The 57,671-nt window shown below is 34.2% G+C and carries 56 protein-coding genes and 1 riboswitch (2 of these 57 running past the window's edge); of the genes, 5 read left to right on the top strand and 51 right to left on the bottom strand.

What is annotated here, in order from left to right; genetic code table 11:
- On the top strand, positions 1 to 37 hold the 3' end of the coding sequence (locus BHX94_RS09475) for a hypothetical protein (protein WP_096076617.1). 281 nt of this gene lie to the left of the window's left edge; the window shows 37 of its 318 coding nt (coding positions 282-318); its start codon lies beyond the left edge, outside the window; its stop codon occupies positions 35 to 37.
- Between the two features lie 26 nt (positions 38 to 63).
- Here the strand turns inward: BHX94_RS09475 and panD are convergent, their stop codons facing one another.
- The 3 genes from panD to panB are packed head-to-tail and all read right to left on the bottom strand — an operon-like array spanning position 64 to position 2,126.
- The gene (panD, locus tag BHX94_RS09470) at positions 64 to 447 is read right to left on the bottom strand and encodes an aspartate 1-decarboxylase (RefSeq protein WP_096076618.1); all 384 of its coding nucleotides are present in this window, start codon (positions 445 to 447) and stop codon (positions 64 to 66) included.
- Positions 448 to 1,302 carry a pantoate--beta-alanine ligase gene (panC, locus tag BHX94_RS09465; RefSeq protein WP_111746183.1) on the bottom strand — a complete coding sequence of 285 codons (855 nt, stop codon included), beginning with the start codon at positions 1,300 to 1,302 and terminating at the stop codon, positions 448 to 450.
- A gap of 2 nt (positions 1,303 to 1,304) precedes the next feature.
- Entirely contained in the window at positions 1,305 to 2,126 is an 822-nt protein-coding gene (panB, locus tag BHX94_RS09460) for a 3-methyl-2-oxobutanoate hydroxymethyltransferase (RefSeq protein ID WP_111746181.1), read from the bottom strand.
- A gap of 112 nt (positions 2,127 to 2,238) precedes the next feature.
- Between panB and BHX94_RS09455 the strand changes: the two genes are divergently transcribed.
- Positions 2,239 to 3,102: an oxidoreductase gene (locus BHX94_RS09455; protein WP_170120816.1), complete on the top strand. Its 864-nt coding sequence runs from the start codon at positions 2,239 to 2,241 to the stop codon at positions 3,100 to 3,102.
- Between the two features lie 41 nt (positions 3,103 to 3,143).
- On the opposite strand, the gene BHX94_RS09450 is transcribed toward BHX94_RS09455, so the two are convergent.
- From BHX94_RS09450 to BHX94_RS09435, 4 genes are read right to left on the bottom strand one after another with little or no spacing between them, the layout of a single operon-like run.
- The gene (locus BHX94_RS09450) at positions 3,144 to 3,944 is read right to left on the bottom strand and encodes a Cof-type HAD-IIB family hydrolase (RefSeq protein WP_111746177.1); all 801 of its coding nucleotides are present in this window, start codon (positions 3,942 to 3,944) and stop codon (positions 3,144 to 3,146) included.
- Between the two features lie 47 nt (positions 3,945 to 3,991).
- Positions 3,992 to 4,876 (bottom strand): homoserine kinase, encoded by an 885-nt coding sequence (gene thrB, locus BHX94_RS09445; protein ID WP_111746175.1) that lies wholly within the window; start codon positions 4,874 to 4,876, stop codon positions 3,992 to 3,994.
- Positions 4,877 to 5,938: a threonine synthase gene (gene thrC / locus BHX94_RS09440; protein ID WP_111746174.1), complete on the bottom strand. Its 1,062-nt coding sequence runs from the start codon at positions 5,936 to 5,938 to the stop codon at positions 4,877 to 4,879.
- A 1-nt stretch (position 5,939) separates the two neighbouring features.
- Positions 5,940 to 7,175, bottom strand: coding sequence for a homoserine dehydrogenase (locus tag BHX94_RS09435; protein WP_111746172.1), 1,236 nt, complete (start codon positions 7,173 to 7,175; stop codon positions 5,940 to 5,942).
- Positions 7,176 to 7,294: 119 nt separating this feature from the next.
- On the opposite strand from BHX94_RS09435, the gene BHX94_RS09430 reads away from it, so the two are divergent.
- Positions 7,295 to 8,641, top strand: coding sequence for an aspartate kinase (locus BHX94_RS09430; protein ID WP_111746170.1), 1,347 nt, complete (start codon positions 7,295 to 7,297; stop codon positions 8,639 to 8,641).
- Positions 8,642 to 8,677: 36 nt separating this feature from the next.
- Here the strand turns inward: BHX94_RS09430 and BHX94_RS09425 are convergent, their stop codons facing one another.
- The 5 genes from BHX94_RS09425 to hflX form a co-directional block, all read right to left on the bottom strand.
- Positions 8,678 to 9,712, bottom strand: a complete 1,035-nt coding sequence (locus BHX94_RS09425; RefSeq protein ID WP_111746168.1) for a DUF2332 family protein — start codon at positions 9,710 to 9,712, stop codon at positions 8,678 to 8,680.
- A gap of 402 nt (positions 9,713 to 10,114) precedes the next feature.
- The gene (gene glnA / locus BHX94_RS09420) at positions 10,115 to 11,452 is read right to left on the bottom strand and encodes a type I glutamate--ammonia ligase (protein ID WP_111746166.1); all 1,338 of its coding nucleotides are present in this window, start codon (positions 11,450 to 11,452) and stop codon (positions 10,115 to 10,117) included.
- A gap of 17 nt (positions 11,453 to 11,469) precedes the next feature.
- Positions 11,470 to 11,805: a MerR family transcriptional regulator gene (locus BHX94_RS09415; protein WP_111746196.1), complete on the bottom strand. Its 336-nt coding sequence runs from the start codon at positions 11,803 to 11,805 to the stop codon at positions 11,470 to 11,472.
- A gap of 116 nt (positions 11,806 to 11,921) precedes the next feature.
- The gene (locus BHX94_RS09410) at positions 11,922 to 13,181 is read right to left on the bottom strand and encodes a methionine gamma-lyase family protein (RefSeq protein ID WP_111746164.1); all 1,260 of its coding nucleotides are present in this window, start codon (positions 13,179 to 13,181) and stop codon (positions 11,922 to 11,924) included.
- Positions 13,162 to 14,478: a GTPase HflX gene (gene hflX, locus BHX94_RS09405; protein WP_111746162.1), complete on the bottom strand. Its 1,317-nt coding sequence runs from the start codon at positions 14,476 to 14,478 to the stop codon at positions 13,162 to 13,164. The genes BHX94_RS09410 and hflX overlap by 20 nt, the downstream gene beginning before the upstream one ends.
- 66 nt (positions 14,479 to 14,544) lie before the next feature.
- Between hflX and BHX94_RS09400 the strand changes: the two genes are divergently transcribed.
- Positions 14,545 to 15,018, top strand: coding sequence for a glutathione peroxidase (locus BHX94_RS09400; protein WP_096076633.1), 474 nt, complete (start codon positions 14,545 to 14,547; stop codon positions 15,016 to 15,018).
- Positions 15,019 to 15,117: 99 nt separating this feature from the next.
- Here the strand turns inward: BHX94_RS09400 and hfq are convergent, their stop codons facing one another.
- The 16 genes from hfq to BHX94_RS09320 all read right to left on the bottom strand — a co-directional run bounded on the left by hfq (position 15,118) and on the right by BHX94_RS09320 (position 33,381).
- The gene (gene hfq, locus BHX94_RS09395) at positions 15,118 to 15,315 is read right to left on the bottom strand and encodes an RNA chaperone Hfq (RefSeq protein WP_111746160.1); all 198 of its coding nucleotides are present in this window, start codon (positions 15,313 to 15,315) and stop codon (positions 15,118 to 15,120) included.
- Positions 15,299 to 16,237 (bottom strand): tRNA (adenosine(37)-N6)-dimethylallyltransferase MiaA, encoded by a 939-nt coding sequence (miaA, locus tag BHX94_RS09390; RefSeq protein WP_111746158.1) that lies wholly within the window; start codon positions 16,235 to 16,237, stop codon positions 15,299 to 15,301. The genes hfq and miaA overlap by 17 nt, the downstream gene beginning before the upstream one ends.
- Positions 16,230 to 17,129 carry an alpha/beta fold hydrolase gene (locus BHX94_RS09385; protein WP_111746156.1) on the bottom strand — a complete coding sequence of 300 codons (900 nt, stop codon included), beginning with the start codon at positions 17,127 to 17,129 and terminating at the stop codon, positions 16,230 to 16,232. Before BHX94_RS09385 ends, miaA begins: the two co-directional genes overlap by 8 nt.
- Before the next feature lie 130 nt (positions 17,130 to 17,259).
- On the bottom strand, positions 17,260 to 18,933 hold the full coding sequence (locus BHX94_RS09380; RefSeq protein ID WP_111746154.1) for a glycerol-3-phosphate dehydrogenase/oxidase: 1,674 nt from the start codon (positions 18,931 to 18,933) through the stop codon (positions 17,260 to 17,262).
- Positions 18,934 to 18,953: 20 nt separating this feature from the next.
- Positions 18,954 to 20,447: a glycerol kinase GlpK gene (glpK, locus tag BHX94_RS09375; protein ID WP_111746152.1), complete on the bottom strand. Its 1,494-nt coding sequence runs from the start codon at positions 20,445 to 20,447 to the stop codon at positions 18,954 to 18,956.
- 18 nt (positions 20,448 to 20,465) lie between these two features.
- Positions 20,466 to 21,284, bottom strand: coding sequence for an MIP/aquaporin family protein (locus tag BHX94_RS09370; protein WP_111746150.1), 819 nt, complete (start codon positions 21,282 to 21,284; stop codon positions 20,466 to 20,468).
- Between the two features lie 132 nt (positions 21,285 to 21,416).
- On the bottom strand, positions 21,417 to 21,959 hold the full coding sequence (locus BHX94_RS09365; protein ID WP_111746148.1) for a glycerol-3-phosphate responsive antiterminator: 543 nt from the start codon (positions 21,957 to 21,959) through the stop codon (positions 21,417 to 21,419).
- On the bottom strand, positions 21,959 to 23,914 hold the full coding sequence (mutL, locus tag BHX94_RS09360) for a DNA mismatch repair endonuclease MutL (protein WP_111746146.1): 1,956 nt from the start codon (positions 23,912 to 23,914) through the stop codon (positions 21,959 to 21,961). The genes BHX94_RS09365 and mutL overlap by 1 nt, the downstream gene beginning before the upstream one ends.
- Positions 23,915 to 23,922: 8 nt before the next feature.
- Positions 23,923 to 26,517, bottom strand: coding sequence for a DNA mismatch repair protein MutS (gene mutS / locus BHX94_RS09355; RefSeq protein WP_111746144.1), 2,595 nt, complete (start codon positions 26,515 to 26,517; stop codon positions 23,923 to 23,925).
- Between the two features lie 2 nt (positions 26,518 to 26,519).
- Complete coding sequence (gene thiW / locus BHX94_RS09350; RefSeq protein ID WP_111746142.1) at positions 26,520 to 27,014, bottom strand: energy coupling factor transporter S component ThiW; 495 nt, start codon at positions 27,012 to 27,014, stop codon at positions 26,520 to 26,522.
- A gap of 64 nt (positions 27,015 to 27,078) precedes the next feature.
- Positions 27,079 to 27,504 (bottom strand): YlbF/YmcA family competence regulator, encoded by a 426-nt coding sequence (locus tag BHX94_RS09345; protein ID WP_111746140.1) that lies wholly within the window; start codon positions 27,502 to 27,504, stop codon positions 27,079 to 27,081.
- On the bottom strand, positions 27,504 to 29,036 hold the full coding sequence (miaB, locus tag BHX94_RS09340) for a tRNA (N6-isopentenyl adenosine(37)-C2)-methylthiotransferase MiaB (RefSeq protein WP_111746138.1): 1,533 nt from the start codon (positions 29,034 to 29,036) through the stop codon (positions 27,504 to 27,506). The genes BHX94_RS09345 and miaB overlap by 1 nt, the downstream gene beginning before the upstream one ends.
- Positions 29,037 to 29,228: 192 nt before the next feature.
- On the bottom strand, positions 29,229 to 29,561 hold the full coding sequence (locus BHX94_RS09335; RefSeq protein WP_111746136.1) for a hypothetical protein: 333 nt from the start codon (positions 29,559 to 29,561) through the stop codon (positions 29,229 to 29,231).
- Positions 29,536 to 29,646 (bottom strand): ATP-binding cassette domain-containing protein, encoded by a 111-nt coding sequence (locus tag BHX94_RS13000; protein WP_242446682.1) that lies wholly within the window; start codon positions 29,644 to 29,646, stop codon positions 29,536 to 29,538. The genes BHX94_RS09335 and BHX94_RS13000 overlap by 26 nt, the downstream gene beginning before the upstream one ends.
- 176 nt (positions 29,647 to 29,822) lie before the next feature.
- Entirely contained in the window at positions 29,823 to 31,673 is a 1,851-nt protein-coding gene (locus BHX94_RS09325) for an ABC transporter ATP-binding protein (protein ID WP_096076650.1), read from the bottom strand.
- Positions 31,666 to 33,381 carry an ABC transporter ATP-binding protein gene (locus tag BHX94_RS09320; RefSeq protein WP_111746134.1) on the bottom strand — a complete coding sequence of 572 codons (1,716 nt, stop codon included), beginning with the start codon at positions 33,379 to 33,381 and terminating at the stop codon, positions 31,666 to 31,668. Before BHX94_RS09320 ends, BHX94_RS09325 begins: the two co-directional genes overlap by 8 nt.
- 133 nt (positions 33,382 to 33,514) lie before the next feature.
- On the opposite strand from BHX94_RS09320, the gene BHX94_RS09315 reads away from it, so the two are divergent.
- On the top strand, positions 33,515 to 34,156 hold the full coding sequence (locus BHX94_RS09315; RefSeq protein ID WP_111746132.1) for a VTT domain-containing protein: 642 nt from the start codon (positions 33,515 to 33,517) through the stop codon (positions 34,154 to 34,156).
- A 60-nt stretch (positions 34,157 to 34,216) separates the two neighbouring features.
- Here the strand turns inward: BHX94_RS09315 and BHX94_RS09310 are convergent, their stop codons facing one another.
- The 23 genes from BHX94_RS09310 to BHX94_RS09200 all read right to left on the bottom strand — a co-directional run.
- Complete coding sequence (locus tag BHX94_RS09310; protein ID WP_111746130.1) at positions 34,217 to 34,924, bottom strand: ABC transporter ATP-binding protein; 708 nt, start codon at positions 34,922 to 34,924, stop codon at positions 34,217 to 34,219.
- Positions 34,917 to 35,657 (bottom strand): ABC transporter permease, encoded by a 741-nt coding sequence (locus BHX94_RS09305; protein ID WP_111746128.1) that lies wholly within the window; start codon positions 35,655 to 35,657, stop codon positions 34,917 to 34,919. Before BHX94_RS09305 ends, BHX94_RS09310 begins: the two co-directional genes overlap by 8 nt.
- Complete coding sequence (locus BHX94_RS09300) at positions 35,654 to 35,941, bottom strand: thiamine-binding protein (RefSeq protein ID WP_096076656.1); 288 nt, start codon at positions 35,939 to 35,941, stop codon at positions 35,654 to 35,656. Before BHX94_RS09300 ends, BHX94_RS09305 begins: the two co-directional genes overlap by 4 nt.
- The gene (locus BHX94_RS09295) at positions 35,941 to 36,963 is read right to left on the bottom strand and encodes an ABC transporter substrate-binding protein (protein ID WP_111746126.1); all 1,023 of its coding nucleotides are present in this window, start codon (positions 36,961 to 36,963) and stop codon (positions 35,941 to 35,943) included. The genes BHX94_RS09300 and BHX94_RS09295 overlap by 1 nt, the downstream gene beginning before the upstream one ends.
- Before the next feature lie 44 nt (positions 36,964 to 37,007).
- Positions 37,008 to 37,108, bottom strand: a riboswitch (TPP riboswitch).
- Positions 37,109 to 37,295: 187 nt separating this feature from the next.
- On the bottom strand, positions 37,296 to 38,159 hold the full coding sequence (locus BHX94_RS09290) for a 2-oxoacid:ferredoxin oxidoreductase subunit beta (RefSeq protein WP_111746124.1): 864 nt from the start codon (positions 38,157 to 38,159) through the stop codon (positions 37,296 to 37,298).
- Complete coding sequence (locus tag BHX94_RS09285; protein WP_111746122.1) at positions 38,160 to 39,893, bottom strand: 2-oxoacid:acceptor oxidoreductase subunit alpha; 1,734 nt, start codon at positions 39,891 to 39,893, stop codon at positions 38,160 to 38,162.
- Between the two features lie 106 nt (positions 39,894 to 39,999).
- Complete coding sequence (locus tag BHX94_RS09280; RefSeq protein ID WP_096076660.1) at positions 40,000 to 40,515, bottom strand: hypothetical protein; 516 nt, start codon at positions 40,513 to 40,515, stop codon at positions 40,000 to 40,002.
- A 10-nt stretch (positions 40,516 to 40,525) separates the two neighbouring features.
- Positions 40,526 to 41,317 (bottom strand): TIGR00282 family metallophosphoesterase, encoded by a 792-nt coding sequence (locus tag BHX94_RS09275; RefSeq protein WP_111746121.1) that lies wholly within the window; start codon positions 41,315 to 41,317, stop codon positions 40,526 to 40,528.
- 7 nt (positions 41,318 to 41,324) lie between these two features.
- Positions 41,325 to 42,086, bottom strand: a complete 762-nt coding sequence (locus BHX94_RS09270) for a hypothetical protein (RefSeq protein ID WP_111746119.1) — start codon at positions 42,084 to 42,086, stop codon at positions 41,325 to 41,327.
- An 11-nt stretch (positions 42,087 to 42,097) separates the two neighbouring features.
- Entirely contained in the window at positions 42,098 to 42,685 is a 588-nt protein-coding gene (locus BHX94_RS09265) for a hypothetical protein (RefSeq protein ID WP_111746117.1), read from the bottom strand.
- Between the two features lie 135 nt (positions 42,686 to 42,820).
- Positions 42,821 to 44,380, bottom strand: coding sequence for a ribonuclease Y (gene rny, locus BHX94_RS09260; protein ID WP_111746116.1), 1,560 nt, complete (start codon positions 44,378 to 44,380; stop codon positions 42,821 to 42,823).
- Positions 44,381 to 44,607: 227 nt separating this feature from the next.
- Entirely contained in the window at positions 44,608 to 45,669 is a 1,062-nt protein-coding gene (gene recA / locus BHX94_RS09255) for a recombinase RecA (RefSeq protein ID WP_111746114.1), read from the bottom strand.
- Positions 45,670 to 45,965: 296 nt separating this feature from the next.
- A complete protein-coding gene (gene pgsA, locus BHX94_RS09250; RefSeq protein ID WP_096076666.1) occupies positions 45,966 to 46,547 on the bottom strand; it encodes a CDP-diacylglycerol--glycerol-3-phosphate 3-phosphatidyltransferase in 582 nt (193 codons plus the stop codon).
- A gap of 33 nt (positions 46,548 to 46,580) precedes the next feature.
- Positions 46,581 to 47,438, bottom strand: a complete 858-nt coding sequence (locus BHX94_RS09245; protein WP_111746112.1) for a helix-turn-helix domain-containing protein — start codon at positions 47,436 to 47,438, stop codon at positions 46,581 to 46,583.
- Positions 47,439 to 47,456: 18 nt separating this feature from the next.
- Entirely contained in the window at positions 47,457 to 48,251 is a 795-nt protein-coding gene (locus BHX94_RS09240) for a DUF3388 domain-containing protein (protein WP_111746110.1), read from the bottom strand.
- 11 nt (positions 48,252 to 48,262) lie between these two features.
- On the bottom strand, positions 48,263 to 48,973 hold the full coding sequence (gene ymfI, locus BHX94_RS09235; RefSeq protein ID WP_111746108.1) for an elongation factor P 5-aminopentanone reductase: 711 nt from the start codon (positions 48,971 to 48,973) through the stop codon (positions 48,263 to 48,265).
- Positions 48,966 to 50,240 (bottom strand): EF-P 5-aminopentanol modification-associated protein YfmH, encoded by a 1,275-nt coding sequence (yfmH, locus tag BHX94_RS09230; RefSeq protein ID WP_111746106.1) that lies wholly within the window; start codon positions 50,238 to 50,240, stop codon positions 48,966 to 48,968. Before yfmH ends, ymfI begins: the two co-directional genes overlap by 8 nt.
- Complete coding sequence (gene yfmF, locus BHX94_RS09225) at positions 50,237 to 51,466, bottom strand: EF-P 5-aminopentanol modification-associated protein YfmF (protein ID WP_111746104.1); 1,230 nt, start codon at positions 51,464 to 51,466, stop codon at positions 50,237 to 50,239. Before yfmF ends, yfmH begins: the two co-directional genes overlap by 4 nt.
- Entirely contained in the window at positions 51,463 to 52,185 is a 723-nt protein-coding gene (locus tag BHX94_RS09220) for a GntR family transcriptional regulator (protein WP_111746102.1), read from the bottom strand. The genes yfmF and BHX94_RS09220 overlap by 4 nt, the downstream gene beginning before the upstream one ends.
- 10 nt (positions 52,186 to 52,195) lie before the next feature.
- Positions 52,196 to 54,484: a DNA translocase FtsK gene (locus tag BHX94_RS09215; RefSeq protein ID WP_111746099.1), complete on the bottom strand. Its 2,289-nt coding sequence runs from the start codon at positions 54,482 to 54,484 to the stop codon at positions 52,196 to 52,198.
- Positions 54,485 to 54,552: 68 nt separating this feature from the next.
- Entirely contained in the window at positions 54,553 to 56,226 is a 1,674-nt protein-coding gene (rnjB, locus tag BHX94_RS09210) for a ribonuclease J2 (protein ID WP_111746097.1), read from the bottom strand.
- A gap of 112 nt (positions 56,227 to 56,338) precedes the next feature.
- Positions 56,339 to 56,593, bottom strand: a complete 255-nt coding sequence (locus BHX94_RS09205; protein WP_111746095.1) for a hypothetical protein — start codon at positions 56,591 to 56,593, stop codon at positions 56,339 to 56,341.
- Positions 56,594 to 56,656: 63 nt separating this feature from the next.
- Positions 56,657 to 57,671: the 3' portion of a M16 family metallopeptidase gene (locus BHX94_RS09200; protein WP_111746093.1), read on the bottom strand. The gene runs 179 nt beyond the window's last position; 1,015 of the gene's 1,194 nt are visible here — the last part of the coding sequence; the start codon falls outside the window, past its right edge; its stop codon occupies positions 56,657 to 56,659.

The following is a 57,671-nucleotide window of genomic DNA, read 5'->3' as shown; positions in this document are numbered from 1 at the left end:
ACGTGGCAGCAATACATGGACTCATACTCCAAAATAAAGAGACGTCATAAGACGTCTCTTTATTTATAAAACGATTGTATGTGCAGTTTCATGCAGCAATGATTTAATCTTATTATTCTCATCCATCACCACTACTTTGGGTTCGTGATGTTTCAATTCTTCTTCGTTTAATTGTGCATAAGAAATAATGATAATAATATCATCAACTTGTACTAATCGGGCTGCCGCACCATTTAAACAAACAACGCCACTTCCTCTTTCTCCAGATATAACATATGTTTCAAGACGAGCACCGTTATTATTATTGACGATTTGTACTTTTTCATTTGGTAAAATGTCTACTGCATCCAATATGTCCTGATCAATAGTAATGCTACCAACATAGTTTAAATTTGCTTCTGTAACGCGTGCACGGTGAATTTTACCGTTCATCATTGTTCTAATCACTTATTGTTCATCCTTTAAAATAATATTATCAATCAATCTTGCTTGACTATACTTTACAGCGAGTGAAATAAATACTTGTGACTCAATCATAGCAACTTGCTTAAGCTCAGGGTAACTATAAATGGCTACTTCATCAATAAAACCCGCTGTATGTTGTGATAAATATGTTTTAATCGCATTTTCAATCACTTCAACACTGCGCTCACCATTATCGTATAATGTCTTCGCAACTTTTAAACTTTGTGATAATGCGACCGCTTCTGTGCGCTCAGTTTCAGTTAAATAAACATTCCTTGAGCTTTTCGCCAACCCATCTGCTTCACGCACTATATCTATCCCTACGATTTCAACAGAATGATTCATCTCTGCAACCATTTGTTCAATAATCGCAAGTTGTTGCGCATCTTTTTTCCCGAAATACGCTTTATCTGGTAGAACGATATTAAAGAGTTTATTCACAACCGTTACGACACCATCGAAATGACCAGGTCGTTTCGCACCTTCTAATACTTGCGCCATCGCACCTACTGTCAGTTGTATTTGCAATGGTCTTGGATACATTTCTTCTGGTTCTGGCGCAAATACATAATCAATACCGTTCTCAGCTAAAAATGCTTGATCCTGATCAATTTGTCTTGGATAATCCTCATAATCTTCATTCGGGCCAAATTGTAATGGGTTCACAAAAATACTTGCAATGACAACATCGTTCTCACTTTGTGCACGTTTCATTAATGTCATATGGCCTTCATGTAAGGCACCCATCGTAGGTACAAGTCCGATACTTTTATTTTCTTTTTTTAACGCCTTAATGATACTTTGCATTTCTTTTATCGTTGTTATTTTTTTAGTCAATTTTAAACCTCACCTTTATTTAATTCATCCATAATTTTAGCTTTGTATGTGTATTCCTCACTTGGGAATACGCCTGCTTTTACTTCTTCATTAAATTGTTGTATGGCATCAACACCTCTAGAAAAGTCGCCATATACTTTTACGAATTTCGCACGGTGCTCTTGCTCATATTGCAAGATATCATGATACACAAGCACTTGCCCGTCCGTACCATTTCCTGCACCGATACCAATAATCGGTATGTTCACTGACTGACTGATTGTTTCAGCTAAGTCACTTGGAATCACTTCTAATACGATCATGATGGCACCTGCAGCCTCCATCGCTTTACAATCTTCAATGAGTTGTGTTGCGGCATCTTTAGTCTTCGCTTGTACACTATAACCCATAACACCAACAGATTGTGGCGTTAATCCTAAATGCGCGACAACTGGTATCCCAATTTGTTTACAACGTGCAACGAAATCTGTTAAATGTGCACCTTCTGCTTTAATTGCATTCGCATTTGTTGTTTGATATAACGTTAATGCATTATTCAAATCTTGTTCCATACTGATGCCGACACTACCTATCGGCATATCGACAATCACAAATGTATTCGGCGCACCACGACGCACTGCTCGTCCGTGATGAATCATGTCATCTAGTGTAACCTGTACTGTCGTATCATATCCTAACACTGTCATACCAAGACTATCTCCAACAAGTATCGTGTCAATACCTGCTTTTTCAACTTGTCTTGCACTTGGATAATCATATGCAGTCAGCATCGTAATCTTTTCACCGTTCTGTTTCATCTTGTATAAATCTTGAGTTGTTCTCAAATTCTTCACACCTTTTTTGATAGTATATACATTATAGTGTGTAAAGGATTATGTGTATAGTTTAATATAATAATATATTAGTGAAATAATTTATTATACGAGGAGAATTATGATGAAGAATATAGCAATTATTGGTGCTGGTGCTGTCGGAAGTATTATACTGCATCTCATATCAAACGATAAATCTCTTAATATCGATATATTTGCGACAAAAAACAGAGGCATCAACTTACAAATAGATAATAAAAAAATATCGTTACCCTACAATACACAAATGCTAATAGAATCATCTAAAAAATACGATGTCATATTTATTACAACAAAAGCATATACATTAAAAGACATCATACCCTATATTGATAATATAACGCACCCTGAAACAATTATTATCATTTGCCAGAATGGTTACTCTCAAACAGAGCGAATAACGCATCCTAACACCTTCCATGCAGTCGTCTATATTAGCGGACAGAAAAAAGATGATATCGTAATATATTTTAGAGATAATCGACTTGTATTGCCGAACAATGTGCATACAAAAAAACTGCAATCGATATTTCTAAATACAGACCTTGATATATCTATTAGCGATGAATATCTTCAACAAATCTGGTTTAAACTGCTTGTTAATCTCGGCATCAACTCAATGACGGCATTAACGAAAAATACCGCACAAATATTAAAAGTAGAGGAAGTTAATCAGGCTTTAATTCAGTTATTAAAAGAAGGTATCACAGTGGCAAATAAAGACGGATTGTCATTTAACGATGATACGATAGATGAAATAATCAGTATATATAAGGGCTATCCTGATCATATGGGCACATCTATGTATTATGATGTACTAGCAAATGCATTAACAGAATATGAGTTTATTCAGGGATATATTTATGAGCGTGCAAGACATCATCAATTAAGTACCCCTACACTAGACATCGTTTATGCACTATTAAAAGGGTATCAGTATAATCGATAAAAAAACAGGTCATTATTAATTTAATGACCTGCGTTTTTTTATTATAGATATTGTTTAACAATGCGTGCGATTCCATCCTGATTATGATCGTCTGTAATTACATCCGCGATTGCTTTAATACTGTCATTTGCATTACCCATCGCAACCCCAAGTCCTGCAAGTTCAAGCATATCCTTATCGTTATTACTATCTCCGAAAGCCATAACCTCACTCGGTTTAATGTCTAACTTATCAACGAGCTGTTTTAAAACTTTACCTTTAGATACATCTTTATTCATAAACTCAAGGAAGAATGGTTTAGAAGTTGTAGCATGGATATCATCGTTAAATCTACCACCTATTGTCTCGTTCATCGCACTAATTCTATCGATGTCATCAACACCCATTAATTTCGGAACGTTACTTTGTACAAATGCTTTTAAGTTATCAACAGGTTGCATCGGAAGACCTGTTAATTCATGTTCAACATTCATATATTCATGTGTACCTTCGTAAACGATTGTGTTATCGATATATGTTAATACAAAGACATCATGCGCCTTTAAGTAATCATAAACTTCATCGAACGATGCTTTGCTGACATATGTCTCTGCAATACGTTCTCCTGTTTGCATATCTGTCACTTCAGCCCCATTATAACTTAAGATATATGATCCATATTCAGCAAGTTTCAATTGTTTTGCAGCATCAAGCATACCACCAGTTGGTCGGCCAGATGCAAGCACAACTTTGATACCTTTTTCCTGCGCTTCTATCAAGACATCTTTCGTTGAATCAAGAATAGTATTGTCAGATGTTAAAAGTGTATCATCCATATCTAAAACAATCATTTTATATAACATTTTCTTCACTCCAAATCATTTAATACAGTTATCGTATCATAAAATGGTTATTTTTCGTATGCAATAACACCATTAACATCTACTTGAATGTGTTTAACTTCACAATTTTGTAACTGATTGAGTTGTTTAAAGTTTTCATTGAAATGATCTGGGTGACATACGACGAAGATGGATGGACCTGCACCACTTAAAAATGCATAACAATCCCCGCTAATTGCTGCTCTCACCATTTCATAATGTGGTACTAAATGTTTGCGATATGGCTCATGGTAAACATCCTGCATCATCATTTGACCGGCAGTAACGTAATCTTTTGCGTACAATGCTGCAATAAGCATATTTCCAATTGCACCCGCTTCAACAGCTTTACTATATTGTAAGCTTTCAGGTAAGGCTTCACGTGCTTCACTTGTTTTTAGTTCATAATCCGGAATAACCACCATAATTGGCCATTCAATAACTGGAACCTGCAATGTTCTTGTAGTATTGAGATGCGCATTATAATAACCAACCACAACACCACCCAATACACTTGGTGCAACATTATCCGGATGGCCTTCAATTTCAGATAACAGACTTACTTTCTCCTCTTTCGACAAATTTAGTCCATAAAAGTAATCAATGATTTCAAGACTCGCAATTAATGCCGATCCTGAACTCCCTAACCCTCTTGCTAAAGGGATATCTGTATGCATTACAACAGAAAAGGCTTTAGTTTGTAAATTAAATTTCTCCATAAAATATGCACAGTATTTACGAATATAGTGTTCTTCATTATTTTCTAAATCTGCAAGTTCCTCACCAAAGTGCTGAATATCCCAAACATCATTTTCTGAAACTTCTAACTCTAAATATAGGTTAACCGCCATCCCCAATGAATCAAATCCAGGGCCTAAATTTGATGTAGATGCGGGCACTTTTATATATAACATTTAAATCACCGACTCTATATATTTTATTATTGCTGCTTCTTTATTCTTTAATACTTTAGGTTGAACTTCGATTGTATCTATCGCTGTTTGTGGGTCTTTCAGTCCGTTACCCGTCAATACTGCGACGATTCGTTTGCCTTTCGGAAGTTTACCTTCTTTATGCATCTTAATTAATCCAGCGATGCTTGCGTTACTACCAGGTTCTGCAAATACGCCTTCTTTACTCGTAATTAATTGATAAGCATCTAATATTTCTTCATCAGTAACTGCATCGATTAAGCCTGAAGATTCATCACGTGCATTTTCAGCTAGTTTCCAACTGGCAGGATTTCCTATTCGTATCGCAGTAGCAATTGTCTCCGGCTTATCAATGACATGGCCTTTAACAATAGGTGCTGCCCCTTCAGCCTGAAAACCAAACATTTGTGGCAATGAAGTATTATGCTTCTCTGCATATTCTTTAAAACCTTTCCAGTATGCAGAAATATTTCCGGCATTACCTACTGGTATTGCCAAAATATCAGGTGATCCACCAAGTTGCTCTATCACTTCAAAAGCAGCAGTTTTTTGTCCTTCAAGACGATATGGATTAACTGAATTTACAAGTGCGATATCATCTCTTATTTCACTCACTTTTCTAACGATATTTAACGCTTCATCAAAGTTGCCTTCAATCGATACAATTTCGGCACCATAAATAATAGCCTGTGCAAGTTTACCCATGGCAATCTTACCTTCAGGAATGACAACAACAGTCTTTAATCCAGCACGAGCTGCATAAGCTGCAGCAGATGCTGAAGTATTACCAGTCGATGCACAGATAACGATTTCCTTACCTTCTTCTTTCGCTTTTGCGACCGCCATTACCATACCTCTATCTTTAAAAGAACCCGTAGGATTAGCACCTTCTACTTTTACATACACTTCATTCTCTAATATTTCAGAAAGATATGGCATATGAATTAATGGCGTTCCTCCTTCATTCAATGTTAGTAATGGTGTATTTTCATTTATCGGTAAATAGGCTTTGTATTCTTCCAGTAATCCATTCCATCTTTTCATGCTAAACACCTTCGATTCTGTATATTTTGTATATTTCATTTAACTGACCTAAATATTCTTTAATCATCTCATAATCCTGTGCATTTAATTCATTACATTCAAGTGCAACAATGCCGTCCTGAACGATATAACGAGAATGTTTGATATCCTTTAATATTGTTTCGACATTACTATCAGCAAATAAATCAATCATTAGCAGCATATTGTATGATTGATTAGATTGTACCGCTTTAGTATTTACTTCAAGATGAAGCGGTAAATTATGATTATCAGTATCAATCATTTCAATAATATGTAGTAAATCACTGACTACGGCACTACCAGTAGCAAGACTTCCAGCGCCTTTACCATAATACATCGTGTCACCTACAGCATTGCCGTCAATATAGATTGCGTTATATTCATTTTCAACATGTGCTAATTGGTGAAAATGTGGAATAGCTGTTGGTGCAACAGATAACTTAGCTTGTTTTCCATCATATAAACCGTTACCGATTAATTTTATGCGATATCCAAGTTGTTTTGCCAGATCTATATGACTTAAGCGCACTTCTCGAATACCTTCTACAGAACAATCCTGTAATTTATTGAACTGATTAAACGCTAAGTAGCTCATAATCACTACTTTTCTTTGCGCATCGATACCATCGACATCTGCTGTTGGATCTGCTTCGGCATATCCTAATTCAGTAGCAATTTTCAAAGCTTCTTCATAAGACTGTCCTTCATTACTCATCTTACTTAAAATAAAATTACTTGTTCCATTAAATATACCCATAAAATGCGTAATACCATTTGCACTTAAACCGTAGTTCAACGCATTGATAATTGGAATACCTCCAGCTACTGCTGCTTCGTATTTTAATGAGACACCTGATTCACGAGAAGCATTTTCTAATGATTCTAATCGATCTGCAAGCAAATCTTTATTTGCAGTAATTACATGAATTTTATTCTGTAATGCTGTTTTTATTAGCTCATATGTGCCATCAATACCACCCATCACTTCGATAAGAATATCAATATCACTATTCACGATTGATCTTAATTCTGTTGTTAAATGATATTGATCTACCTCTATATCGCGTTGTTTATTTATATTATGAACACCAATAGCGGTGATAATTAATTCAGTATTTAATTTTTCTTTAATTTGTTCTTTATTTTCTTCGATGATACGAACAACACCTGTTCCTACTGTCCCTAAACCGAGTAAACCAATCTTTAATTGTTTCATAGCAACCTCCTGTTTTTCTCAAAAATACAGTTGTACTCTTGAAAAAGATTTATATTTATAGTATAACTAAGTCATTAATAAAGTAAAGCTTAAAATACAAAAAGAAGAGAGTGTTGTTAATGATCGTATGTAAATTTGGAGGTAGTAGCGTTGCAAACGCTCAGCAAATAAAGAAAATCCTAAATATAATAAATCAAGAAGAACAGAGAAAAATTGTAATTGTTTCTGCACCAGGCAAGAGAAATTCAGATGATATAAAAGTGACTGATTTATTAATTCAATTATACGATAAAGTACTGTTATGTGAAAAATATGACAATGAATTAAATGATATTCTTCACCGTTTTGAAAGTATCGAAAATGAATTAGGATTAACTACAACATTAACCCCTCTTTTTAATACACAACTTCTGGACTTTATACAAAAATATAATAATCAGCCATTACGATTACTTGATGCAATAAAAAGTTCAGGTGAAGATTTTAATGCACAGCTCATTGCAGCTTATAATAATCAAAATGGTATAAAAACAACTTATCTATCTCCGAAAGCATTAAATATGATCGTATCAGACGAACCTGGTAACGCGATTATTAATGATGATAGCTTCGAAAAAATTTATAAAGTAATTCAAAACATCGCAGGAAAAATAATTATTCCAGGATTTTTTGGTGTAAATGAAAACGGAGATCGTGTTACTTTCTCCAGAGGTGGAAGTGATATTACAGGTGCAATAATATCAAGAAGTGTTCATGCTGAAATATATGAAAATTTCACAGATGTTTCAGGAATTTTTGCCGCCAACCCTAATATAGTGGAAAATCCAGCTTCCATACACAACTTAACATATGCAGAAATGCGCGAACTTTCATATGCTGGGTTCAATGTTTTTCATGACGAAGCATTAATGCCATTATACAAAGAAGGTATACCCGTGAATATTAAAAATACAAACGATCCAGACCATCCTGGAACGATGATTACTAAATCAAGAGCTTCAAGTGGCGTTGTCGGTGTAAGTTGTGATTCTGGCTTTGTTAGTATAAATATGACTAAGTATTTAATGAATAGAGAAATAGGTTTCACAAGAAAGTTATTAACGATACTTGAAGACAATCATATTTCTTATGAACATATGCCATCTGGTATTGATGATATCAGTTTAATCATTAGAAAAAATAAGTTTAACGATAATTTGTATGAACTGATTACTGAAATAAAAAATCAACTTAATGTTGATGATATTTCTGTAGAAGAGAATATTGCAATTCTCATGATTGTTGGACTAGGAATGAAAACTCAGGTTGGTACAGCAAATAAAGCGACAGAAGCATTCAGAAAGAATAATATTAACTTGAAGATGATCAATCAGGGGTCTTCAGAAATTAGCATGATGTTTGGTATAGATGAAGCAGATGAAACGAAAGCAGTACAAGCCATTTATGATGCATATTTTACGGCATAAAAAAACAGCGCAAAAATGCGCTGTTTTTTACTCAATCTAGAATATCACTTTTTGATTATGTAACCAATCAATTGTCAATTCATTTAAATCAAAATGTGCTAGTTTTTGACGTTGTAATTTACCCTCAACAAATGAATCCAAATAGATATCATTATTAAAAATTTGATGATGAACATGATAAATTTCGTGTGTTTGTGAAAATTCACTTATTATCTCCAATAATTGTTGCTTCTTATCATCTGACCAATTCTTTGTCAAATGAATATGAAATAAAATAACAGCTTCATCGTCCGGTAATGTAGCAACTACATCTGGTAAAAGCGTAAGTTCATCGCCTTCTAATATTTCTATAGGATGTTCCAGAAATACTTTACGTGCTTTCATAAAATGTTTACGTCGCTTTGTCTCTTCTGGATAATAGAGACTCATCAGCCAGAAATACTCATCATCCAGCGTTAAATCAATCTTATTTTTTGTGATACCCACCTTTTTTTGTGGATGTGCAAGATTTGAAATATCAAACCCTTCGTCATAACCATTTAATTTTACTTTAATATTAAAATCTTTCGTATTACCAATTTCTATTTTTTTATTAAAGGTATAGCCATACCAATCATAATTTAACAATAATCCACCCTTTGAACCGAGTTCTACAACATTAAATTGTTCCTGTCCACTTAACTTAATAATATGTTGAAAAACTGGAACTAACACAGAAGAACGTTCTACAATATTCTTCTTTAAGTTAAAACGTTCAATGTCACTTAAAATATCAGAAAAATGAGATTCTTGAAAAGTTAGAAAAGCTTTTATCATCTCTTTTGAAGGTTTCTTCGGATTATTAGTGAAGTTTAAATAATACTCTCGAAGCTGATCTTCATAAATATATAAATGTTTTAACACAGAAGATAAGTATAAAGAAATAAAGTGCGCATTAAAAAAATGAGGCTTTATCTTTAACATTAAATTATCTTCTTCTGCGATTTGCTTTGTAATAAAGCTATATAGAGGACTGTCTTCTTTAACAGCTTCCGAATATGCAATAAATTGCTTTTTAATTTTTTCTGGCATCTTGCTGCCTCCATTTATTTATTTATAAACTATTAATTCTATATTTTTCATAATAAATATAAATAATAATTAGCCACATTCAACATATTCTATATTAATCTATGGATAGTTTCAATATGTATATACCCTTTTTAATTATTTTTAATAATATTATTATTTTAAAATTATCATACTATTTAAGTGTGAATTCTATGTAAATCTTTCACATAATGTGTAAAATAACATTTACATTAGATATATAGATATTGCAAACAATAATTATTTTTTTAATGACGAAAAAGAAACGGATGTAACTTTAAATGACGGCGTAATATTAAATATCCAGAATGCTGTGAAAGTTAAAATTGAGAAAAATAATCAAAAAAAACAAACCGCCAACTATTGTTGGCGGTTAAATCTATATTAATAATGCTTTAAGTACTGCTCAATTTCCCACTCAGAAACTTGTAGACGATACATGTCCCACTCAATGCCTTTTGATCTTACGAATTGGCGGTAAATATGCTCACCTAATGCTTCTTTCATTAAGCCATCTTCACGCATTGCTTTAATCGCAGTATATAAAGTTGATGGTAAATCTTCGATACCAACAGATTCACGTTCTTCACGGTTCATTTCGTAAATATTTTGATCTACTGGTGCTGGTGCTTCTAATTTATTCTTAATACCATCTAATCCAGCTTGTAAAATTACTGCTAACGCCATGTATGGGTTTGCTGCTGGATCTACTGAACGTACTTCAACACGTGTAGATAAACCACGAGATGATGGGATTCGAATTAATGGAGAACGGTTTTGTCCACTCCATGCAACATATACAGGTGCTTCATATCCAGGTACTAAACGTTTGTATGAGTTAACTAATGGGTTACATACCGCAGTAAATCCTCTCGCATGTTTCATAATACCAGCGATGAAGTGACGCGCATCATCTGATAACTGCATATCTCCACTTTCATCAAAGAACGCATTTTCTTTTGGTCCTTTGAATAATGACACGTTAAAGTGCATTCCTGATCCACTTAAACCGAATAATGGTTTCGGCATAAATGTCGCATGTAAATTATGTTTACGAGCAATTGTCTTAACTACTAATTTGAATGTTTGAATGTTATCACAAGCTGTAATCGCATCTGCATATTTAAAGTCAATTTCATGTTGTCCAGGTGCTACTTCATGGTGAGATGCTTCGATATCAAAGCCCATATCTTCTAATTCAAGCACGATATCACGACGGCAGTTTTCACCTAAGTCGGTTGGTGCTAAATCGAAATAACCACCTTGGTCATTTAATTCTAATGTTGGTTCACCTTTTTCATCTAATTTGAAAAGGAAGAACTCCGGCTCTGGCCCTAAGTTGAAATCTGTAAATCCTAACTCTCTCATTTCTTGTAATACGCGTTTTAAGTTAGAACGTGGGTCTCCGGCAAATGGTGTGCCGTCTGGTTTATGAATATCACAGATTAAACGCGCTACTTTACCTTTATCAGATGTCCAAGGGAAAATTACCCAAGTATCTAAGTCAGGATATAATTTCATATCAGATTCTTCAATGCGTACGAAACCTTCAATAGATGATCCATCAAACATCATTTCATTATCTAATGCTTTGTCTAACTGACTGATTGGAATCTCAACGTTCTTGATTGCTCCTAAAATATCAGTAAATTGTAATCTTAAATAACGTACGTTTTGTTCCTCTGCAAATCTTTTAATATCTTCCTTAGTGTATTTAGCCATAATAGCCTCCAATAAATTTATTTGAAAAATCTTGATAAATCTCCACGGTTAATAGGTATTTCTGTCTTACTGTTAAGTTCACTAACATCATAATATAAAGATTCTTTCACTTCAAACGATGTATTAATCGCACTTTCTTTCTCATATAATAATGTTTTGATACGTTTCATATTAAATCCTTTTTCAAGTAACAATTTAATATCAAGCAAAATATCAAGATCATTCATTGAAAATAAGCGTTGATTACCTTCAGTGCGTTCAGGTTTTATCAACTGCTGTTCTTCATAGTAACGAATTTGTCTCGCCGTTAGCTCTGTTAATTTCATTACTACACCTATAGGAAATACCGGCATGTTTCTTCTTACTTTATCACTTGCCAATTTTGCACCTCCGCTAAGAACTATTTATAAATTAACACACTTTTTTTCAAAAAACAAATCCATGTAAGGAAACCTTACATGGATTTGTTTTATAAAGTTAAAACCTGTTTTTCAACTAAATTTTCAATCGCTTTAATTATGGCTAGTTTCACATGTTCATATGTTAATCCACCTTGAATATAAGCTTCATAAGGGGCACGAATAGGACCGTCTGCAGTCAATTCAATCGATGCACCTTGAATGAACGTTCCCGCCGCCATGATTACATCATCAGTGTATCCCGGCATATACGCTGGCATCGGTAAGAATTGCGAATTAATTGGTGAAGCACTTTGTATCGCCTGACAGAATAATATCATCTTCTCTTTATCATTAAAAGTAACCGATTGTATCAAATCAGTACGGTAGTCATCAAAACGTGGTGTAGTTTCCATACCTAATTGTGATAGTATTGCACTTGTAAACACCGCACCCTTTAAAGCCTGACTGACAACGTGCGGACTTAAGAAAAATCCCTGATACATTTCAAGCAGACTAAATAATGTTGCGCCAGCTTCTTTTCCGATGCCAGGCGCTGTTAATCGATAACCGATACGTTCTATTAAATCTTTTCTACCGGATATATAACCCCCTATTTTACATATGCCACCACCAGGATTTTTGATCAAACTGCCTGCAATTAGATCCGCACCTACTTCAATCGGCTCTCTATCTTCAACAAATTCACCATAACAATTATCGACAAATATAATCACATTTGGATATTGTGCCTTAATCGCTTGAATAGCAGATTCAATTTGTACAATGGTAAGCGATGGTCTTGAGCTATAACCTTTTGAACGTTGTATTGCAATCATCTTCGTATTGTCACTCACAGCATCAAGTACTGAAGAAATATTTATCTGATTATCTTTCAATTCAATATGTTGATATTTCACACCTTGTTCTATTAATGAACCTATACCCTTTCCTTCTACACCGATTACTTCAAGCAGGGTATCGTATGGCTTTCCGGTAATATAGATCAGTTCATCTCCATGCATTAAATTCGCTTGCAGTGCAAGTGTAATTGCATGAGTTCCAGAGATAACTTGTGGTCTAACAATTGTGTCTTCAGCTTTAAATACATGACTATACACCGCTTCAAGATTATCTCGTCCCATGTCGTCATAACCATATCCGTTTGAGCCCACTAAATCTCCTTCAGAAATTTTCAAGGCACTGAAAGCATCCAACACTTTTTTCTGATTAAACAGAGCTCTTTGTTCAATCAGTTTCAATGTTTCAGCTATTTTTATATCTGTTTGTTCAATTAAATGCTGTAAAGCATCATATTCTGTTATCTTCATTATTATCCTCTGTTTCTGTGTATATTGTTTCAACTGCTTTGTGATTCATCAATTGTTCAGTAACACCGTTTTCAGGATTTTCATATCCTTTAATTTCGTATAGGTTACTCATTTCATTAAATTTAATATTTTCTACGAGCGTCGTTTCCTTCAAGGTAGAAATAGTCTGACCTTCATAATCCAGCATCTTAATATGATATGACTGCATTTCGGTTTTAATTAAATTGACCAGTGCTGCTTTAAAGCGTGATACATCTTCAAGGTCGTTAACTGACACAACAAGTTGATGAGGACCCGTTGTTTCAACAGACGATTCAAGTAAATCTTTTTTATTATATAAAGTAAGCATCGGAATATTTTTCATATCGAGGTCTGCAAGAATATATTCAACCGTTTTAATATGATTCATATAATCTGGATGACTGCGATCGACCACATGGACAATCACATCTGCATACTTTGCTTCTTCAAGTGTCGAACTAAATGCTTCTACAAGATGCGTCGGTAGCTGCTGAATAAATCCAACTGTATCACTTAATAAAATATTAAAGCCATCATTGACTTTCATAATTTTACTTTTCGGATCAAGTGTCGCAAATAATTTATCTTCCATAAATGTGTCACTTTCAGTCAATTTATTAAACCAAGTTGATTTCCCGGCATTTGTATAACCAACAAGCGCCACCTGGAACATCTGTTTTTTCTGCCGATTTTCTCGATATCTTTTACGGTGATCCTTTATTACTTCAAGCTGTGTTTTAATATCATGAATTTTATTACGAATATGTCGTCTATTCATTTCAAGCTTTGTTTCACCAGGTCCACGTGTACCAATACCCCCACCTAGACGTGATAATGATTGACCATGACCACTTAAACGTGGTAATAAATATTCCAACTGAGCAAGTTCTACTTGTAGTTTACCTTCTCTGCTTTTTGCGCGTTGCGCAAATATATCTAAAATAACCTGCGTTCTATCAATGATCTTACAGTCCAGCATCTCATTAAGACGCTTTGATTGAGAATTTGTTAATTCATCATTAACAACAACAACATCAAATTCCAAATCACCGCGTTCTTTTAATTCGATAATTTCTTCTATCTTTCCTTTTCCCAGATAAAATGAATGATCAGTACGATCTTTATTTTGTATTACAGTATCGACTACTTCGAGCCCTGCTGTTTCACATAATGATCTCATCTCTGAAACACTCGCCTGAAAGTCAAAATCTGTTTCTATTTTTAAGTGAACTGCTATAATAAGAGCACGTTCTATATTTATATGTGTATCGTTCAAAATATCACCTCTTACAATAGTTTGCGGTAAAACATTAAAATAAACAAGTAGAAAGGAAGAAACAACATGTCAATTTATGATATTAATGTTACAAATACAAAACATGAAACATACCCTTTATCACAATATAAAGGTAAAACAATGCTAGTTGTCAATACTGCCAGTGAATGCGGTTTTACTAAACAATTCGATGGACTGGAGAAAATTTATCAACAATATAAGGATCAGGATTTTATCGTTTTAGGTTTTCCGTGCAATCAATTTGGTAACCAGGAACCAGGTGATGGTGCTGAGGCTGAACAAAACTGTCGATTAAATTTCGGCGTAACCTTCCCTATGCATGATAAAATAGAGGTAAATGGTGACAATGCACATCCTTTATTTAAATATTTAAAACAAGAAACAAAAGGATTACTTGGTGACGGTATCAAATGGAATTTCACAAAATTTCTTGTGGATAAAGAAGGAAATGTTGTTAACCGATACGCACCAACAAAGACACCTGAATCATTAACTGAGGATATCGAAAAGATTCTTTAAGATATCACTTATTTAGTGTAATGATGAATGATAAAGATTAACAGCAAAAAAAGAACAAATCCATCACTGGATTTGTTCTATTGTTTTGTTTGCATCACATTATTCTACAAAAGTACTAATTGCATGTTTATAAATAAGGTTTTCTTTTTCTCCGACATTAAGTAAAATAACGTATTTGTCAAAGTCTAATACGATACCTTTCATTTGAAAGCCATTCGTTAAGAAAACAGTCAGTTCTGTTCTGTTTGTCTTGTACTTCTCTAAAAATGCATCCTGCAGATTACCTGAATTTGTCATAATAATTCCCCTCTATATTTGTCATTATTTGATCACCCATTGCTTTAATGGATAAATCGCTACTGTCAAACCATTCAATCGACATCTGGTTGTTAAACCATGTCAATTGACGCTTTGCGAAATTCCTAGAATTTTGCTGCAAACTATCTACCGCTTGATTCAATGAAACTTCTCCATCTATATAAGGAATTATCTCTTTATACCCTATTGCAGTCATGCTTTGTTTATCTCTATAGCCACTGTCTATTAAGTTACCTACTTCTTGTACCAATCCCTGGTCAATCATAAGTAATACACGATGGTTGATTCGTTTATATAATGTAGAACGCGGCATATTAAGTCCTATAATAACTGTATCATATTTTTCATTGATTGTCTGACTTTTTTTTTGCGTCGTAATTGATTTTTTGTGCATCTCAAAATAAATAATTGCTCTGATTATTCGTTGCTTATTATTTGGATGTATTACAGATGCCGCTTCAGCATCTAATTCAGTCAATATTTGATAAAGTTCGTTCTGTTCCAGTTGATTATATTTTTCCTGTAATTGCATCTTTTCACTCTGATTTTCTTCAACAAATTCATATTGATACAATAAACTCTGAATATAAAGTCCAGTACCACCAACAACCATCGGGGTTTTTCCACGTGCATATATATCTTCAATTATTGCTTCCGCATGTATTTTAAACTGTGCGGCTGAATATGGTTCATCAGGCTCTAAAATATCAATTAAATGATGTGGAATTCCATCCTTTTCTTCTTCAGTAATCTTAGCGCTGCCGATATCCATGCCCCGATAAACTTGTATAGCATCACCGCTAATGATTTCTCCGTCAACACGTTTTGCAATTTCTATACTTAATGCTGTTTTGCCGACTGCAGTTGGCCCTACAATTACGATTAAAGGTATCTTATTCATTTCGGTTTAACCACTTCCCAATATTATTTAATACTTCTTGTTGATTTTTTTCAAACAATACTTCATGTCTTGCATTTTCATAGAGCTGAACATATACATGATGAATACCACACTTATTAAATAGCTTCCCTGTTTTATCTACACCTTTTCCGAAATTTGAGAAAGGGTCATCCTGGCCAGCTACCAGAAGAATCTTAAGATTTTTATTCATGCGTTTAACATTCTTCTTACTGCTTGTAAACTTTAATGATTCATTAATTGAATTTAAAGCACCTATCGACATATTAAATCCTGCATCAGGATCTGAGACAAAAGCATCGACATTATCCTCATTCAAACTGATCCAGTCACTCTCTGTTCGTAATGGTCTGAACTTACGATTAAAATCGTTCAGAGTCAATTTATTGACGAAATCTAGCTTCTTATAGGGTGGATGTATTTTTAATAGTGGTTTAAGCAATAGCGCAGCTGCCTCAAATTTCTTATTATAGAAACTAGTACCTGACAATATGAGTCTATCGAATAAACCAGGGTAATTAATAACATATTTTCTAGCGACGATACTTCCCATAGAATGTCCGAACAAAATAAATTCTCCTTTAAAATCAAATGTTTCAAATATTTCATATGCATCCTCTACCAAAGTATCAATCGATGGGAAATGTCCTTGTTCTGAACTTCCAATATCCTTGCCATGCCCTCTGTGATCATGTATCAGCACATCATACCCCATATCACAGAAATATCTGCACACTGCATCATAACGTTCTTTGTGTTCGGCCATACCATGAATCATCTGAATGACACCCTTACTTTTTTCTGGTCTATATAATTTAAATGCAATACGTGTGTTATCCTTTAACGTAATAAACTTATTCGTAATTTCCATCATTCTTCACCTCATCTATATTATAACGAAACTATTTATTTTCGTCATAATCTTATCCTCGAATTAAATATAGTAAAACCATCCAAATAAAATTATTCGGATGGTTTTATTCACAATGGTTATTCGTCTTTATTTATTCTACAGAAACTTGAACTGAAGGAGATTTTGCTTCATGAATCTTTTGTTCAAGCTCACGTGTGTAATCTTCTCGTTGTCCGTTGTCATAATTGAGCAAATTAGCCATCGTATCTATAACCGCTTCCTTACGCTGTTCAACTTTATGAATATCAAAATAGAGATCACCTGTTCTACGTGTCAAGAAGTCAGTCGGTTTAACGACCATTTCTTCCTGTATTGAATACACAAGTTGTGCGTAATAAACTAATGGCAATCCGTTCACTTGAGCAGTATGTTTTGTATGTGCAATGTTAAATAATTTCTCTACATTTGAACCATACTTTTTAATCAGAAATCTTTGTTCATCTTCCGGCAGATAACTATAGAGTTCAGGTTTCAGTGACTTTTCAATAAAGTGCTCGAAATTAGCACTGCCTCCTACATCTCCGCCAGAAATTGTTGTATGCTTAGTGTTGCTTTCTTTAAAGTTAAGCTTATATTCTTCTTTTAAACGTTTTGCGACTAAATCAACGATTTCCTGAGCCATATGACGATATCCTGTTAATTTACCACCGGCAATCGTCAGAAGGCCAGATTTACCTTCCCAAATTTCATCCTTACGTGAAATTTCAGATGGATCTTTCCCTTTTTCTAAGATTAGCGGACGAATACCTGCCCAAGTTGATTCAATATCCTCGTCTGTAATTTTTACAGTCGGGAACATATAGTTGATTGCATCAATGATATAATCTCGATCTTCCTGTGTTACTTTCGGACTTGTTTTATCATTATTGTAGAAAGTATCTGTAGTTCCGACATACGTTTTGCCATCACGAGGAATCGCAAAAATCATACGTTTATCACTTTCAGTATCAAAGTATACTGCCTGTTTTAAAGGAAAAACACTTTCATCAAAGACAAGATGAATCCCTTTAGTCAGACGGAGTTGCTTATTATTTATTGAATAATCTTTTCCACGCACTTCATCAACCCATGGTCCAGATGCATTAACAACTTTACGACCTTTAATTTTAAACTTTGTATTAGAGATAGTATCTATAGCTTCAATACCATTTACTTTCTTTTTCTTATCATAAGTAAAGCCTGTTGCTTTCGTATAGTTTAATATATCTGCACCAAATTCTGCCGCACGTTTCATCACTTCAATCGTCATACGCGCATCATCTGTTTTGTATTCAACATAATAGCCCCCACCCTTAAGGCCATTTTCTTTCACTAGGGGCTCTTTTGCTAATGTTTCTTGCACGGATAGCATCGTTCTTCTTTCCGATTTCTTTACACCTGCTAAGAAGTCATAAACTTTTAATGCAAGAGACGTTGTTGCTGGTCCAAACGTACCCCCTTTATGCATCGGTAAGAGCATCCATTCTGGTGTCGTTACATGAGGTCCATTTTCATAAACAATCGCTCTTTCTTTCCCAGTCTCACTTACAACGCCAATTTGCAGCTGTTTTAAGTAACGTAATCCACCATGAACAAGCTTTGTTGAACGTGAAGAAGTTCCGCTTGCAAAGTCCTGCATTTCAACGAGTGCGACCTTCATACCGCGCTGTGCTGCATCAAATGCGATACCTGCACCGGTGATACCACCACCAACCACTACGATATCATAATATTCTTCCTTCATTTTGTTCAATGTTTGATTTCTATTCAGACTTGAAAGTTGCATTATTATTCCTCCATAAAAACTTATTTTTTAAATACTTGTGTCGCTTTAACCGCTGTCTGCCATCCTTTATATAAATCATCTCTCTTTGTTTCATCCATTTTTGGATCGAACTGCTTTTCAAGGTTCCAGCGATCACGAATTTCATCTTTTGATTTCCAGTAACCTACTGCAAGTCCAGCCAGGTATGCTGCACCTAAGGCTGTTGTCTCGTTAATTTCCGGTCGCTCTACCGGTACATCTAAAATATCAGACTGGAACTGCATCAAGAAATCATTCTTGACAGCGCCACCATCAACTCTTAATGTCTTGACTTCAATCTTCGAATCTTTTTCCATCGCATCAAGAACATCACGGGTTTGATATGCAAGTGACTCAAGAGTCGCACGAATAAAATGTTCTTTTTGTGTACCACGCGTTAAACCGAAAACTGCACCGCGTGCTTCAGAATCCCAGTAAGGTGTACCTAGTCCAACAAATGCAGGAACGACATACACACCATCAGCATCTGTAACATTTGTAGCATACTCTTCACTTTGAGGAGCACTTTGAATCATACGCATACCATCACGCAACCATTGAATTGCACTTCCCGCAACAAAGATGGATCCTTCAAGCGCATAGTTGACTTTGCCATCAATACCATAAGCTAAAGTCGTTAATAAGCCATTTTCACTCTTAACTGCTTTTTCGCCTGTGTTCATTAACATAAAGCAACCTGTACCATATGTGTTCTTAGCTTCTCCTGACTCGAAGCATGCTTGCCCAAATAACGCTGCCTGCTGATCACCAGCAATACCTGCAATCGGAATCTGATGACCAAAGAAATGATGATTTGCTGTTTTACCGTATACTTCACTTGACGGGCGTACTTCAGGTAACATTGAAGCAGGTACAGTTAAATATTCAAGCAGCTGTTCATCCCATTTCAATTCATGAATGTTATACATCAATGTACGACTTGCATTTGAGTAATCCGTCACGTGTACTTTACAGCCTGACAGCTTCCATACGAGCCATGAATCAATCGTACCGAATAATAGATCACCATTCTCAGCTTTTTCTCTAGCTCCTTCAACATTATCAAGAATCCATTTGACTTTCGTACCAGAAAAATAAGGGTCGAGTAAAAGACCGGTCTTCTCTCTAAATTCATCTTCTAATCCTTTATCTTTAAGATCATTACAGATTTCCTGCGTTTGACGAGACTGCCATACGATTGCATTATAGATTGGACGCTCTGTATTCTTATCCCATACGACTGCTGTTTCACGTTGATTTGTGATACCAATACCCGCAATCTGATCAGGTCTAATATTCGATTCTGTAAGAACGGACGCAAAACATGACAATACAGTCGACCAGATTTCATTGGCATCATGTTCTACCCAACCTGCTTTTGGGAAATGCTGCGTAAATTCTCTTTGAGATACCCCTTTAATCTCCCCGTCTTTATTAAAAACGATTACACGTGTACTTGTTGTCCCTTGATCAATTGATAAAATGTATTTTTCCATAATCATCACCCTTTTGTTTTATATTAAGTCAGTTTTTTCATTCTTTAACACTGCTTTATTCAAGAATACACCAAGCACTAATGTAGCGACAATTAATGCGATTGATAAACCAAATAACATATATTGATCTTCTTTGAATAAAACATGGAATAATGTAGCGCCGAAGACACCACCAACCATCGGACCTACCATTGGAACCACTGCATATTTCCAGTTGGAAGACCCTTTACCTGGTATCGGCAGAATCGTATGAGCGATACGCGGACCCCAGTCACGTGCCGGATTAATTGCATATCCCGTTGTTCCACCTAAACTTACTCCGATGGCTATAATCAATAACCCTACTACTAGAGGGTTTAAGCCTTCAGAAAATTTATTTCCGCCAATGAATAACAGTGACATAACTAAGATTGATGTTCCTATGATTTCCGATACAAAGTTAGAAACATAGTTAGGATAAGCCGGTCCTGTTGCAAATACGCCAAGTTTAGTACCTGCTTCGTCTTCTTCTTTAAAGTGCGGCATAAACTGGAACCATACTAATGTCGCACCAAGTACACCTCCAACCATCTGCCCTGCAAAATATGGAAGGACTTGATTCCACGGAAGGCTCCCATCAACTGCCATTCCTATTGTAACTGCTGGATTTAAATGCGCACCAGTAATTGATCCAACTGCATACACACCCATAACAACAGCAAGACCCCAACCTACTGCGATAACAATCCAGTCACTGCCTTTTGCGTACGTCCCCTTTAAATTAACGTTCGCATTTACACCACAACCAAATAAAATTAAGATTGCAGTACCAATTAATTCTCCCACAAAAGCATTCATAGACCCATCCTCTTTGTTTAGTTAAGTTAAAAAAAGACAAAGAGACCCCTAATACTTTATATTAGAGGTCTCTTCTACTCGTCCCAGTTATTAACTTAACATAATCATATCTAATTATGTAAACGGTGTCAATTATTTTATTTCACAATGTTTCCAAAGTTCCTTATTGCTTGTCGTCACATATGTTGCACCTGCAGATAATGCCTTCTCTACTTCCTCTGGATATTCAATAAGGCCCCCGGCTATAATTTTTTTACCGGTTACTTTGTGAATATTTTCAATTGCCTTATAAAGCAGACCAGGCAGAACTTCAACAAAATCAGGATCAGCACTTTGTATGAGTTCATAACTTTTTTTCAGTGCATTTGAGTCTATAATAAACGTTCTGAGAATCGTTTTAACCCCAAGCTGGTTCGCTCTTTTTATAATTTTGGGTTTTGTGGATACAATGCCTTCAACTTTATACTTCTGTATAATATACTCTGCGGCATATTCGTCAGTTGACATACCCTTAATCAAATCAATATGAATAAATGCTGACTTTTGATGTTGATTTAGAAATTGAATATAGTGACTGACATGACCAATATGCACATCTAATATGACACAGGTGGAATACTGAGTCGTCACAAATTTTTCAAGATCTTTCATAGAACGGATTGCTGGTAAAATCATTACATCACCCTCTTAAATAGTTTCTCAAGTTCATACGTTGTAAACTGAATGATAATCGGACGTCCATGTGGACATGTAAAAGGTTCATTCGTTTGTGCGAGCTCATTTATTAATCGCATCATATCTTCATGCTTTAAATAATGGTTTGCTTTTATTGATTTCTTGCAGCTCATCATAATCGCAGTCTCTTCTCTGAATTTATTTAAATCCACATGCTGATGTTCAAATAAATATTCAATAAGATCTTCAATCGTTGATTTCGCGTCATCAGGAAACCATATAGGCACTTCATTGACGACATAATCTCGACCACCGAAGTGTTCAAGTGTTACACCTATTTCTGATAATTTTTCCTGAAGCATAGAAAACTTCATTGCTTCATCTTGTGTTAACTGTAAATTAACCGGAAATAGTAAAGACTGTAATTCATGGCTTACTTCTCCGATTTTATTTTTAAAGTATTCATATTTAATACGTTCCTGAGCGGCATGCTGATCAATCATAAACATTCCCGACTCATTTTGACAGACAATATAAGTACCATGTACTTGCCCAACAACCTCTAAATATGGAAGTTTTCGGGGTTGAATTTGTATTGCTTCATTTTGAGGTAAATCTTCAGTCGTCTTTACAATCTCTGTTTCGAAGTTAAACGAGTCTCTATTCATATCTTGTTTCGTTTCTACAAGTCGATTATGTATATTGATTTTGTCAGCAGAATTGCGCTTTGTATCTCCTTCTTTTGTAGATGCCTTATCGCTATTATTACTATCTACATAATCATATTCACTATGAACAACTTCTGTTGTAACATCAGATGCAGTAGACTGTTCATTACTAAATGAACTTTTAAAATCAGGACTTTGATTTTCCTTTACAACTTGCTCAGAAATACGATGATCATATTCAAACTTTTGTTGTTCGAATTGTTCAAGTACTTTATTCTTGGTGGTAACTTTCGGTATTAAATTTTGTCCGAGTAGTTTCTCCTTGATTAACTGTTCAATTAATTGCATTAACTGTGGTTCTTTTGACAATCTGACTTCCTGCTTTGTTGGGTGCACATTCACATCAACAAGTCCAGGATCCATCGAAATATGAATACTTACAATCGGATATCTGCCGATCGGTAATAAAGTATGATAGCCATTGATAATCGCTTTCGTGAGCATAAAGTTTTTAATATAACGACCATTGATAAATATCGACATGTAATGTCGATTACTTCTTGTATGTTCTGGCTTAGCGATATACCCATTCACTTTATAATCGCCTGTCTCACCATTAATTTCTACAATATCTTTTGCAATCTTCATACCATATATGACAGCGATTGCTTCATTTAACTTACCATTGCCAATGGATTGAACAACTACTTTTCCCTCACTTATTAAAGTAAACTGTATTTCAGAATAACTCATTATAAATCGATTCATAATATCAGTTATTTTACCGAGTTCGGTCTGTAAACTTTTAACATATTTTAATCGAGCAGGTGTATTATAAAATAAATCTTCGACAATCAGTTCAGTTCCTACACGCGCTGCATGAAGATTACGGCTGACAATTTGACTATTTTCAACTTTAATTTGATGTCCAACTTCACCATCACTACATGTATTCACTGTCACACGACTTACTGAAGCAATTGAAGCTAACGCTTCTCCTCTAAATCCTAATGTGCGAATATGGAATAAATCATGATCATCTGAAATCTTACTCGTTGCATGTCTTAAAAACATCAACTCCAGATCATCTTCATCAATACCTGAACCATTATCAGTTATTTTTATTCTTTTTAAACCTGCTTCTTCTACCGCAACAGTTATCTTTGTGGCACGAGCATCTATTGCATTCTCCACTAATTCTTTAACAACAGATTGCGGGCGTTCAATCACTTCACCTGCTGCAATTTTGTTACTCAATGAGGCATCTAATGTTTTTATAATACCCATTTATTCACCTACTTTATTTGAGACTTCAATTGTTGTAACTTGAGTAATGCTTCTATTGGTGTCATAGATTCTATCGTTAAATTCTTCAGTTCATCAATGACATTATTTTTTTCTGATTCACCAAACAGATCAAAAGATGGCTGCATTACAGTTTGTTGATCCTTGATGATTTCTTTACTGTAAACGTCAACACCTTTAATCTCATTTTGTTTTAAATCTTCTTTTTTATCATCTTTACTTACAAAATTTAAATCTTTAATGCTGTAATTTTCAAAAGTTTCTAATAGATGTCCTGCACGACTAATGATTTCTTCCGGGAGATTTGCCAGTTTTGCAACATGTATACCATAACTGTTTTCTACTGCTCCAGGCATAATTTTATGCAGAAAAATAAGTTCACCGTTATATTCTTTTGCTGCAACGTGTATATTGTTTAATCCATCAAGCGAATCATCTAAACCTACTAATTCGTGATAATGCGTTGAAAAAAGCGTTTTCGCACCGATATGATTATGAACATATTCTATCATGGATTGAGCAAGTGATAACCCGTCATATGTAGACGTACCACGTCCAATTTCATCAAAGATAATCAAACTATTTTCAGTTGCGTTTACTAAAGCATTTTTAGCCTCTAACATTTCCACCATAAATGTACTTTGACCACTGACTAAATCATCTGCAGCTCCAATTCTCGTAAAGATTTGATCGAATATCGGTAATTCTGCACGACTAGCTGGTACAAATGATCCCATCTGCGCCATAATACTAATCAATGCTACTTGGCGCATGTATGTCGATTTACCACTCATATTTGGTCCTGTGATTAAGTAAATAAAACCATTATCATCTAACAAACAATCATTTGGTACATATTGATCACGTTCCATCACCTGCTCTACTACAGGGTGTCTCGCATCTTTTATATCGAGCACACGACGGCTTGAAATTACCGGTTCTGTATAATTATTATTCGTTGCGACTTCACTAAAATTTTGCAGGCAGTCAAGTTCAGCAATGCGTTTTGCCTGGCGTTTTAAATTAGGAATATAAGCTTTTACCTGTTCACGTAATTCGATAAATGCTTCGTATTCCAAATCTATCGCCTTTTCTTCAGCGCCCAAAATCAATGCTTCTTTTTCTTTCAGTTCCTCAGTAATAAAACGCTCTGCATTACTTAATGTTTGCTTACGATCATATCCGAAATTAGCAATATCAATATTGACGAGATTCGCTTTTGAAATTTCGATATAATATCCAAATACTTTGTTATAGCTTATTTTAAGTGATTTAACACCTGTACGTTCACGTTCTTTTGCCTGTAGTTCCGCAAGCCATGCTTTACCATTTTTCTGGGCATCACGGTATTCATCAAGCGTAACATTATAGCCATCTTTAAAGATGCCACCTTCTTTTAGCGTGACTGGTGGTTCATCGACGATACTATCTTCCAGCATTTGATATAACGGTGCTAAACTTCGAATCCCGTCAAGCCCGCTAATAATATGTTGAAAAGGTTGCAGTAATTCATTAACTCTAGGCAATTGTTCTAATGAATATTTTAACTGTATCAAATCCTTCGCATTAACATTGCCAAACTGGACTCTACCCGCTAAGCGTTCAATATCATAGATGTGCGTTAAAGCTTCTCGTAGATTATGTCTTAATATAAATTCATCATTAAATAAACGAACAACTGATAATCGCGCTTCAATTTGTTCCTTATTTACTAGTGGTCGTTCAATCCAGTCCTTTAATCTGCGATTCCCCATTGGTGTTTTGCATTGATTATAGATGGATAAAAGCGTACCTTTTTTTGTTTTTAAACGGATGCTTTCCGTAAGCTCTAAGTTGCGCTTTGCATACATATCGAGCCTCATATGCCCCAGCGCTTTGTATGCAATTGGTTTATCGATATGGTTTAATGCCTTCATCTGTGTATCTTTAATATAGCTTAGTAGCAAATTAACTGCTGGTTGTAATTCAATATCTAGTTCATCGACCAGTTTAAAAGTGTCATGCGACTCATAGAAAGATACAACATTTGTCATCAGACGAATTTGCTGATCCATTGTTTGTGGTAATTCAAAATTTACTATAATCTCTTTCGGTGAAATACTGCTTAATTCATTCATCATCGTTGTTTCATCGCACTGTGTAACTTTTAATTCACCTGTTGAAACATCACTATAAGCGATAATATAATCATGTTCAATTTTATAAAGACAAGCTAAATAATTACTTTCATTCTCACTAATCATATCATCCATCACTGTTCCAGGTGTGATAATCTGAACGACTTCGCGCTTGACCATCCCTTTAGTCAGCTTAGGATCTTCCATTTGTTCAGCAATGGCTACTTTATAACCTTTTTCAATTAATCGTTCGATATAATTCTTTGCTGAATGGTGCGGTACTCCGCACATAGGAATCGCATTTTTCTTATCTCGACGTGTTAAAGTGATTTCCAGTTCTTTCGCTGCAAGTATCGCATCATCGTAAAACATCTCATAAAAATCACCAAGACGAAAGAATAGAATCGTGTCTTTATAAAGTTCTTTCATCTGTAAATATTGCGCCATCATCGGTGTTGGTTTAGACATCTTTAACCATTCCTTTTATTTATTAAATTTCTTCTATCTAATAATTTCAATAAAAAATATGCAATCATACTACCAATAAAACTATTGATTAAAAATGCATAAAAGATTGGCATAAAACTATTCAAATCAATATTCATTACAAACATCATCGGAATTGTACAGATGCTTCCAATAATACCTGTACCAATCCACTCACCAAGAGAGGCAAATCCAATTTTTCTAAACTTATTGTACATGATACCCGCTATTAACACTCCTATCATACTGCCTGGAAATGCAAAAAATGAACCTGTACCAAATATATTTCTTAAAACCGAACTGATTAAAGCTTGAGCAAGTCCGTACCACGGACCCACAAAAACAGCACACAAAACATTGATAAAATGCTGCATCGGAAATGCTTTAATCGGACCAATCGGAATAGAAATAATTTGACTTAATACAATATTCATCGCGATAAGAATACTTGTTAAAGTGAGTTTACGCGTATTATTCATATTTCCCTCCATTAATAAAATAATGCCGATTCAAATGAACCGACATTATTTACATTTTATAAAATTAACTACATTTACCAGGTGTGCTATTCGCTGCAGCTGCACCCGTTTCACCAGATAATAAATCGCCACCCGTTGAAACAATGATTTCATCTGTTACAGTTTGACTAATTGCATGAGAAACCATTTGAAGTAATGCATTTACTTCACCTTGTGCTTCTTTAAATTGATCTACAATCGGCATTTCATCAAGTTCAGCCTCAACATTTGCAATCTTCTCTTCTACCATACCTAAAGCTTTTTCTTTACCATAGTTCTGGAAGTTAACCGCTTGTTTTTGTAAAGATTTTAATGAAGCCATTTTTTCACGAACATTTTGATTTTCATGAATTTGAGCTTCTGCGCGTTTAAAAAATTCAACCGCTTCTGTTTCTGCCATCATCTTACCTAATTCTTTTGCTTTTGCTAATATCTCATCATTTGTATACATTAATTTTCCACCCCAACTGGTTCTAAAATTTCTACTAATTCTCCGTTTAATGAATAACGCATCGTTTCAGTAATTCTAACTTTAACTAACTTACCAATCGCTTCGCTTGGTCCAGGGAAGTTCACTAACTTACTTTTATCCGTGTAGCCAGCAAGAATAGCTTCATTCTTCTTCGAAGGTCCTTCACATAAGACAATAACTTCCTGATCCTGATATTTCTTTAATGCACTTTCAGTATGATGTTCAACTACTTTATTTAAGCGTCTTAAACGATCTTTCTTATCTTCAGTTGACACGTTGTCTTTCATTTTTGCAGCTGGCGTACCTTCACGTGGTGAATAAAGGTAAGTGTATGCATGTTCAAAACCGACGCGTTCATATAAGTCTATCGTATCTAAAAACTGTTCTTCAGTCTCATTTGGATAACCGACAATAATATCAGTTGTTAATGCAACATCAGGAATGGCAGTTTTAATTTTATCAACTAACGCTAAATAACTTTCACGCGTATATTTACGACCCATAATTTTCAGCACTTCATTATTACCACTTTGAACTGGTAGATGGATGTGTGGGACAATATTGCCACCTTGTCCTAATACTTCAATTAATCGATCATCAAAGTCCCACGGATGACTCGTCATAAACCTTACACGTGGTATATCAATTTTCTGGATATCAGCCATTAAATCACCTAAACCGTAATTTAATCCTTCAATATCTTTTCCATACGCATTAACATTCTGACCAAGTAAACAAATCTCTTTATAACCACGACGTGCTAAATCTCTTACTTCAGCAATAATCTCTTCCGGAAGACGGCTACGCTCTTTACCTCGTGTGAATGGTACGATACAGTACGTACAGAATTTATCACAACCGTACATAATATTAACCCAGGCTTTCGTCTCACCCATACGGACCTTTGGAAGGTTCTCAATAACATCCCCTTCTTTAGACCAAACTTCAACGACCATTGCTTTAGACATGTATGCTTCATCTAAAATGGCTGGTAAGCGGTGAATATTATGCGTACCGAAAATCATATCTACATTTTGATAAGATTTCATTATTTTATTGACAACTGATTCTTCCTGAGACATACATCCACAAACACCAATTAATACGTCAGGCTTGGCAAGTTTAATATGTTTTAAATTACCGATTTCACCAAATACTTTGTTCTCGGCATTTTCACGAATCGCACAAGTGTTCAATAAAATAACATCTGCTTCATTCACATCATTTGTAGCTGTATATTCTAACGCTTCAAATATACCTGCCATTACTTCTGTATCATGTTCATTCATTTGACAACCATAAGTGCGGATAAAGAATTTACGACCACGTCCTAATCCTTTATATTTATCATCAATTGTAAATGCATGATGCTCGACAGTTTCTTTACCACGTTTTTTTGCATCTTTCAAACTTGGCGGCTGGTAAACTTTTTCGAAATATTTACTGTAATCTTTCTCTGGTGCGTTCTTACCACGCACTTGAGAAGCATCTAATCTGCTTTCTTCATTCATTTTATAATAACCCCATTTTCAACTTAATCATTCATATAGTATAACTTTTTAAAGTCGCTTTTTCAAAGTATTTTTACTTTACAGTAATCATTTTCAAAATGGAAATATATAGCATATAATAATATGTATCATATATTAAAGGAGTGAACATTTTGGAAAGAGCTGTAGGATGTGTAAAATGTGGAACGATTCTTAACATTTTCTAACGATAAATAATGAAGTGATGCAAATAATAATTCCGATAGCAGTTACGATATATGGCATTTGATATAAATAAAAGTGCCAGTACTTATTATCACTCAGATTTAGATGCATATTGAAATCATTCATTACTAATAAGTAATGGAAGCCGAATGCGAATATTAGAAATGCACCACCGATACTCGCAAGTATTACATAAGATAGTGAATTTTTGATTCCAAATATTAGCATGAGTCCATTCATGATAAGACTTATACCTAACATCATCATAATACCGTGAAATTTAAAGAAATCATCATTAATCGCATAATAAGTTTTGTTCAAATATCGTTATTTCTCCACTATCTGGTGTAGTAAGATTTAATAGTTGATAGATAAGCGTCGTTTTACCTGCACCGTTTTCACCGATAAGACCTGTAATGTATCCTTTTGGTATATGAAGACTTGGTATATCTAGTACAAATTTATTCTGTTTAAACTTTAAATTAATTTTATTATTTTCATAATATATATTTCATAACTATTTTTATATAGAAAAAGAACCGATAAACAATGGTTTATCGGCTCTAAATTTCACATTTTATTTTATTCCAACAATTCAAGGTCATCACCTGAATTCAGCATGTCATAGTACACACCTCGTAAAGCGATTAAATCACTTTGTTTACCTGCTTCTATGACTTCCCCTTGATTTAATACGACAATCTTATCTGCTTTTTTCACCGTATTTAATCGGTGCGCAATGATAATACTTGTTCTTCCGTGCATAAGTTTTTCAATTGCTTCTTGTAACTTCATCTCAGTTACAGTATCAATATTACTTGTTGCTTCATCGAGCAAAAGTATTTTAGGATTTAATACGAGTGCACGCGATATATTGATAAGTTGCTTCTCACCTTGTGATAGATGTGTAGATTCAAAAGTAATTTCTGTATCAAATCCATGTTCAAGTCTCATAATAAAGTCATAAGCATTGGCATCTTTAGCAGCCTGAATCATCACTTCATCACTAATGTCCTGATTTTTATATTTAATATTTTCTCTTATCGTCCCATCAAATATAAATGGATCCTGTAATACATATGCCATCTGGTTACGAAGGGTTGCCTTTGGTATATCTTTAATATCGATGTCATCAATCTTTATAGATCCACCTTGTATTTCATAAAATCTGGCAAGCAGTTGAATAATCGTCGTTTTTCCTGCACCAGTTGCTCCGACAAGCGCTAAAGATTCACCAGTTTTCACTTCAAATGATACATTGTTAATTGTTGGTTTCGTCTGTTCTTCATTATATTTGAATACTACATTTTCTAGTTTTATATCGCCTTTTATTTCTAGGTTACGATTAGCATTATCTACATCTATTTCTTCTTCAGTATCGATAATTTCAAAAACACGTTCAGCACCACTTAATGCACTTAACACTGTATTAAACTGGTTTGCTAAATCATTTAATGGTCGCGTGAATTGACGTGCATATTCTGCAAATATAACGATTGTTCCAACTGTTATACCGTATCCTTTTAACGCTAATATACCACCGATACCGGCAACAATTGCAAATGAGATATTATTAAATAAGTTCATCACTTTCGGAATGAAACCAGAATACGTCACAGACCAGAAACTATTATCACGTACGTTTCTATTCTTTTCACTAAATCCACTAATGACTTCTTGTTCCTGTGAGAATACTTTTACGACAACTTGTCCTGAAATAATTTCTTCAATATAACCATTCATTGCCCCAATTGCTTTTTGTCTGCGTTTATAGAGCGGTCCAGTTCGTCTTGTAATCCACTGCATCGCAATAAACATAAGCGGTATAATAATCATCGTCAGTAATGTAAGTAATGGTGACAACATAAGCATCACGATGATTGTTCCAACGATTGTGACAACAGATGATGTAAACTGTATAAATGATGAATTTAATACTTGTGATATTGTATCAATATCATTTGTCATACGGCTCATCAGTTCACCATGTTGTCGTTTATCGAAGAAAGGTATCGGTAACTTCTGCATATGTGAAAATAATTGCATTCTTAGTTTATATACAGTATCCTGCGCGATTGTTACCATGATAATGGCTGCAATATATGATGTTACAGATAATAATATAAATATGATAAGTAGCATCCACAAATCTTGTGTCAGACCATCAAACTTTTTTGGAATGATTTTATTATCAATAATCTTACCAATCATATATGGTCCAAGCAATCCTAATAAGGATGAAATAATCACACACGTAATTACGATAAATAGTTTAAAATGTGCATCATCCATCAACTGCCATATTTTCTTCATTGAATATTGCCAGTTCTTTGCATTCGGTATTGTGTTCCCTCGTTGATCAGTTTTTTGCTTTTTCTTTTTTAAATCTTCTTTCTTTAATATAAATTCATGTCCCAGAATTGATTTAGGCACCTACCTCACCTCTTTCCTGAGAATCATTAATTTGTTGATACAGCTCCGATGTCTTCAGTAAAGTTGCATGGTCTCCGAAGCCAACTACTTTACCTTGATCAAGTAGCAAAATATGATCAGCTGTTTTTGCGGTCTCAATTTTTTGACTTACGATTATACGAGTCATCGGTAGTTGCTGTAAAGTATTAAATAATTTTGATTCTGTGTGTATATCTAAAGCAGAAGTCGAATCATCAAGTATTAAAATATTCGGCTCACGAATAATTGCACGAGCTATTGCGATACGTTGTTTTTGGCCACCAGATAAATTAACACCTTCCTGACCGACACCTGTTTTATATTGCCGATCAAAATCCATGATATTATCGTGAATTTGTGCAATTTCAGTAGCTCTCATCACTTCACTTTCACTAGCCAGTTGATTGCCAAATATAATATTATCGAATACGGTACCTGTAAACAATGTATTCTTCTGAGGAACATAGCCAATCATTTCTCTTAAATAGCTTTCCTGATATTCTTTAATATCTTTACCATCAATTAGTATCTGACCTTTTGTTGGTTCATACATTCTAGGGATTAAACTTAACATTGCAGATTTACCAGACCCTGTCGCCCCCATAACGACAAATTTTTCACCGGCATTCACTTTAAAATTAATATTCTCCAGCACATTTCGATGTGATAAAGGATATTTAAAGTCTACATCTATAAACTCAACACTTGCTCCACCTGCATGAGGCTGAATATTAGTTTTTGAAAGATCTTCATCGACAGGTGTTTCAAGGACTTCAGTCATACGATCACTACTTGCTTTTGCACGTGAGAAAGCAATGATAATGAAAGCAAACATTGAAAAGCCGCCTTGCATACGCAATGCATAATTGATTACAGCGACTAGTGCACCAACATTTAGCGCATTTTGAGTAACATCTTTTGCACCCATATAAATCACTATTAAAAGTGCAATATTCATAACTATTAATAAAAACGGTAAAATTCGTTCCATCAATTTAAGTGCTTTAACCGTGTCATTCTTTAGTAATGTTGAAGTTCTTTCAAATTTTGAAGTTTCATATGCACCACTTAAATTTGCACGAATCATCCTTACTGAAGATTGATTCTGTTGAATGGTACGATTGACACCATCCAGCTCTTTTTGAACACGTCTAAAGAGTTTCATGCCACTTCTTGCTGATATGTATAAAAAGATAAAGATAATCGGACTTCCTATAAGTAAGTAAATCGCTAAATGCGGTGCAACCATAAAACTCATAACAATACTACCGATCACTAGTAATGGTGCGCGCAACATAATTCTTAAACTCATAAATAGCACCATTTCACATGCGATAACATCACTTGTAAGACGAGTTATTATACTCGATGTACTAAATTTCTCAAGTGTTGCTAAAGAAAACTTTTGAATATGCTGAAACAAAGCTTCTCTTAAGTCATATGAAAACCCATGACAGACATGACTTGCCACAAATGAATTAATGATACCACAAATAAATGCTGCAATACTCATTACAACTAAAAGACCTAAATAAAAGAAAGTTTGATTCAAATCATTCTTTAATATCCCCTCATTGATAATCTGGGATAAGATAACTGGCAAACTTAACTCTACCGCCAGTTCCAGTAGCATCAGGATTAAAGCAAAGATGATATATCCTGAATATGGCTTCGTAAACTTTAATATCATATTCCCACCCTCTTTCTTATTCATATTATGCCATTAAATAAATTAATTAAAAATAAATATACTTACTCTTTTGCAAGTAAGATAGACTAGCGTATAATAAATTAGAAAAAACAAATGAATTGGAGCTAAATAAATGTCAATACTTACTCAATTAATGGATTTCATTTTACATATCGACGAACATCTCGTTAATATCGTAAAAGATTACGGCACACTTACATATGCAATATTATTTGGTATCGTATTCGTAGAAACGGGATTAGTCATCATGCCATTCTTGCCTGGTGATTCAATGTTATTTGCAGCAGGAGCATTAGCACCGCAAGGCGCAATAAATATCTGGTTTTTATTTATATTATTATCACTCGCAGCGATTATTGGTGATACCCTAAACTACCATATCGGTAAATGGGTAGGATACGGTATCGTGAATCATCCAAAAATCGGCAGATTAATCAAACAGGATCACATGTTAAAAGCAGAAAATTTCTTTAATACGTATGGCGGAAAGACGATCGTTATTGCAAGGTTTATGCCGTTTATCAGAACATTTATACCATTCGTTGCCGGTGCAAGTTCTATGAAATACAGCTACTTTATTCTGTATAACGTAATCGGTGCTGTTGTATGGGTAGGAATTTGTCTAGCAGGTGGCTACTTCTTCGGAAATATACCGATTGTAAAAAATAATTTTGAAATTGTACTTATTTTAATTATTTTAATTTCAGTCTTACCAGCAGTAATAAGTGTTATTAAGAATATATGTAATAAGTAATATAAATACATATAAAAAGGAGAGACGGTCGTGTCTCTCCTTTTTGTTTGTATTACTTCCTTACCTTAATTGATCAAACAATTTCAATTTCAGAGCCTGCATGCCTGTTTCTCTTTCAATTCTATTAGTGTCATAAATATGATCAATTGTTGCTGGTTTACCGTTGAGTACGATAATACGATCAGACATTAAAATCGCTTCTTCAATGCTATGGGTAATCATAAGTACAGTCTTACCTGTTTCTTTAATCAATCCCTTTAGCCACTGCTGCATATCCACACGTGTAATTTCATCTAATGCAGAAAATGGTTCATCGAGTAACAATACTTGATGGTTTGTATTTAATGCACGTAAGAAAGACACGCGCTGTTTCATACCTCCAGATAAACTGGCTGGATATTGATCTTTAATACCAGTAAAACCCGCACGCTCTAATAATGATAAACTTTGATCTTGGTTATTTTCTTTTCCAATTTCAGTAGCAAGTTTAATATTATCTTCTACAGTACGCCATGGCATTAAAGAACTCGTTTGAGGCATAAATGAAACATGCCCAGTAGTCATCACTTTCTTATCGTTAATATAGACTTCTCCAGATGTTTGTTCTAATAGTCCACCTATAATATTAATAAGCGTTGACTTCCCAGACCCACTCGGTCCCAGAATTGCAATAATTTCATTCTGCAGTACTGTAAGATTAATACCAGCTAATACTTGCTTGTCTCCATATTGATGTGAAACATTTTGTATCGTTATTAAGTTATTCATGATTCCACCTCAATACGAAACGTTTTATCGCTTCTATTACAATATATATTATTAATGCGAATATAATGATCCAGACAATCGCAACAAAAACCTGATCTACTTGAAATGCACGTTGTGCAAGTATCATAAATTTACCTAAACCTTTGTCACTTCCAAGCCATTCAGAAATAATCGCACCCATTACTGAATACGTGCCGGCAATCTTTAAACCATTAAAGAAAAACGGCATACTGTTTGGCCATTCTAATTTTGTAAATAGTTCCATACGTGAAGCACCCATCATTTGCATATATTTCTTTAAATCTTTATCTGTCTCGTGAAATCCTTCCAGCAAACTCACTGTTATGGGAAAGAAACAGATTAAAGTAATCACGATGAGTTTCGGTAATAGTCCAAATCCAAACCATATTACAAGTAACGGTGCAATAACAATAACAGGGATATTCTGACTCATAATAAGTAACGGATAAATATAATCATTTAATACTGGTATTAAGTTAAGTATGACCGCAAATAGAACACCACAAATAATTGAACAAAATAAACCTAATAATACAAGTTGTATCGTCGGTAACAGATGTGGAAAGTATTCAGGAAAATCTACCACGAATGACTTTGCAATAGCACTTGGCGCAGGTAGTGTATAGGGATCGACTTTTAATAGCCATACAAATCCTTCCCATACAAGCAACAAGCAAATCATAAACAATGAGAATTTTAAAGCTTTAATCATCGATATTTCGCAACCAATGCATCCATCGATACTGATTCTCCATGATAGAATTTCACCTGCGAAATAATTGATTCACAGCCTAATGCACGCATACGATGGTTCATCTGTTCGATTAATGGTAACAGTTCATGCATATCACCTTCAATACTTGTCTCAAGTGGGGATACTACAAATTTAAGACCTGATTGTTCAATCACTTCGATCGCAGCATCGACATATGGTATTACATCCTGACCTTCTGGTGTTTTAGGAATAATTTGAATGCTCATTATTGTATTCGCCATTATTTAACCTCCACAAATTCATTTGTAAATGCATCTTTTGCAACAAAATCATTTTTAATAATTTTATTATCTTTTAAATACTTCGCATAATTGGCCCATACTTTCTCATCCTGAATACCCCAGGATTTTGCATCATCTTGATATTTCGGCGATAAATAGCTTTGAGATTTATAGACTAAATCTTTTTGTTTCTTTAATTCCGGTGCTGATTTAATTAAAATATCTGCACTTTCTTTTTCGTGTTTAATCGCATATTCATATCCTTCTTTTACGGCTGCCATAAATGCTTTAGCTGTATCAGGGTTTGATTTTAAATATTTTTCATTGGCAATAATAATCGGTGTATAATAATCTAGATTTTTATCGTAATCTGTTAAGTATTGCATGTTTACGTCAATATTTCTTGTTTCTGCTTCAATACCGGTCCATCCGTAGTATACCCAAGAGAAATCAATATTTTTCTTAGAAGCTGAGAAGAAATCAGTATTCCCCATATTGACAATCTTCGTTTTGTTGACATCAGCATTTTCTTTTTTCATCAATGTTTCAATAAATGCCTTCTCAATTGGCGCACCCCAGCCACCGTATGTTTTACCTTCATAATCTTTTGGTGATTTTATATGCTTATCTTTCAAACTCATAAAACCACTTGTGTTATGTTGTATGATTGCACCGATTGATTTAATAGGTACACCTTCTGAACGTGACTGTGTAACCTGCTCCTGCGCACTAATACCAAATTGAACATCTTTCTTATTTGCAGCTATCATCTGATCAGCAGTAACATCACCAGGCGTTTTAATATCAACATCCAGACCATGTTTCTTAAAGAAGCCTTTTTCTTTTGCCACATAAATACCCGTATGGTTCGTATTTGGTGTCCAGTCTAACATCATGGTAACTTTTTCAGTTTTGTTGCTGTCCGTCTTACTTGTAGTTTTATTAGCATCTTTATTTTCTTCGTTACCACAAGCAGCTAATAATACTGCACAACTCATCCCTACTAATATACTTTTTTTCATCTTATTTTCCTCCAAATAAAAAACACAACCTACATGTAAAGTTGTGTCAAAAAGCGACACTTCCCTACGCTAGTTTTACCTAGATCAGGTGAATAAGGGTTTAGGACCAGTGTCCATTCTCAGAATGACTCCCCTAGTGTTTTTAGTTATTTTATTTTCCTTTACAAGTATACCAAAGAAATACCAAGCATCAAATGTTTAAGACTTAATTTTTACGCTACTGAACTGAAATAATTTTATGATTATTCTACGTTAATTTTCTTGTTAAAGGTAGTTTTTTTAAAAGATAAATAAAAGACATAGCAATCACCAGATTACTATGTCTCTTTATTTTATTTAAATTCAGCCATTAAAGCTTCAAATTTAGATGGGTCCATTTCAATTGGTTCTTTCGCCAATGATTTTGAGTAACCATTTAATTGTTCTGCATAGCTTGACGTTTCAGTATCCTGATAAATGATTCCAGTTACTAATCCGTTATGCTCTACTACAGTGTTTAATGCTTGCATTTTGTCTTTATTGTCATAACCTTCGATATCGTTTAAAGAAACTAAGTTTTCTTTAAACCAATCGTACGTATTTACTTTATTGTACGTAACACATGGAGAGAATACATTAACGAATGCAAATCCTTTATGGTTAATCGCAGCTTCAATAATTGATGTTAATTCTTTAATATCACTTGAGAAACTTTGTGCTACAAATGTTGCACCTGATGTAATTGCAAGTTCTAATGGAGATACATTTTTCTCAATTGAACCATGTGGCGTTGTTTTAGTAACAAATCCATGTGCTGAACTTGGTGAAGTTTGACCTTTTGTTAAACCATAAATCTGGTTATCCATTACTACATATGTTAAGTCAATATTACGACGTATTGAGTGGATTGTATGTCCCATACCAATAGCGTATCCATCTCCATCTCCACCTGAAGCGATAACTGTAAGTTCCTGGTTTGCCATTTTAACACCTTGTGCCATCGGTAATGCACGGCCATGAATTGAGTGAACACCGAATGAATTAATATAACCTGATAAACGACCAGAACATCCGATTCCTGTAATTACAGCTAATTCTTCAGGTTCTAAACCTACGTTTGCACATGCTTTTTGAATTGCTGCTTGCACTGAGAAGTCACCACATCCTGGACACCAGTTTGGTTTCACACTATTTCTAAAATCTTTAAACGTTGCCATTTAGATGCGCTCCTTTACTTCTATTACTTCATTGATTTTTGCTTCGATTTCCTTCGGTAAGAATGGTGTACCATCATATTTAGTGAAATTCGTAATCTTACCTTCATGCATTGTATTCATCTTGATAATGCTTGATAATTGTCCTGCATAGTTATGTTCAGCGACAATAACTTTCTTCGCCTTATTGATTGCAGCTTGTACTTCCTCTGTAGGAAATGGGTGTAATTGTTTAATATGCAGGTGATTTACCTGACCATCAATTCGTTCAATTGCTTCATCAATTGCACCATACGTTGATAGGTAGCCAATTACTAATACATCAGCTTCTACATGATTTTCTTTATAATCAACAGGTTCTGATATTTTTAACTGTTCGATTTTACGCATACGTTTTTCCATTTGTTTCGCACGGTTTACCGGGCTTTCAGAAGGTTTACCTTCTTCCGTGTGTTCTACTCCTGTTACGTGGTGAATACCGTTTTTAATACCCGGAATCACACGAGGCGATACACCACTTTCAGTTACTTCATATCGTTTGAAGTATGATTTATCTTCACGTGGCTCAACTTCAGTAATTAAGTTCCCACGATCAATTTTAATGCGATTAAAATCTAAATTAGGCACTGTATGTTTCCCCATAGAAAGTTGTAAGTCACTTAATAAAATAACTGGGCACTGATATTGTTCTGCTAAGTTAAATGCTTCTGCTGTTAAGTAGAATGCATCTTCAGCTGTTGTCGGTGCTAATACAATTTTAGGAATATCACCATGCGTACCGTAAATCATCTGCATTAAGTCTGATTGCTCTTGTTTCGTTGGTAAACCTGTTGATGGACCACCACGCATTGTGTTAATGACTACAAATGGTTGTTCTGTCATCCCACTTAATCCGATTGCTTCCATCATTAAAGATAAACCCGGACCCGCCGAAGCAGTAAATGCTCTAACGCCGCCATAGTTTACACCGATAGCCATAACAGCCGCTGCAATTTCATCTTCAGTCTGAATAACCGTACCACCGAAATCAGGTAACTTATCAATCATGTACTCCATAATCTCACTCGCAGGCGTGATAGGATAAGCTGCCATAAAGCGTGCTCCACCAGTTATTGCACCTAATGAAATCGCGTCATTACCAATCATAAATAAATGGCCATCTTCAGTTGAAGGATTTAATGTAAACGTGTGGATATCCTCCTGTTCCATTAAATCAAAACCTGCATGTAAAGCCTGTTTGTTTAATGCACAAATCTTTTCACCCTTTTTACCGAAAATATCATCAACTAATATTTCAAAGTGTTTAAGGTCTACACCAATTAGACTTGCACTCGCACCAATTGCTACCATGTTCTTCATTAATGCTGTACCAAGTTCTTTTGCAATTTCAGTAAATGCGATTGGGAAGAACTTACCCTCATAATCTTCAGGCTTTTCCGGATCAAACTTGCTATCTGCTAAAATAATGCCTGTTTCATTCATTTCATGATAGTTAACATCAATTGTTTCCTGATCAAATGCCACTAATATATCTAAATCATCGCTGATTGAATGCACTCTAGATGTAGAGACACGAATTTTGTTATTCGTATGTCCACCTTTAATACGACTTGAGAAATGTCTATATCCATATAAATAATAACCCAAACGATTCAGCGCAGTTGAAAACATCTCTCCAGTACTTTCAATACCCTCACCTTGCTGTCCGCCGACTTTCCAAGAAATTTGAGATTTCATAAATACCCTCCTACTTTAATCACTTATTATAATATAACAAAGAACCACTTGTCTTAACATAGACAAGTGGTTCTTCAATAAAAAATCAGTCGAATGGCCGATACGATTAATCTAATTCAATTACACCAAATTTACCTTCGAATTGATACACTACATCATCCAGGATTTCTTTCAGATAAACTGCAAGTTCTGGATTAACGATAAATGCTTCATAATATACATCTTCAAAAGCAGTATCCTGTTCGAATTGTAATAGGAATGCGATTTGACTGAAAGCAATTTCAAAATCATGAATATATAATAATGTCTCATCTAATGTTTGTGAGTTGTTATCATGTGTATTATAGAAATCTACATGATATCTATCAATTTCACCTTCAAATTTTTTGTAATCTTTTAGTGGCTCAATAAAAGTTTCAGCAATGACCTTTGCCACAATTCCTGACATAACAAGTTTTCTTTGTTTAACTGTGCCCGCTGGTGTAATTTGTTTAAATGTGAGTATAACATTTTTATCAAATAACATTGCTTCAGCATAGTTATAAAAATCAAGTGCATTGTCTGTATAACTGATTTGATCTCTTTTATTTAAAAATGGTTTTTCATTTTTCTTACTAAACATTCTTCCCTCTCTATTTCAATGGATTATCCTGATTAATTAATATTCTTTCTATCTTCTTCGTTGTCCCATCTGTCTTAAGCTCTATAAAAACGCCACTCAGCACGCCTCTTCCTTTTTCCGGGACGACGTGTTTAACCGGCATCGATGTTAAAAAGCGGTGGATGACTTCATCTTTATTAATGCCTAATATACCATCATAATAACCAGTCATACCAACATCTGTAATAAACCCTGTACCTTTATCAAGCATTCGGTTATCACTTGTCTGAATATGTGTGTGTGTACCTACAACAACACTTGCTCGTCCATCCACATAATATCCAAAAGCGCCTTTTTCACTTGTTGTCTCAGCATGAAAATCAACAAAGATATAATCCGTTTCTTTTTTAGCAGTTTCATAAAGTAAATCAAACTTTTTAAATGGACAATCAATCTGCTGCATAAATGCGCGCCCCTGCAAATTGATGACAGCAATCTTTTTGTCATTAAATTTGATAATCTGCATTCCTTTTCCAGGATTATCATCCGGATAGTTTGCGGGACGTATCATCTTTACATCACTATTTAATAATTCATAACTGTCACGCTGGCCGTACGTATGATTGCCGAGCGTTACGCAGTCTACACCTAAAGTCATCATTTCCTTATAGATTTTTTCTGTAATCCCTCTACCATGTGCTGCATTTTCACCATTAACAATCGTAATATTCGGTCCATACTTTTTCTTCAGTTGTGGTAAATATTCTGCTAGCATATCTCTACCGATAGCTCCTACAACATCACCAATAAATAATATTCTCATAGCTTCCTCATTCTTTCACTCGTGTTGTTTTCACTCTCAAATAACATATATAACATAAAAATAGTCCTAGAATCAATGTGAGCAATGGATAAAATATAGAAAGATGAAAAATATAATAACTCAGATACTGTTTCGGTAAAGTATTAAAACCAACCAAATTCATACGATTATTCCACACACCATCTAAATCAATCGCTTCAAGCGTCGTTTTACCAACTGTATTGTCATCATGACTTTGTAAACCTATATAACGAATATCTTCTTTATTTTGCTGCATTAACATTAATAATGTTTCACCAGTCGCTATTTTCTTTTCAAAGATTAAGGGAGTATACACATAATGATTATTTAATTGTTGAATCGTTTTAATATTTATATTTACTTTCTTCTTATTTATCAGAATTTCACTCACACGTTTTTTATTGATATTCTCAGTAAACTGTATCGTCTGATCTCCTAACTGATAGGTTCGAGAATAGCTAACGCTTTTTTTCATTAATTTTTGATATTCATCCATACTGTGCGCAACTATTTCTTTCCCTTTATCATCAGTAAATATATGTTCAACACTAATCATATCAACATTAATATTATCAGCGGCATTCACTTCGGTAATATTCTTTTTATCAATCGTTAGTTCAGTTAATAACCTTTCGTTGTTTGCAGTTTGTCTATTTGAATGAAGCATGTAAGCTTCAAGGAGCGGTAATAAAGATAGTAAAATTAATATTGCAGCTATACATAAATAAATCTTTACACGTTTTTCCATAGCTTCACTCCTTATACAATATGTATACCTATAATATTATCACCTGCAAAGGCGAATTGAATAGCTGAATATTTCCCGCAGAAAATAGAAATTAAAATATCAATATTATTTTTATTGATAGGTGGTAAATGAATGAAGACCTCTTTTTTATTTTCACTAAGTTCACTTAATTGTTTATTTATTAAATTTTCATGATGATTTTCAATCACTTCACTCTTTTGGTTTGTATCAAAAAAATATTTATTGATGATATTACTATTATGCTGCATTTTACTTTGTATTGTTGGAACGCTATCAATATCTTTAATTTGTTGTAACATCGACTTTATATCTGGTTGCTCATATAACTGAAGTAAATCTTGCAGAGGATGGCTAATGGATTTCATAGCATTCTTTTGCGCTTTAATTGATGTCTCCTTCATCCTGGAAAAAGTAGTGTATTCTTCATGAATGCAATATGATTCAAAGTGATCAGACATATCAGGTAAATTGATATTCGTTTGAATGCTTAATCCTAAATCATTTGGTAATGCGTCAAAAAACAATGCATATAGTGGTAATATTGTTTGTTTAATCTTCTCTTTATGATGTGTATCCATCAAATTCATCATCCTCTCTAGAATAAGAATAATTTAATTATAATATATTTCCATTACATATACTATTTACCTTCAAAAAATTAAAAAACAACGCTTAAAGCTTTATAGCTTTAAGCGTTGTTAATATTGTTATAATTATTTCGCGTATTCAATCGCACGCATTTCTCTGACGACTGTCACTTTAATGTGACCAGGATATTGTAACTCTTCTTCAATCTGATTTTTAATATCTCTTGCAATACGATGTGCTTTTAAATCATCAACGTCTTCTGGCGAAACGATAATTCTAATCTCGCGTCCAGCTTGAATCGCAAATGATTTTTCAACTCCATCATAACTTTCAGAGATTTGTTCCAATCGTTCAAGACGTCTTACATAATTCTCTAATGTTTCTCGTCTTGCTCCAGGTCTTGCTGCGCTTAACGCATCAGCTGCTGCAACAAGTACTGAGATAACACTGTTCGGTTCAATATCACCATGATGTGAGTGAATCGCATTAATTACTGTAGGATGTTCACGATATTTCTTCGCTAAATCCACACCTATTTCAACATGTGATCCTTCAACTTCATGGTCAATCGCTTTACCGATATCATGTAATAATCCTGCACGTTTTGCTAAAGTAATATCTTCACCAAGTTCAGCTGCAAGCATTCCTGATAAATGTGCTACTTCAATAGAATGTTTCAGCACATTTTGCCCATAACTCGTACGGAACTTCATGCGTCCTAAAATCTTCACTAAGTCTGGATGTAAATTATGTATACCAAGTTCAAAAGTCGCTGCTTCCCCTGCTTCACGAATAATTTCGTCAACAGATTTACGCGCTTTTTCAACCATCTCTTCAATACGTCCAGGGTGAATTCTTCCATCTGAAACTAAAGCTTCTAATGCTGTTTTAGCAATTTCACGTCTGATTGGGTCGAATCCAGATAAAATGACCGCTTCAGGTGTATCATCAATGATTAAATCAATACCTGTTAACGTTTCTAATGTACGAATATTTCGACCTTCACGACCGATAATTCTACCTTTCATTTCATCATTTGGAAGGTTAATTACTGATACAGTTGATTCTGAAGTATGTTCTGCTGCTAAACGTTGAACTGTAGTTGCAAGTACCATTTTGGCTTTTTTATCAACCTGCATTTTTGCTTCTTGTTCTTTTTCCTTCACCATAACAGCAATGTCATGTGTTAATTCATCTTCAACTTGATCAATGATTTCCTGTTTTGCTTCTTCTTGCGTCAGTCCGGAGATGCGTGTTAATTCTTGTTCATGTTTTACTATAATGTCTTGGACACTTTGCTCTAACGCATCTACATGTTGTTGTTTTTCTTCAATTTTAGATTCTTTTTGTTCTAAAAGTTCATCCTTTTTATCTAAAAGTTCACTTTTACGATCTAAGTTTTCTTCTTTTTGAAGTAGTCTTGCTTCATGTCTTGCAAGGTCTGAACGACGTTCTTTATACTCCGCTTCTAAACGATCACTTCTTACTTGATTCTCTTCTTTTGCTTCAAGTAATTTTTCCTTTTTAAGACTTTCAGCTTCTTTGTTTGCTTCACTAATAATATGTTCAGCAGTTGTACGCGCTTGATTTTGCTGATTAGTTAAGCTATTTTTTGCTAATACATACCCTACACCAACACCTAGAATTATTCCAAGCAAAATGTATAAGAGGGTTAATAGATCCACATAAACACCTCCTTATTTGCTTTTTTTCATCTAGTTATACATAAGACTTCAGTACAGAAATAAAATACCACTTATTTCATATACAAATTAATTGTACGTTTAATAAGTTAAGCGTGTCAAGATAAGTAGAAAATAATTTAACGTATAATTAATTAATTGTTGAAATATTACAAAAATCCGAATAACATGTTATTTTGTTTCATAACATATTATTCGGATTCGAAATATTATACTAATTCATCATCAAACAAATCTTCTGCTGGTGGTGTACCCGGTGTTTCAGCTTTAACTGCATCTTTATCTTCACCGATTCCCATCGCTTTACGAATCTTCATATCAATTTCGTCACGAACTTCCGGATTTTCACGTAAGTATGTTTTAATGTTCTCACGTCCCTGTCCAATACGTTCACCTTCATATGAATACCATGCGCCAGATTTTTGTAGTACTTCATACTCTGCACCTAAATCAACCATTTCACCTTCACGAGAAATACCTTGACCATACATAATATCCACTTCTGCAACTTTAAATGGTGGTGCTACTTTATTTTTAACAACTTTAATCTTAGTACGGTTACCTACAATATCCTGACCTTGTTTTAACTGTTCTGCACGACGTACTTCTAAACGTACTGAAGAGTAGAATTTAAGTGCACGACCACCAGGTGTTGTCTCAGGGTTACCAAACATAACACCAATCTTTTCACGAACCTGGTTAATAAATATTGCAATCGTATTTGATTTAGAAACTGCACCTGAAAGTTTACGTAATGCCTGAGACATTAAACGCGCCTGAAGACCCATATGAGAATCTCCCATTTCCCCTTCAATCTCAGCTTTAGGCGTTAATGCAGCTACTGAATCGACTACGATAATATCGACAGCACCACTACGCACAAATGCTTCTGCGATTTCTAAACCTTGTTCACCGTGATCAGGTTGTGATAAATAAAGATTATCAATATCTACACCTAATTTTTGTGCATAAACTGGATCAAGTGCATGCTCTGCATCGATAAATGCTGCAATACCACCTTGTTTCTGTACTTCAGCAATTGCATGTAAAGCAACTGTAGTTTTACCAGAACTCTCCGGTCCATATATTTCAATGATACGTCCTTTAGGATATCCGCCTATACCTAAAGCATTATCCAGTGTAATCGATCCTGAAGAAACCGCTGACACATTACGTGTAGCATTTTCTCCTAGTTTCATTACCGCACCTTTACCAAAAGATTTTTCCATATTCTTAATTACTGTATCTAAAGCTTGTTGACGTTCACTCATATGTTCGAGTCCTCCTATAATTACAATCATTGTTTGTTGTTTTATGTTACTCATATATCACTTACATATATTTCACTATTTCAAATATTTATATCGTAACCTCATTACTCACTACAAATAATACTATACTGATTATTTATTAATTTAGCAAGTAAAAAGCGAACGCATGTTTGTATTTTTTTATATTTTCTTTAAAAATGGGAACATACACTATATTTTCTGTGATTATCCTTATTAATTTTTGAATAAAGTAAAATTTTAGAAAAAAAGAGCTAAGATATACTTAGCCCTTAATATTATTTGGAATTTTTAAAGACGTTTCTGCCATGATAAAAATATTCAATACCAGACAATATAGTGAAAAATACAGCGATATACATCAATGGGTAACCCAGCTTAAATCCAATCATCTGATTGAATGGCTCATTAAGCAATAATAATGTCATTGCTAACATCGTTACTGCAGTCTTAATCTTTCCTAATTGGCCAGCAGCAGAAACAAATCCCTGCTCGATTTGCAATAGACGTAAACCGGTAACTGCAAATTCTCTTGCGATAATCACAATAGCCATCCATGATGGAATTAACCCTAGTTCTACTAAAGCAATCAATCCACTTGATACGAGTAGCTTGTCAGCTAACGGATCTAAAAATTTCCCCATATTCGTTACAAGCTGCCATTTTCTTGCTAAATAGCCGTCAATCCAGTCTGTCAGTGATGCAAAGATAAAAATACAAGCTGCAATAAATTGTTCAATACGCATCGTATCACTACCTAAAAAGCTCATTTTCCCCATATTAAAATCTGCTAGTAAAAACACTAGAAATACAGGTATGAGCAATACGCGTGCAACTGTAATTTGATTTGGTATATTCATTATTAACTTCCTTTACTTATTAGTTTAAATCAATTAATTATTGATTACTTTAAAGAAATATGTTCTTGTAATTAAATTATCTGCTTCTTTTGGTACAGAAACTTTCTTATCGTTAATATATACTTCCATTGAAGTTGAGTTCCCTGATATTAACGTGATATTTTTCACTTTTTCATCGATATTGAATGATTCTCTTTTCGTTTCTTTATAAGCATAATTTTTCTTTTTATCATCATAAATTTGTACCCATGTTGGTATTTTAGAATCTATCTTAAGTTTTAACGGTTCTGTTGATTCTACTTCATATGCTAGGTTTGCACCATCAAAGTTTTTATAGGTTAATTTAGTCGATGCTTCGACTTTCACATTTTCTTTTTCTTTTCGTTTTTCATTTGATGACTGTTCTGTTTTAGATGCGACAGGTTTTTCTTCCGTCTTTTTTTCAACTTTAACACTACGGCTCTTATTAATATCTTCTGCCTGCCACTCACTATTTTTATCTGTGAAGATAAACTGTGAAAATATAAGCCAAATTAAAAACATTATAAGAATAATCCCTAACAGCCATGCAAGTAATTTTTGCACACTTTGATCTGTACTTCGTGTTGTTTGTGTATTTTTAATGAGTTTACTTGCTTCTTTAGCACTTAGTTTTTTAGTTGGTAATTCATTTTGATGCTCTTTCAATAGATTTTCTGCATTTAAATTAACTGCTTTTGCATATTTCTCTATAAAACCTCGTGTATAGTCAGGATTAGGCAAACGATCAAACTCATTTTTCTCAATCATTTCTATGTATTTCTTTTGAATTTTCACTTTTTTCTCTAAATCTATTAATGTCATACCTAACGACTCACGTTTTGAACGTAATATTTGTCCGATTGGTTTCATAATTGCCCCCTTTACAGCTTAAAAGAACGCAAATTCGTCATTATCAAATAAACTGTTCTTTGATAACTTTTCGTACGTAATTTCCTGATCTTCTGTTTCACGTAATTCTATAATATAATCAAAATCTTCTAAAGTGTAATCTGTTTTCTGTACAAATAAATCTGGATGCTCTATAACTTTTGTTGTAGGCAATGACATAACTTCTCTCACAAGATTAAGATGTTCAGCATTTTGTTTAATAGTCAAAGCGCCATCTATGATAAAGATATGCTTATCATCATACTCGCCCTTATACAATTTATTACGAACGGTTTGTTTAATCATCGTAGAAGAAATAAATAACCACTTCTTATGCGCACAAACACTTGCAGCAACGACAGATTCTGTTTTCCCTACACGTGGCATCCCTCGCACACCAATCACCAGGTTGCCATCCTGCTTAAACAACTCCGCCATTAAATCTACAAGGATACCTAAATCTTTACGCACAAATTTAAAGATATGCTTATTTTTATTATCTCTTTCAATATGCTGACCATGTCTAACCGCTAAACGGTCCTGTAACAAAGGTTTTCGTAGTTTTATGATTTCAATATCTTCTAACTGACTGATAATATTTTCAAAACGCGTCACTTTTTCAAGATCATCTGTTTTAATTAATAACCCACGGACACCTTGATCAACACCATTAATTGTTATGATACTGATGCCAAGAACACCAAGTAAACTTGAAACATCTCCAAGTAAACCAGCTCTGTTAATCTTAATTTCATATTCAAGATACCATTCTTTCGTTTCCTGAATTACTGTCATTAACAAACCCCCTATATATACCAACCACCATTCACGCTTTGTACTGTACCCGTAATAGATTGTGATAAATCATCTAGTAAATACAATACAGTATGACTAATTTCTTTCGGTGAAATGAACCTTTGTTGTGGTAATTGTGATATTAATAATTGTATATCTTCTTCATTTAACTGTAATGTCATTTTACCATTAACTACACCGGGTGTTACAACATTTGCTGTAATGTTTGTTTGTATAAGTTCTTTCGCCATGGATTTAATAAAGCCAATTTGTGCTGCTTTCATGCCACTATAGATGGATTCAGTTGCACTGCCAGTTTCTCCCCAAATTGAGCTGATTACAACAATGCGGCCATACTCATTGTTTTGCATACCACTCAAAACAAATTGAGTTAACTTTACAAGGTTTGAAAAGTGAATATGATATTGAGCATCCATAGCTTCAGTTGTCACTTCTTGTATAGGTGCATAATAAGCAGTTCCTGCTGTATAGATCATACCATCCAGATAACTTGTCATCCAGTCCTGTAATGGATTTTCATAAAGTGGTTTACTTAAATCAAATTGAACAAAACTTATTGCTTCATTTTGAAATTCATTTTGTAAAGCAGTAATGTCCGTATTATTATAATGCGCAATTACTTCATGCCCTTTAAATAACAAATCATGTGTTATTTGTTTGCCAATATCACCACTTGCTCCAATAACGAGATATTTACCCATTGCGCTTCACAATTCTACTATCCGTAATATGAGCATTATTTAATGTACTTTTATAAGTTTCAATGCACTCAGCTAATGTCAGTTGTTCTAAAAGTGGCAGAATATCGAATAATATAACATCATTGAAGAAATATCGTGTAAACTGATTCGCAATATATTCAGGGCTATTCATGCTTGAAACATATTCACCGATGGTTTGACGTACAATTAAATCAAAGGATTTTTGGTCTTTTAATAAGTCAAAGTTATATAATTGACTGATTATCCGTTGCTTTAATCTTTCGGCATCGCGAGTGGCACCAGCTATAAACATATGTGAGAAAGTTGGCTCTATCGTAAAATTAAATCCGAAAGAATCATCTATTAATTGTTCTTTCAACAGTGACTGATAAAAATCTGTTTGTTCTCCAAAAAGCATATCTAAAGCAAAAAGTATCTTGAGTTCAGTTAATATTAAGTTATCTGTACTTTTAAAATTATCTGTTTTAATACCAAGCATTAATTTATCCATTTGCACATTATCAATCGACTTAACCTCATTAAGTACTACACCTGCAGGTTCTTCAAAAGGTAATATATTAACTGGCTGAAAAGTGTTAAATGGTTTGATAATGCCGTTAATATACTCGGTCATTGCTTTCGGTTCAACATTCCCTACAATAAACATCACCATATTCTTCGGATGATAGAATGTATTATAGCAATCATATAAAGTCTGATCAGTAATCTCATTGATACTTTCAACTGTACCTGCAATATCAACACGTACTGGATGCGTATGATACATTGCTTTTAAAGTCTGATAATAAAGGCGATAATTAGGCTGATCCTGATACATTTTAATTTCTTCAGCAATGATACCTACTTCTTTTTCTACACTTTCTTTTGTAAAATATGGAGTTTGTAACATATTTACTAATAATTTAATGTTTTCTTTTAATGATTCAACAGTAGTAAATAAATAACTTGTTCTGTCATATGAAGTGAATGCATTGGCAGAACTTCCATATTTTGAGAATACGTTAAACATATCACCATCTTCTTTCTCAAACATTTTATGTTCAAGAAAATGTGCAATGCCTTTTGGCATATGTACTTTCGTTCCATCTTGTCTAACAAAATCATTATGTATAGATCCATACTTTGTTGTCATTGTGACATACGATTTCTGAAACCCTTTTTTTGGAATAATAAATAGCTGCATGCCATTATCTAATACTGTTTCAAATAATGTTTCATCTATTGCTTTATAATAAGTTTGTTTCATTCTGTTCCCTCACTTGTTAAACAATACACAGTATGTAAAGCCCCTGTTTGTGCAAGATTTATAATATCTTCTTTCGTTATTGTCTGTATACCTTCTATCCATTCAACTTCATCAACGTGTGCACCAAACGTATTAGAAAACTCAATTTCTACAAAGCCTTTCGGTCGATCCATTGATTCTTTCTTCTGATTAATAATCATACGTTTCGCTGTATTCAATAGTTCATTATCGAAATCACCTTGTCTAATCTTTTCAAATTCATCATTAATAGTGTCAATCGCCTGCTGACGTTTATCCTGATTGACACCAGAGAGTACATATAACATACCGCTTCTTGCATCAATCTGACTATGAATTTGATATGCTAAACTCAATTTTTCACGCACATTGGTAAATAACATGCTTGATGGATCACCACCAAATATTTGATTGAGTAAAATAAATGCGTAGTAGCTTTTCTCAGGATGTTTAACATTTAGCTTATAACCCATATTAATACGTGCTTGCTTCGTCTCAATGTATTCAACAACTGTCTGAGGTGTATGAATATCCTTTAATTTTACCTGTGTTAAATCAATTTTATTTTCGGGTAAATCCAGATATTCTTTTGCTAGTTTAGAAACTCTCGACTCATCTACATCTCCAACGATATAAAGATGTGCTTCATCATCCTTTAACATAGCTTTATATGCTTGATAAACTTCTTCACCTGTAACAAGTTCTAACTTTTGTATATCTCCAAAACTTGGATTACGCATCGACTCATCTTCAAACATTGTTTTTAATAACTGATAGAAACCATATTGGCCTAAATTCTCTTTTATAGCGTCATACTTATTTTTAAATAGATGTTTCTCAGTTGTTAATAATTCTTCTCGAAAAGACTCACCTTCTATATTAGGTGCGTATATAACCTCATGTAGTAATTGAAATGCCTTTTGTAATAAATCTTCATTAATAAGATATTTATCATTAATGATATCGATACCTACAGTTAATACATGTGCATTGTTTTGTTTTATGACATGACTATAAAGATGTGCACCATATAAATATGCAAGATGATTAATCATTGCCTGTTCGTCAGCATATTTTTCAGTTGTCTTTTGAATAAGTTTAGATAAAATTGCTCTTCTGCTCATCGTATCGATATCAAGAGGTGCTTTAAATTTAAGTACAATTGATACCGTCTTAAATTTCTCTGTGTTCAGTAAATTAATTGTCATAGAATACTCCTTACTTTTCTTTGAATAACGAATTGTACCTGACTCGATTTAAAATAATTCAATGAATATAATACAGGTTCATCTTGTGTATTATAATGGATTTGTTTAAATAATAATAAGCTTTCTTCCGGTGTGCATTGCAACGCATTAGAAATATACGGTTCATATGCAATTGATTCGATTTCACTTTCAGCATACACAATTTTAAGTTCATTAGTACGATCCATAATTTCTAATAATGAATGGCTCAATATATCGTGTTCACCCTCCAAGGGCGCTGCAACAATCTTATCTAAGCAATATACGATAGGCTCATCATTTGCTGTTCTGATACGTTCGATAACTGTAATATCGCATTCATCCTCAATATTTAATATGCGTTTATCATCAATAGAAGGTTGTTCAATATCATGACTTATCATCATTGTACCTGCTGATTGTCCTCCTTCTTCTATCATACTCGTTATACTTTTGAGTTCATCAATTGGATAGAAAAATATTGGTTTGGACTTAATATAATAACCTTCCTGAAAATGTTCTGAAATAATCTTTTCGGTCACTAATTCGTGAAAAGCTAATTCTATATCATCTCTCGATCGATCGATCATTCGAGATATTTCGTATTGCGATGGTAAAGGTCTATGCAGTTCAAATTTTCCTGAATTTATCTGTTCTAAAATCCAATCTTTAATAAAGACGACCTCTCTATTTACAGACATGTACTCCACCTCATTCTACAATTTCATTGTTTTCGATTAATACCGTTCTAGGTTTACTACCTGTACTTGGTCCAATAACGCCATTTGCTTCAAGTTCATCGATTAGTCTTGCAGCTCTATTATAACCAATTCTAAATTGTCGTTGTAATAGACTTGCTGATGCTTTTTGTTTTTCAACGACAAATTGATAAGCTTCTGGATAAAGTTCATCTTCTGACTCACCTTTTTGTGTATGCTCTTCACTTGGTTCCAGTGACTTAACATAGTTTGCTGATTGTTGTTTACAGACGAAGTTAACTACATCTTCAACTTCTTTGTCTGATAAAAATGCCCCTTGAATACGTTTAGGTTTTGATTCACCATATGGCAAGTAAAGCATATCACCTTTGCCTAGTAATTTTTCAGCACCCTGCATATCTAGAATCGTTCTAGAATCAACTGCTGAACTAACGCTGAATGCAATACGAGAAGGAATATTCGCTTTAATCAGACCTGTAATGACATCAACAGATGGTCTTTGTGTCGCAATAATTAAATGAATGCCAGCTGCACGTGCCATTTGCGCGATACGCATAATTGCTGCTTCAACATCCTTACTAGCGACCATCATTAAATCTGCAAGCTCATCAACGATTACAACGATATACGGTAATTCAGCATTTTTCTCGCCAAGTTCTGCATTTTGGCGTCGTAAATATTGATTATATCCTTTAATATTACGTGTTCCTGTATGACTAAAAAGATCATAACGTCTTTCCATTTCACCTACAATTTTCTGTAAAGCTTGAGCAGCCTTCTGTGGATTCGTTACGACAGGTGTCAATAGATGAGGGATACCATTGTATACATTTAACTCTACCATTTTAGGATCAATCATCATTAATTTCACTTCATGTGGTTTAGCATGCATCAAAATACTTGTGATAATACCGTTGATACATACAGACTTACCACTACCTGTTGCTCCTGCAACAAGTAAATGCGGCATTTTATCAAGTTCTGCTGTGATGGCTTCACCACTGATATCTCGCCCAAGTACAACTTTTAACTTATTTTCTTCAACAGGTGAAGCTTCTATTACTTCTCTTAATGTTACCATTGATGTAGAACTATTCGGTACTTCAATACCTACAGCAGATTTACCAGGTATCGGTGCTTCTATTCTAATATCTTTTGCAGCGAGCGCTAAAGCAATATCATTATGTAAATTCACAATACGACTAACCTTTACCCCCATCGCTGGTTGCACTTCATATTGTGTTACAGCTGGTCCTATTCTGATTTGTGATACTTTAGCATTCACACCAAAATTCTTCAATGTTGTTTCAAGTAACTGACCACGCTTTTTTACTGCCTGCATATTTGATTTTGCTTTATCTGGTGTCGGAGAAAGTAATGTTATAGGAGGCAAATCATAATCTTCGTTCTCCATTTCACTAGTTTCACTTTGTTCAGTGTCGTCGGAAAGTGTTGAATGTTCATCTTGACTCGTATCAATAGTCTCAGATTCAGAATTATTATTTTGATGCACTTCTTCGACACCTTGCAGATCATTTTGAAACGCTACTGCCTGATTGCCTTCATATATTGGTATTTCTGCTTCAGGATAGTGCTCAGATTCAGCTTCAATTGCAGTAATTTCTGGTAAATCAGAAACATCTTTAACCGTTTGTTCCATCCTTCTTTGTTTTCTTTGTTCTAATTGAACTTTTGCCTGCCTAGATAAATCTTTCGTTTTATCAACTTGATAAAGCAGAAATTTCTGTGCTGTATTACGTATAGAACGTCCTAATATCAAAAGAATACTTAAAATAATCATAATAATGGATAATATAAATGCACCAAAAACACTTAATAGCGTAGAAAAGACTGAATCAAATAAAAAACCAATCATACCGCCTCCGAAAAAATGAAAGCCAGATTTAGACTGTAATTCAAAGATTTTATCAAAAACAGGTATAACTGATTTTCTGTGTAAAAAGTGCTGAATCACCTGCATAAAGGATGGTGTACTTATTAAAAGTAATAACCAGCCGTTAACACGACGATTGATAGGAATCCATCTATTGTTTACAGCATAATAGATTGTTATGAGTATGAGTAGAATATATGCATAAAAACGAGCTGAACCGAAAATATAAGTCATTACACTATCTATGCCTACACCTAATAACCCAAACTGAAAAACACCTAATAACAGTATCGCGATAAACAAAATAGAGATAATAAAACGATATGGTTCATTACTTTTGTTTTTATTTGTTTTTTTCTTTCTGGTCGTTTTCTTCTTAACTGCCATTCATTTTCACCTGCTTTATATAAACAAATAAACAAGCTAAAGTTAGCTTGTTCATTTGTTTATTATCTTTAAATTTCAGAGATAACCGGAATGATCATTGGACGACGTTTCGTATTTTCATATAGGAACTTTCCTAATTTATCACGCATTTCCTGCTTAATATCAGACCATTCAATACGATTTTGCATTAAGCCTAATTCAACAATTTCACGCACTTTTTCTTCAGCTTCACGCATTAATTCTTCACTTTCACGTACATAAACAAAGCCACGTGACTGAATCTGTGGTCCAGCTACGATACGTCTATTTTTTGGATCTAATGTTACAACAGCTATGAAAATGCCATCTTCACTTAACAATCGTCGATCACGTAAAACAATATTACCTACATCGCCAACACCGATACCATCTATCAGAACATTTCCTGCTGGTACTTTCTCATTGGCTACCATACGTTCTCCGTCATAATTGATGACATCACCTTTTTCAAGTAGGAAAATATGTTCCGGTAACACACCCGCTTCAGCAGCGAGTTTTGCATGCGCAATCTGCATTTTAAATTCACCTTGTACCGGTACAAAGTATGTCGGTTTCATTAAGTTCAGCATTAATTTTAGCTCTTCCATACATCCATGTCCTGATGCATGAATCTTCTTATTCGTCGGAATCACTTTCGCACCTGCTTTAACAAGGTGGTTGATCGTTGAGCCTAAAATAACTTCCATATTTGAAGATGGTGTCGTTGTAATAAATACAGTATCACCTTCTTCAATATTTAAAATGCTGTGTTTTTGTAATGCCATTTGTCCTAATCCTTCAATCGGCTCACCTTGAGAACCAGTAGATATAATAATCAGTTCATTTTTTGGATATTTCTCAACATCTTTTATTGGTACTAATAGTTGTTCTTTAATATCAAAGTATCCAAGTTTACGTGCAATATTAAATGATGATTCTAAAGATTTACCTAAAAATGAAACTTTACGGTTTAATCGTGCTGCAGCATTTAGTACTTGCTGTATTCGGATAAAGTTTGATGCATAACACGATACGATAATACGTCCTTGCGCTTTAGCAAATTCATCAACAATGTGACTTTCAATAACATTTTCCGGTGTATTATAACCAGGTTTCTCCGCTTCAGTTGAATCACTGATCAACATTAATACACCTTTGTTTCCAATTTGACCCATCTTAGTAATGTCTGGTGCATATGCGCCTGTCATACTTTGATCAAATTTAAATTCACCAGTATAAACAACAGCTCCTTGTGACGTATGTATCACAATACCAAGTGAATCCGGAATACTATGCGTTGTACTAAAGAAAGACACGTTCACATTTTTAAAACGCATAATTGAATTATTATTTACTGTATAGTATTTAATCTTCTTTGTTACTTTCGCCTCACGCATCTGATCTTTAACAAGTGCAATCGTTAAACGTGAACCATAAATTGGTGCATCTACTCGATCAATAATATAACGTAACGCACCAATTGCATCCTGATGTCCGTGACTCAAAAAGATACCTTTTAACTTATCTTTATTCTCAATAACATAATTAATATCCGGAATTACGACATCAATCCCTAACATTTCATCTTCCGGAAACATTAGTCCTGCGTCCAGCATAAACATTTCATCGTCAACTTCTACGATATACATGTTCTTTGCAATTTCACCGACACCACCTAAAGGTATCATTCTTATATGTTGATTTTCTTTTTTAACTAAGTTCAAAATATTTCCTCCTAAATTCATTCGCCCGTACAATTCATACTTCTTTATTATAAGCTATTTGCAGATTAATTAACAATAAAAAAAGCGAACAGAATATTCTGCTCGCAATTAATTATTTTAGTAATTCCATCTTAAAATCTCCACCAGCTACTGTGTAGTGCGTCAACTTTAAATCTTTTGAATGGTAACGGTCTGTTTCCCCTTTGAAAAGAACCACTTCTACAGGCTCACTTGTAGCTTCAATTTGTTTGAATAATAAACCGACATCACCATTCGCAGTTGAGATTTTTAATAATTCTTCATCTACTGAAAATCGACCATCTGTTTTAAATTCCTGACCATTCACTTGAATTTTGTCAAATACCATTACTTTTCATCTCCTTGTATACGTTTACATTTATATTATACCGTTAAATTTATTACTTGCCAATTATTGCGGTAGTAATTGATATGACGCATTCGAATATTTAAATATTTGTAGTGTCTTGTTTACCTGTTCTAATGTTACTGCATTGATTTGTGCTTCAATCACAGCGATATCGATGATTTTGTCATAGAGTAACATACTTTTCCCCATATGTTCTAAAATTGCCCCATCATAATCAAGATTCATATGCAGATTAGTAATTAAATATTGCTTGGTTTTATCTAAAAGTTCCTGATCAATACCGTTAACGAGTGTTGCATGTATTTCATCAATAATCGATATACATTTCTGTACGTTATCATTATCCGTCGCGAAATAAGTGTAAAGTACGCCGCCTGAGTAATAACTATCTACTGAAGAATATAAACTATAGCATAAACCCTCTTCTTCTCGTAGCTTTCTAAACAGCATACTTGTCATTGATCCACCATATAAATTGTTGATAATTTCAAACACGGGTTGGGCTTCATCACGATAACCAACAGCCGGATGGGCTAATATGACATGGGCTTGTTCCAGACCAGCTTTATACTGCGTCACTGTGCAAGAATTCATATTAAATGTCTGACGTTTTTGTTCAGTAGTCCGTTTACCTTCAATTTGAAAGACTTCATATATATATTCAACATCGTTTCCTACATATGACATGATCATGTTATCCGGCTGGTAGAAAGCTTGATAGAAACGTTTTAAGTCATCTTGCGTGATTGCTTTTACAGATGTTTCAGTTCCTAAGATTGGCGTATTATAAGGCGTATCTTTATATAAAATTGTTTCAAAACGTTCAAATGCATTTTCTTCATCATCATCTTCAATCATTTTTATTTCTTCAAGGATGACAAGACGTTCTTTTTCAAGTTCTTCTTCATCAAATGTTGCATAAAACAACATTTCCTTTAATATATCAATCGCTTTTTGTTCAAAACGTTTTAACGTTTTAATAGAATAGCAAGTATATGTTTTCGTAGTATAGGCATTAACCTCACCACCAATTGCATCAATCGATTCAGCTAACAAT

The sequence above is a fragment of the Macrococcoides bohemicum genome, from assembly GCF_003259675.1.
GTDB lineage: Bacteria > Bacillota > Bacilli > Staphylococcales > Staphylococcaceae > Macrococcoides > Macrococcoides bohemicum.
This window is presented reverse-complemented; position numbering and strand designations above follow the sequence as displayed.

Bases quoted from the DNA above. Each gene is read 5' to 3' on its own strand.
- BHX94_RS09220 (WP_111746102.1), bottom strand. From the start codon at position 52,185: ATGTCTGTAAATAGAGAGGTCGTCTTTATTAAAGATTGGATTTTAGAA.
- mutS (WP_111746144.1), bottom strand. From the start codon at position 26,517: ATGTCTAAACCAACACCGATGATGGCGCAATATTTACAGATGAAAGAA.
- pgsA (WP_096076666.1), bottom strand. From the start codon at position 46,547: ATGAATATACCAAATCAAATTACAGTTGCACGCGTATTGCTCATACCT.
- BHX94_RS09450 (WP_111746177.1), bottom strand. From the start codon at position 3,944: ATGTTATATAAAATGATTGTTTTAGATATGGATGATACACTTTTAACA.
- BHX94_RS09365 (WP_111746148.1), bottom strand. From the start codon at position 21,959: ATGATTTTACCAGCAATCCGTTCTATGAAAGATCTTGAAAAATTTGTG.
- BHX94_RS09425 (WP_111746168.1), bottom strand. From the start codon at position 9,712: ATGCCAGAAAAAATTAAAAAGCAATTTATTGCATATTCGGAAGCTGTT.
- miaB (WP_111746138.1), bottom strand. From the start codon at position 29,036: ATGAATGAAGAAAGCAGATTAGATGCTTCTCAAGTGCGTGGTAAGAAC.
- BHX94_RS09265 (WP_111746117.1), bottom strand. From the start codon at position 42,685: ATGGATACACATCATAAAGAGAAGATTAAACAAACAATATTACCACTA.
- BHX94_RS09435 (WP_111746172.1), bottom strand. From the start codon at position 7,175: ATGAAACAATTAAAGATTGGTTTACTCGGTTTAGGGACAGTAGGAACA.
- yfmF (WP_111746104.1), bottom strand. From the start codon at position 51,466: ATGACAATTAATTTACTGAACACAGAGAAATTTAAGACGGTATCAATT.
- BHX94_RS09285 (WP_111746122.1), bottom strand. From the start codon at position 39,893: ATGAAATCTCAAATTTCTTGGAAAGTCGGCGGACAGCAAGGTGAGGGT.
- miaA (WP_111746158.1), bottom strand. From the start codon at position 16,237: ATGAATAAGATACCTTTAATCGTAATTGTAGGGCCAACTGCAGTCGGC.
- BHX94_RS09280 (WP_096076660.1), bottom strand. From the start codon at position 40,515: ATGTTTAGTAAGAAAAATGAAAAACCATTTTTAAATAAAAGAGATCAA.
- recA (WP_111746114.1), bottom strand. From the start codon at position 45,669: ATGAGTGAACGTCAACAAGCTTTAGATACAGTAATTAAGAATATGGAA.
- BHX94_RS09345 (WP_111746140.1), bottom strand. From the start codon at position 27,504: ATGTATACAAATGATGAGATATTAGCAAAAGCAAAAGAATTAGGTAAG.
- BHX94_RS09320 (WP_111746134.1), bottom strand. From the start codon at position 33,381: ATGATATTAAAGTTTACGAAGCCATATTCAGGATATATCATCTTTGCT.
- BHX94_RS09215 (WP_111746099.1), bottom strand. From the start codon at position 54,484: ATGGCAGTTAAGAAGAAAACGACCAGAAAGAAAAAAACAAATAAAAAC.
- BHX94_RS09430 (WP_111746170.1), top strand. From the start codon at position 7,295: ATGATCGTATGTAAATTTGGAGGTAGTAGCGTTGCAAACGCTCAGCAA.
- glpK (WP_111746152.1), bottom strand. From the start codon at position 20,447: ATGGAAAAATACATTTTATCAATTGATCAAGGGACAACAAGTACACGT.
- BHX94_RS09455 (WP_170120816.1), top strand. From the start codon at position 2,239: ATGAAGAATATAGCAATTATTGGTGCTGGTGCTGTCGGAAGTATTATA.
- BHX94_RS09305 (WP_111746128.1), bottom strand. From the start codon at position 35,657: ATGATTAAAGCTTTAAAATTCTCATTGTTTATGATTTGCTTGTTGCTT.
- ymfI (WP_111746108.1), bottom strand. From the start codon at position 48,973: ATGGGTAAATATCTCGTTATTGGAGCAAGTGGTGATATTGGCAAACAA.
- glnA (WP_111746166.1), bottom strand. From the start codon at position 11,452: ATGGCTAAATACACTAAGGAAGATATTAAAAGATTTGCAGAGGAACAA.
- BHX94_RS09270 (WP_111746119.1), bottom strand. From the start codon at position 42,086: ATGGAAAAACGTGTAAAGATTTATTTATGTATAGCTGCAATATTAATT.
- BHX94_RS09275 (WP_111746121.1), bottom strand. From the start codon at position 41,317: ATGAGAATATTATTTATTGGTGATGTTGTAGGAGCTATCGGTAGAGAT.
- hfq (WP_111746160.1), bottom strand. From the start codon at position 15,315: ATGACAAATTCAGGTAATCTGCAGGATGCATTTTTAGAGAAGTACAAG.
- BHX94_RS09315 (WP_111746132.1), top strand. From the start codon at position 33,515: ATGTCAATACTTACTCAATTAATGGATTTCATTTTACATATCGACGAA.
- BHX94_RS09380 (WP_111746154.1), bottom strand. From the start codon at position 18,933: ATGCAACTTTCAAGTCTGAATAGAAATCAAACATTGAACAAAATGAAG.
- thiW (WP_111746142.1), bottom strand. From the start codon at position 27,014: ATGAATAATACGCGTAAACTCACTTTAACAAGTATTCTTATCGCGATG.
- BHX94_RS09385 (WP_111746156.1), bottom strand. From the start codon at position 17,129: ATGATGGAAATTACGAATAAGTTTATTACGTTAAAGGATAACACACGT.
- mutL (WP_111746146.1), bottom strand. From the start codon at position 23,914: ATGGGTATTATAAAAACATTAGATGCCTCATTGAGTAACAAAATTGCA.
- BHX94_RS09310 (WP_111746130.1), bottom strand. From the start codon at position 34,924: ATGAATAACTTAATAACGATACAAAATGTTTCACATCAATATGGAGAC.
- BHX94_RS09295 (WP_111746126.1), bottom strand. From the start codon at position 36,963: ATGAAAAAAAGTATATTAGTAGGGATGAGTTGTGCAGTATTATTAGCT.
- BHX94_RS09300 (WP_096076656.1), bottom strand. From the start codon at position 35,941: ATGGCGAATACAATAATGAGCATTCAAATTATTCCTAAAACACCAGAA.
- BHX94_RS09240 (WP_111746110.1), bottom strand. From the start codon at position 48,251: ATGACAGTAATTCAGGAAACGAAAGAATGGTATCTTGAATATGAAATT.
- BHX94_RS09415 (WP_111746196.1), bottom strand. From the start codon at position 11,805: ATGCCGGTATTTCCTATAGGTGTAGTAATGAAATTAACAGAGCTAACG.
- BHX94_RS09400 (WP_096076633.1), top strand. From the start codon at position 14,545: ATGTCAATTTATGATATTAATGTTACAAATACAAAACATGAAACATAC.
- BHX94_RS09410 (WP_111746164.1), bottom strand. From the start codon at position 13,181: ATGAAGATAACAGAATATGATGCTTTACAGCATTTAATTGAACAAACA.
- yfmH (WP_111746106.1), bottom strand. From the start codon at position 50,240: ATGAAACAAACTTATTATAAAGCAATAGATGAAACATTATTTGAAACA.
- BHX94_RS09205 (WP_111746095.1), bottom strand. From the start codon at position 56,593: ATGGTATTTGACAAAATTCAAGTGAATGGTCAGGAATTTAAAACAGAT.
- thrB (WP_111746175.1), bottom strand. From the start codon at position 4,876: ATGTTATATATAAAAGTGCCCGCATCTACATCAAATTTAGGCCCTGGA.
- BHX94_RS09370 (WP_111746150.1), bottom strand. From the start codon at position 21,284: ATGAATGCTTTTGTGGGAGAATTAATTGGTACTGCAATCTTAATTTTA.
- BHX94_RS09290 (WP_111746124.1), bottom strand. From the start codon at position 38,159: ATGGCAACGTTTAAAGATTTTAGAAATAGTGTGAAACCAAACTGGTGT.
- thrC (WP_111746174.1), bottom strand. From the start codon at position 5,938: ATGAAAAGATGGAATGGATTACTGGAAGAATACAAAGCCTATTTACCG.
- BHX94_RS09245 (WP_111746112.1), bottom strand. From the start codon at position 47,438: ATGAAACCAATCGGACAAATATTACGTTCAAAACGTGAGTCGTTAGGT.